This window comes from Mesorhizobium sp. M1B.F.Ca.ET.045.04.1.1 (genome assembly GCF_003952465.1).
Classification (GTDB): domain Bacteria; phylum Pseudomonadota; class Alphaproteobacteria; order Rhizobiales; family Rhizobiaceae; genus Mesorhizobium; species Mesorhizobium shonense.
Genome location: NZ_CP034448.1, coordinates 7,491,036 through 7,546,752, shown reverse-complemented (window position 1 = coordinate 7,546,752; position 55,717 = coordinate 7,491,036). Strand labels below are relative to the sequence as shown.

Genomic DNA, 55,717 nt, shown 5'->3' with positions numbered 1-55,717 from the left:
CTTCAAGGCCGAGTTCCTGATCAAGTACCAGGGCGGCGACGAGATCGAGATCCTGCCCGACAAGGTCAAGAAGGTCGCCGCCCTCCGCAAGGCCTATCTCCAGGTCCCCGAAGTCAAGCAGCATTTCCGCGATCCGGCGAAGGCGTTCGACGAGGCCCTCAGGCTGAACGACGGCGGCGTGGACTATCTGGCGGAAAACCTCGCGGCGATCTGCCGTCCCGAGATCAAGTACGGGCAGATACGCGGCCGCCTCGCCAACATCGCCCACGAAATACGCCGCGTGCTCGCCCCCTATTTCGTCGAGAGCGACATCAACAAGCGCATTGCCGAGCGTCGTGAGGTGTCGGACCAGATTCTTGCATGCCTCACCGAGGCGTGGGAGCGGGAGCAGTTCGGCGTGGCCATGAAGATGCTCCAGATTTCCCAGAACGGAATCTCCGAGCACCTCCACATCGAGTACGGCAACCGCATCAAGCGCCAGAATACCCCCGAGGAAGGCTCGGACGGACGGGCCGACGCCGTCGTGAAGAAGCGCGTCGCTCCGCCGCCGCGGCCAGGCGCCCCGCCGTTGCCCGGGAACAAGAAGAAGACGGTCGCAGCCTCCGCGGCTTCCGGGCCCTCGGTTTCGCAGAAGGCGCTTCCCCGCGAAGCCTACCTCGCCCGCTCCGCGGTGCGGCACTGGCTGGACGGGCTTCTGGCGCTGTCAAGGAACGACGGCGCGCTCCAGGCCATTGGCCTTACTCACAAGCTGGCGGGCGAGTTGATCGCCGAGCTTGCCACGGCGGCCCGGCGCACCGGGGTCGAGGAACAGATCGCCGAGGACCTCTCCAAGCTCTCCGGAAGCTCGGTCGAGAGGCCCGACATCCTGCTCGAGAGGGCAGGCTTCCTCGCGACGAGCCGCATCAACCGTTTCGTCAGCACGCTCGGCTTCGAGGCCTTGCCCGAGGAGAAGCGGCCGATGGCCCCGGACGGCACGGAGGACGGCGAGGTCAGGGTGTTCGCCCGCAGGCCGAACGTCTCGAACTGCGACGGGCTTGGCCAGAAACGGCGGAACTTCTCCTACCTGGCGCTCTCTGAATGGATGTACGCCTTCAACCAGCTCGTCACCGACAACGTCCTCTCGGGCGAGGGCATCACCGTGAACGTCGACGAGAACGAACGGCTGAGAGGCATCCTGGAGACCCTCAGCCTGTCAGAGCCGTCCTCTGTCGAATCCACAGGGACGGCTCGATGACGCAGCTTCCGCTGAAAGTAACAGAGGACGACTCGCAGCTGTTCGGGCACGCCCTGATCGTGTTCCCGCAGGATCTGGGGAGTTCCCGGCGGCTGCGCCTTTCGATCACGCGCAAGTCCGCGGACACGCCGTACCTCGGCGACGGCGGATGGCAGGCGCGCCCCGCGACCGTGGGGGCGGAGGTCGTAAACCGAACCGCGGGGGCGACCACGCTGTCCGTGGGGCCTGAGGTCTGCGACCGAATCCCCATCGACCTCCAGGTGAAGATAGAGGTCGACGGCCAGAACGTTTGGGGAAATGCGTTCTGGCCCCCGGTCACGCCCCAGCCCGGCGGATGGTCGCAGGAACTGACCACACCTCCTGCCGCGCTCCCCCGGTTGCCGGAACGCATCATCGATCTTCCTGAGCCGCCAGCTCCCCCGCCTCCGATAAAGGCGCCGGAACCGCCGATCGTGCCAAAGCCAAAGAGCAGGTGGCGATACCTGTACTTCCTGCTCCCTCTCGCATTGCTGGTCGCAGCCGCAGGAGCGTACGGGGCATATAAGCTGATACCCGTGCCCGAGACTCTGCAGGCTCGTTTCGAGAGGCTGAAACGGACGGATACGGATGGCCACGAACTCTTCGCCCTGAGCGGCGACGCTTACCGCCAGGGGAACGGGGGAATCGGGCTTCAGGCCATCAACCTCGCGATGGATCGGGGCAACCAGGACGCCAAGCTTCAAATCGCGCGCAACTACGACCCGAACTCCTTCGATCCATCCAGGGCCGACCGTCCGGACGCGAACAAGGCGGCCAGGTTCTATTTCGAGCTTGTGGTCGAGGGCAAATCGGAAGCAAGGAGCTTGCTCCGTTCCCTTTGCGCAAAGGCCGCAAGCTCCTCCCAGGATCCGGTCTTCAACGGGTTCCTGACGAACACCTATTGCGAGGGGACTCTGGAATGAAAACCAACAAAGGCATGGCTTGGCGACCCGCCGCCTGCAAGGCCATCGGAGGATAGAGGCAAATGCCGAAGAACGCGTTGTGGAACTGGGTTGCCAAGGTGGCCGTTGGGGGACTGATGCTCTTCGGCGCGTCCTCCGAGATCGCCGCGCAAGCCACGGACGACGATCTTTTCATCTATCCGGACACGCTCATACTCGGGGTACCAAGCGCGGAGTTTCCGAAGCCACTCGAGGAATGTCGAAAGCTGTGCGTGGGGCGTACGGGTTGCACGGGCTTCGACATTTCCCCGAAGAACGAGTGCCGCATGTACACCACCATAACCGGGGGCCAACAGAGCTCTGGTTCGACCGCCCAGACGCGCACCTTGATCCCGAACTACCGCGAGCCAATCAACCCGCCGCTCGCTGCAAGGCTGGAGAAACTCAGGACGACCGACCAGGACGGCCACGAACTCTTTGCCCTCAGCAAAGATGCCTTCGACCGCCACAACCGCGACATCGGCATGCAAGCGATCAACCTCGCCATACAGAGAGGCAGCCAGGACGCCAAGCTGGAAATCGCGCGCTGGTACGACCCGCGGACGTTCGCGCAAGACCGGGTGGACGCAGCCGACGCGAACAAGGCGGGCAGGTCCTATTTCGAGCTCGCCCTGGAGGGCAATACGGAGGCGAACAAGCTTCTCACCTCGCTTTGCCAGGATGTCGGGGACAGCAGTTCGAGCCATGCCGTGGCGTACCAAAGTTTCCTTCGCACCACTTACTGCGAAGGGTCGATCAATCCCTGATCCGGCGCATGCGTATCGGGTAATGTTTGGGGAATTGGGGAAGTAGCGGGGATGCAGCAGAGATGTCGGGGCCGCGTGAGCGCAGCAGGAATCGCTGTCGCGCTGCTCTTCCTTACGCTTGCGGGTTTTGGGATTGCGCCAAAGGCTTCAGCTGACGACGCCCAGCCGGATTTTTGGGACTATCCTGGCACAGCGTTAGACGGAGGCGCCAGCGCGGAGTTCAAGCGGCCTTTGGACGACTGCCGGAGAATTTGCCGGGAACGTTCTGGTTGCGCGGGCTTCGACCATTCGTCAGCCACCAATATCTGCCGCCTATTCACCGGGATCGGGTCCGCGCAGCCCAACACACTCTCCACCGCAGCCACCCGGAACCGGATTCCGGGCTACGGCGATCCTCGCAATGCCGAGTCCTGGTATTTCGCGTCCTACAGCGACATCGACCTTTTTGGAGGCGACCTCTTCCCGAAAGGCATGCCTGCGACCAACTCGGAAAACTGCCGCGCGACATGCGACAGCGAGCATTCGTGCCGAGCGTTTACCTATAACGCAGAAGCAAACCGCTGCTTCCTGAAATCGAGTTTCGATTTCGTGCAGTCCTATTCGCTGGGGAGCTCGGGGCTCTACTTCAAGGCCGGCCCCGCGGCCCCTCCCCCAAGCCTGACCGTCGGCTGGGAGCTTTTCACGACGCATGGCCTCATCGGCGACAGCACGGAGACATACGCGGCCTCGTACGACGGATGCATGCAGCAATGCGACTCGAACGGCCAGTGCAACGGTTTCACATGGGCCAACGCGCGACCTAACAGATGCTACCTGTTCTACGACCCGAACCCCCAACCGATACGAAGGAAGGGCATGACCTCGGCGCGAAAGATCGGCCGGACGGTCAGGCCTGACTTCGTTCGCCCCGCCAGTCCAAGGAACTGAAACATGCCGCGCTGGATCGCACCTCTCTTGGCAGCGGCATGCACGCTGATCGGCCTTTCCTCGCCGCTGCGGGCTGACCCCGTGCCGGAGGCCCACAGAAGCAACGCCGACCTCAGCAGTACGATCGAGGAAGGCAAACTGCGTCGAATGATCGGACAGATGGTGCTCGTCGGCTTCGTGGGAGACAGCCCGGACGATGACGGCTACAAGCGGGTCGTCAAGCAGGCTGAGGCGGGCGAAATAACCGGAGTCATCTATCTGGGGCGCAATATTTCAAGCCTCGACGCGGTGCGGCAGCTCAACAATGGCCTTCAAAAATATTCCGCCAGCCCTCTGTTCATAGCCATCGACCAGGAAGGCGGCCGCATCCAGAGGCTTACTGGCGACATCGGCTTCAGGGAGGTGCCCAGCGAGGCGACCGTCGCCAAGACCTTGAGTCCCGACGAGGCCGGCGCGGTTTACCGGAACCTTGCTTCCGATCTCTCAAGCCTGGGATTCAACCTCAACCTCGCCCCGGTCGTCGACCTCAACGTCAACCCGGCGAATCCCATCATCGGCAAGCTCGGCAGAAGCTTTTCGGCCGATCCGGAAGAGGTCGAGCTATACGCGAAGGCTTTCGTGGAGGCGCATCGGTCGAAGGGGGTTTTGACGGCCCTGAAGCACTTCCCGGGACACGGCTCCAGCACCAAGGACAGCCACAAGGGAATGGCCGACGTCACCAAGACCTGGAGCGAGAAGGAACTTCAGCCGTACAGGAACCTGATTGCATCCGGCGACGTCGACATGGTCATGGCCGCGCACGTCATAAACGCGAAGCTGGCCTTCTCGCCCGACATCCCCTCCTCGCTGTCCAAGGCGACCCTGACCGGGCTCCTGCGTGAAAACATGCATTTCAAGGGCGTGGTCATAAGCGACGACATGCAAATGCAGGCCATCACCGACAACGTCAGCTTTGAGGACTCGGTGCTACGGGCGGTTCGGGCCGGGAACGACATCCTGATATTCGCCAACGACAAACACCCGGACCCCGCGATCCCGGAGAAGATCGCCGCACTGCTTTCCGCCGAGGCGCGGCGCGATCCCGAGATGCTCGATCGCATCAAGAAATCCTATGAGAACGTCATGCGCCTGAAAAGGAAGCTTGGGGCCACCGTTTCCCAGGACACGACCGTAGTGAGGGAGCGATAGCGACCAGGAATGCGCGGCTCCATTTCAAGAGGGCGAAACGTGTCGAAGGCCAGAATCGCGCGCCCGGCCGCAGGGGGTCTTTTCGCGACGGCGGCAGTCGCTTTGCTGTCGTCGATGGCCATGCCCGCAAAGGCGCAGCCAGACAGCGGGTTTTTCGGCTACCCGGAAACCACGCTCGACGGAACGGTCAGCGCCAACATTGCGGTCCCTCTGGAGCGGTGCAGGGAAATCTGCACAGAGCGTTCGGGCTGCGAGGGCTTCGACTATTCGCATGAGGCCGGCATCTGCCGAATGTTCGACGCGGTGATCGGAGCGAAGGCGAATCCCGCGCGCACGGCCGGCGCCCGAAACATGATCCCGGGATACACGCCCCCGTCCAACCCGCCCGCGAACGACACGGCGGCCGAGTTGCTCAGCCGCGCCTGGGCATGCGTGCCTGCGAGCGAGAACGCCAATAAGCTGCACCTTTCCTGGACCGTGATTTTCGACCGCGGCTCGGGGAAGAGCGACACCGAAACCAAATTCGTCGACCGGCGAATTCAGACCGTCCGGAACACCGATGCCAACTCCGTGACGACGTTGTCGCTGGACACAACGTTCCAGGTGGACTGGTCGAAGCTCGGAACGGTCGAGGTCGACCGAAACTTAGTCACCCTTCAATGCGCCAATGGCGTCAGCTGCATCCGGTTCCTTTCCTCCACCGGCCTGTCGACCGACTGCCGCGGCTTTTGCGGCGGGCAACCCTGGACAGCCGAGGCCAAAAAGAGCCGACAAAGACTTCGGTTCTGCGACGCCGATGCGGCGTCTAGCGCAGCTGCCGCGCTACGCCAGCTCAATCCTAAGGTGACGGTCTCCACGGCTCCGCCGCAGGAACTACGCGATCCGGCCCTGGTCTGCTGGATCACCGACCCGAGCGGCACCCCGCTCAACGTCAGGAACAGGCCCTTTGGAGAACTGACCGGAGAAGTCCTCCAGAATTCCCAGTCCATCAAGGTTACCCAGTTCTCATGGGATCCGAGAGGGCATCCATGGGCGGCCGTTCCCGGCGGCTGGTCGAGCGCGAAATACATGACCTGCCAGGCGCCAGATCCTTATGAGTGAGGTCTTTGAAAGGACGGAAGCGATGAGATGGAAATCATCCGAGACCTTTATCGGCTTTCTGGTCCTGGTGTTCCTATTCCCGTTTTCGCACCGCGTTCCAGCCTTGCCGCGATTGTTTGTAGGTCTCCTGCTGCTCATCGGGGGACAGAACCTCGTCAACTGGATGCAACGCCACCTCGAGAATGCCAGCTTCGCCAACTGGTGGGCCGCAATCAACCTGTTGCTGATCGCAATCTATCTGGGGATGCGAGCGCGTGAAGTAGGCACTGACGACGGAACTTCCCCATTCCTGCTAGGCCGATTGATTACCAGGTGGAGATGGAAAGCCCTGTTCTGCGCGGGGGTGGCCGTTCTGCTAATAGTTCTCCTGACAACTCGGCAATAAAGGCAACTTTGATGCTGCTGACATATAGCCGGCAAGCCAAGCTTCCTTCTGCGATAGCATTTGCGGCCGCCATCCTTTTTGCCGGCATCCAGGCTGCCGGCGCTCAATCGAGCGATATCCTCTTCAACTATCCGCAGACGGTACTTAACGGTCCCGTCAGCGCGACGGTCAGCATCCCACTCCTCGAGTCCTGCAGGAAGCTCTGTTCAACGCGCAGTGGATGCATCGGCTTTGACTATTCGTCGTCGGGCGGCATTTGCAGGCTCTTCTCGGCCGTAGTTCGCGGCGAAGACAGCCAAGATCACGCAGCGGGAACCCGGAGCCTGATTCCAGGCTACCGCCCCCCGACCAACCCACCTGCGCCGCCCCCACCCGAGGTGGTCGCCGTACAACCGCCGCCAGCCAGTTTCTCGCGATTCATGAACAGGGACCTCACGAGCAATTCGATCGCTTCCATGGCGGCACAGGACATCGACCAGTGCGAAACGATGTGTCGAAGCACGAGTTCATCGTGCCGAGCCTACACGTACGACGCTTGGAACCGGAAATGCTTCCTAAAGGGAGAAACCGGCCAGCTCCTTATGAACGCCCGCGCCATCAGCGGGGTTATTTCGGACCTAGGGACGCCAAGCTCCTCCGGCGCACCCGTGCACATAGAGTACTTCAACGGCAAGGCCTTTTCCGGAAGCGGCTTCCGCGTCCTCGCGTCTCCGAACCGTGACGCATGCGGAAACGAATGCTGGAATATCGAACAGTGCGTGGCTTTTGGATTCACCAATTCGCAAAGGCGCTGCGTTCTCTTCGACCAGCCGGGAGAGTATTTCAGCAGCCGGGGCACCGATAGCGGCGCGAAACGTCAGAACTGATTGTCTATTCCTGACATTCTCAGCTCGGGTTGCAGCGCTGCAATTCTGAGGGGAGCAACCTACCAGTTAGGCGTAGTCAAATGGAAGTTGGCGTTCCATGTTGCAAACAGGTCAGGGACTTGATCGACCCGGAAGTATCGTTCCGCAGCGGTTTTACTCGTTGCTTTATCACGTCGCGCCAGCCGCTCGGCCTCTTGCCGTGGGACAACGTAGATTGCGCGAGCTTTGAACTCTTCGGACGGTAGCAGGACAATCGCCAACCAATCGAATTGGTCATAGTCGTTGTAGCCGACATAGGCAGCACCACGTTTAAATGTCCTCGATTTCACCGAAACACGTTGTGCTGGCCGATCGAACGGTTGCGCGATCACGTCATAGCCTGGCCAGTTGTCGGGAACTTTTAAGGCGGGGATACCAGCCAGGGTGAGTTCTGCGGCCACGATCATTTCACAAGCATCACCCATTTGCTTGGTCGTGTATCGCCGCGGTGCAGTCGTTCCCATGCCAATCGGATTGGCGCCCGCTGGAGCTTTTAGCATTTGAGAAAATCCTCGTTGCCGGTAGCCCAACCCAAACGGAGCCGCTGCCCTGACTTCAGGACAAATGTGCGCGGCAGGTCAGGTCTAACTTCGGCGCCGAACAGACTTACGAAAGTGGCGAAATCGTCAAACCACATTCGGCCTGGGGAGAACGAGTGGACAATCATCGCTGCCTCATCGGTTTTGAACCGCTGAGCCTCGATCAGCGCGGAAGCCGTCCGGTGCATCAGCTGGTAACGGACATGGGCTGGTGGCATCCCATCGAAGCCGAGCAACCCGCATAGCTGGTGCATACGGTCTCTCTTTCCCCGCGACGGTTCGGCATACCACTCACCCACCGTCGGGCCGAATGGCTCGCTTACCTTGCCTTCGATGGTTGCAGCACAAGTCTGCTCGCCGAACCGAATGAGCGCAAACACATCGTTTTGGCTGTCACGGTTGCCACCGTCGAGCGGCACTTTGTGTTCAGGCAAGGCCAGTAATAACTCGGCCGGGCCGTCGAACATCTGCGCGATCTCGTACGGCAAGCCATCGGCACTCTCCCAGCAGTGAGCGAGCGTCTTTGCCGAGCAGCCGGTTCGCCACTGTCTAACAGGCTCCGCGAGGAATGCCTGCCAACTCGCCGGGCCTTGGCTGGGAATATAAACCCGCGTCCGACTGATCTTCCGCAGCATGTGGCAAGCCATCGTCACCTTCCTTTTCGACGCTTGGTTGACGCTGGCTTTGATCGGATACGGAGCCGCCCGCCTTCGGGCTGATCGATTTCAAACGCACCAGTCTTGCGAACCAGATCGCTGAGCTTCCGAAAGCCAAATGTTCGCGGGTCGAAATCTGAGGCTAGGTTGGCAAGTTGAGTGCCTACGCCACTGAGTGGCACCCAACCCTCCTCATCCCCTTCCATTTGAGCAAGCGCCTTCTCAATTGCGGCGGCGGCGACGCTGGGAGACTGCAAAGACTTCGTTGGTGCCGCGTGCGGACGGTTGCCTACTGCCGTTGCTCCCAGGTTCTCTGTGTAAACAAAACGACGGCAGGCTTGTCGGAAGCTCTCGGGCGTTTTCTGCTCCCCGAACCCGTATACATCGATTCCCTGTTCTCGGATCCGGGCTGCAAGGCGCGTGAAGTCACTGTCTGAGGAGACCAAACAAAACCCATCAAACCTGCCGCTGTGAAGCAAATCCATAGCGTCGATGACGAGCGTGATGTCAGAGGCGTTCTTACCTGTGGTGTAGGCGAACTGCTGCTGGGGAATGATTGCGTGTCGGGCAAGCACGTCAGCCCACCCTTTGGACCGAGTGCCTGAGAAGTCGCCATAGATGCGCCGGACACTCGCTTCTCCAATCTTGGCGACTTCCTCGAACAGCGCATCTGCGACCTTGGCAGAAGCGTTGTCCGCATCAATCAGTACCGCAAGGCGCGGGGATCGTGTGTCTGTGGCCATGGGCGCCTACCTTCCATTTCGGACCTCTTTACAGCCGGAACATGGCTGGTAGGATCTTGGTCCCCTGCGTCAGCATTGCTGACCAGAGGTCTCTTGGCTGTCAATCTCCGACTTTGTGCCACCACAAGGTATATCACTCGCATGTCCTCTGGGTTTGGCTGGCAAGCGCAGCGAATCTTCCCGCAAAATCGCGTCTTGGCTCGTCATCAAGGAAGTTTAGACAGGCGATAAGGCAATGCTGTCGCTGCACTGGGCGAGAGAGGCCGGGGAACACGACATTCTTGTAGGCAAGAAATAGGGGAGAGGTATGTTTCGTTATCTGGCGCGTCGTCATGATCGCAAGTACATCTTGAGAACCTTACAACGGCAGAGGCGTACCGATCACAGGTCCATAGGGTTTGGTTATGATTCTTCCTTGGCGTTTGCAGTTAACGAGGCCGAGGACAGATATGCAAGCGGTGAACTGACGTTCACGGAGCTTTCCAAAGGAGAGCGGCTTTTCTCCCCGATTTTGCCCTCAGAACCATTAAACGAAAAAGGAAATATTGTTCTTTTCCAGTCCGATATCACATCCATAGATGACGACAACAATACATTTGAATGTAGGGTAACCGATGGTGGATCGAAAGATCATGCGCTTGTTTTGTTTCATCATTGGCACGCGCGGAACCGTTTCTCAAAATTCGCTAGGTTCTTTGCCGCAAGGGGCATAACAGTGATTGAGGCTACCCTCCCATATCACTTTAGTCGTGGTTCCGGCGACTATTCCGAGGAAAAATTTTTCAACGCGAATTTGGGACGCACCGTCCGATCGATGAGACAGGCGGTATTGGATGGCCGTAAGATTGTCCGTTGGCTTCATAGTCAGAGGTATCGAAAAATCTCGGTTGTAGGCATGTGCTTAGGTGGCACGGTTGCTGGTCTGATCGCTGCCCAGGAAGAGATGGTTGATAAAGCGGTTCTCATGGTATCGCCAATGAGCCCTGCTGATTTTGTTTGGACAGCGGAAACCATGAAGTCGTTGCGTGGTCGTATTGAACCAGCCATGTCACTCAAAGATTTGAGAACCGCTTGGGGACTCATTAGCCTCGAGATGCATACGTGGGGTCTGACGCGTCCTGGCCTGGATGTGATGTTCGTGCTTGGCAGGGACGACACGATCGCGCGTCCAGAAGCTTCGGATCGGGTGATAGAGGTATTGACGAAATGCAATCGTTCGCCTGAGGTCCTGCGTCTCAATTGCGGACATTCGTCTGTTGGGATTTTTCCCTACAACATGATCGCAGCCAGGAAGATGCTGCGATTTTTCAAAGAGTCTCCCACCTAGCGGAGATCTGGGGGTTCGCGGGTTTAGCTACGACTTGAGCGCCCGCTCGACGTCGAGCCGCCACTGCTTGAGCGCCGCCTCGCGGTCGTTTTCCAGCCGCTCGGCCGCTTCGAGCGTGGCGGCCAGGCGCACCAGCTCGAGCACCTCCAGGAAGGCCTCGGCGATGACGTCGCATCAAAGCTCGATGCGGCGATAGAACAATACCCGCCCGGCTGGAATGAGTTGGAGCAGATAGTCGAAGTCCGAGACGTTGGCAGTCAGGACAGAGAATCCGAGTTTCTGCGCCTGAAGAAACAGAACGCTATCCTGCAAAGCGCGAAACCTTGCATCCTTCTGATAGCCCTGGAGCCGGCACAAGATACCTGATAGGTGCGCCGCACGCCCTAACACATCCGCATCGGGGGTAAAGACGCGATGTGCCGGCATGCCTGCGACGACCACCCCAATCTGTCTAACGACGCCTCTCGTACCGGAGTGAGCGGGATCGAGCACTCCGACCGTGTGCATGAGTTCCTGCACCGCAACCGTCGAGTGGTTGCTCCGTCGAATTTTGACCAGATCGGCGACGGCATCTGGTGCTCGACCCTGCAAGCCGTCGATGTAAACGCAGGTATCGAGCAGCAGCTCCTGGCCTGCCTCCGCCTGTTCGCTTATGAAGGGCAGGTCGGCGTCGGGGCGCCGAGGCAATGTCCGCTCCGGATCAAACCGGGCCCACCGAACCGACGCGTCGAAACTGAATTCCGCCACGCTAGAAACCGAGTTTCAGCGACGGATCGACCGTGCCTCGAACCTCACTGAATGTCTTTCCGAAATCGTCGTCGAGCGCCACATTGGCCAGGGCAAATTCAATCAGATCGGTATCAGTCTGAATCCCAGTCTGCTTCTTTGCCTGCTCCAACAGCGCGGGACTGATGCGACCACCGATGCGCGCGCTTTTTTCACCGAGAAGGCCCGAGTGTTCCGCAGCCTTCATCACTGCCTCAAAGCGAGTTGCATCGACAACGACGAACTTTCCAGTCTTGGCGGAACGCCCGACCTTTGCCTTGAGAGCGTCACTGCCACCTCGCATGGCAAATCGTCCGTGACCTGCTCTTTTCGCGAATCCTGCTTTTGTCGCCTTTGCCATAGCCGTGTCCTCGCGTTGGACAAAATACTGATGTGTTGAACATAGCATCGAACGGCAACGATTCAAGATGGCGAGGAATCACCCTCCGACTCTTCTCTTGACTCTGCGGCGCGAAAGTAGGGACGCGGGAAAGGCCTCGACGAGTGCCCCCAAGGATTTCAATTTTCGGGAGGAGAGACCCGTCGTCTCCGGGAAGTCGCGGCGCAGGTCGGCAGCCAGGCGATCGATTATACGCGCCCCCCAGCCAGCATCGCTTTGTCTGTTCAAGATGTCGCGTCCGATGCTCCAATAGAGGAGAATCAGCTCTTGGTTGACGGAAAGAGCGGCTCTGAGGCGAGCCGTCCGGATGCGCTCCTTCAACTCGGAGAGAAATGAGGCGTAGCCTGTCTTGCCTGAAGCTGGGAAGTTTTCGGTCATGAGTCGAATTTAGCAGGATGTGCCCGGGAAAGCATAGGAAGCAATGCTGCTCCAAGCGACAACGTGCACGGGCAGCGTGTTATGTTCCGCGAACTTTGCGCTCCGTCGCCGGACGCTCGAGGCGCTCTCCGGCGGGCTGTCGAGATACCCATTGCAGAGGCCCGTTCGCGCCCCTTCTTTACTGAACCTGTTCGTCATCCTGATCGGAAAACCCCGGCATGATATCGCCGGCAGCAGCTTCTCCTTCGACAACAGCCCGGCATCCTCGAGCGCCTCGAAATCCGGCAGCTGGCGCAGCGTGTCGAACCCGAACTGCGACAGGAAGTTTTTGGTCGTCACATACGTGTAAGGCGCGCCCGGCTGTGGGCTGCGTGGCCCCGAGGCGATCAGGTCCTGCGTGCGCAGCACACCGATCAGATTGCGCGACACCTCCTTGCCGAAGAAGCTCGACAGCTCGCCCCGCGTGATCGGTTGGAAATAGGCAATGCACATCAGCACAAGAGCCTCGGACTGCGACAGCTCCTTTGATGCCTCAGCGCCCTGCCTCGCGGCCGGGCCTAAAGGCACCGCGAATGACATCAGCAAAGGCTTTCTTGGTCCGGTGCTGCCAGCCGCCGGCGACAGACACCAGCTCGTAAGGGCGGCCGGCGAGTTCGGCGCGAATGTCATCGATGATGAGCTCGAGATTGCAGCTTTTGCCGATGACGCGCGCCAGCACCTCGCGCGGTACCGGCTCGCTGGCGGCAAAGATCACCGCTTCGACAGGAAACGGACGTTGCAAGCAGGCTTTTCGATAAATCGTGAAGGAATTTTGGCAGAAAGAGAAAAGACGAGAAAACCGAAGCCGCGGCAAGCGTGACGAATAGGGCGGGAAAAATGCGTCGGATACGCCTCGCATCGATAGGAACGATGTCGCAAGCGACGTGACGCGAAACTTGCCGACATAGATCAGAAGAGCGCTGCCGCCTCACGGAAACAGGGCATTCAGACCCGGAAATGATGTTGGCCACTTCAGGCGGCATGATCGTGGCGGCGAGTATTTCGCTCGCCTATCTGTCGTGGCGTTTCGTCGAACAGCCGTTCCGACGTTGCCACCGGGCCGTGGCAGCAAGCGCGCCGGATGGTCGACAGTGCATCCAGAAACTGCATCTGGAACATCTTGAGCCCACGGCAGCGCTCCCAAAAACTGGTGCGCTTCACCCGGGAATACTGCCTGAAGAACCCGGAATTTCTGACGCTCGTCAACAGCGAAAACCTATCGCGCCATGCACCTAAAAAGCGGAGATCGTACTGACTCGCGATGTGTTCATGTCCTTGGCCGACATAGCGCTCGCCACTCGCGATCTGGCGGCTGCGGCAGCGCGACATGGTGCGAGTTGGGCGCAACCACGGTAAGGGCCGGCCTCGGCTTCTGAATCCTCGGACGCTTTAACCACAAACCGGGGTATATTTGGCGCCGACGGCCGCACTCAATGTCTTTTTAACAGCTTGGCTCTAGCCATGGCTCGTGCTGTAGGGGCGCAGACATGAGCATCTTGGCGACAATCAAGGATCATAGCGGAAGGGTCTACCGCGGCATCCAGGCCCTGCTTGTGGTGAGCATCGCTGCCACGGGGCTTGCCGCATTCGGGCTGCCCGAAAACCCCTCCCGCGCCGCCGCTCTTGGCGTGTCGGCGATATCGACGTGCCTCGCCCTTCTGGTGCTGATGTATATGCGCTCGAGCGTCGTCCGGCGCCTGCAGTCGGCAGAGGCCGCCGAGGCCGAGAAGCACCGCTTTCTCACCGTGGACGCGATGACCGGCGCTATGACCCGACGCTATTTTCTCGAGGCCTTGCGCGATAGGCTGGGCACCCTGCGCAAGCGCCGCCAAGCGAGCCTTCTGCTGATCGACCTCGATCATTTCAAGCAGCTCAACGACACCTTCGGCCATCAGTTCGGCGACCTTGCCCTCGCCTATCTGGTCAAGGAGGCTGAGCGCATCTTTGCCGACGGCATTATCGGGCGGCTGGGTGGCGACGAGTTCGGCGTCATCGTCCCGCATGGCGACGCGGCTGCGATCAATAAGGATGTGCGCCGGCTGCTCGGGGCGATGCGGGCCGGGAAGCGGCACGAAGGCAAGATCATCCCGCTGTCGATCTCGGTTGGGGTCGCGCTCGCGCCGCTGCACGCTTCCAACCCGACGGAGCTGATGCTGCTCGCCGACCTCGCGCTCTACGAAAGCAAGACGGCGGGTCGTGGCCGAGTCACGGTCTTCGACGAGGAGATGCTGTCGGACAAGCGCTATCGCCGGCTGGTGGAGCGCGAGCTGCGCGCCGCCATCTATCTCGGCGAGCTGGAGCTTCACTATCAGCCGATCCTCGGCACCGAGGGTTTCATCGACGCGCTCGAGGGGCTGATCCGCTGGCGCCATCCCGTCCGCGGCCTGATATCGCCGGCCGAGTTCATCCCGATCGCTGCCATCGGCTCTATACGGCCCAAGTTGGAAATAACGGCGACCTAGACTATAAAAAGAAAACCCAGTCGAGCTAGGCACAGATGGCTTGGGAACACCGACCGGAGAGCAGTCGTTCGGCGGCTACTAACTTGCAACATCATCATGACGTTTGGGTGAAGTCTCTTTGGGCCACACTTGCCTGTCGCCAAGCATCAGGCGGTAGCCCTCGACCAAGCTGGGTATGATCGTTAGGGCCTCTTTCGAGGAGTAGAACGTCGCTATGGTTATGGCGTTGCCATCGACCATGCGCTGCAGGCGGTAGGCCTCGCGATACGGCTTGTCTTCGTCCACCAATGACTTCCCCAATCGAGAGCGTATTAGCCGTCTTTGATGACGATTTCGTGAGGTCGTTGGTAAGGGGGGACCGATATCGTCGCCTTGAGCCATCGCTAATGAACCTTCCGGCCCCTCGCCGGTTAGCCTCTTGCAACTGGTTTTTTGGAGGTTCCAATGGCAAGATTGCGCGAAAAAGGCACCGGCCCTCGACCGCGCAGAAAGTCCCGTAGCCGTCCTCTGAAGGGCGAAGAAGCGGAGGTTACGCACGTTGTCGAAAAACACGACCTCTCGCCAAACCAGGCAAGAGAGCTAGTGCGTCGCCATGGCAACGACTGGCGGAAGATCGATGAAGTTGTGAAGATCTACAAGGATGAAAAATGAGCTTCGCGCTAGAGACTCTGGAAGCCCACTGCACGAGGATGTCGCGGCGGGCTTAAAGGAGAGCGTCACACGCTTACAGGGGCTCGGGCCGCAGAACTATCATCCGGCCGATAGTGGCTTCATCCGTCGATGCATGACCGCGTATCGGCTCAGGTGCAAGAGCATCGCGTCGACGACGGTGCGGTTGTTTGTGACAGCCTTATGACGCACGATGCGCGTGGGTCGCTTCCGTGAAGCGACGCCGAGAGCGTCATGCAGGAAACAGAACTGAAGCTCGAGCTTTCGCAATCGGGTGCGCGGTCGCTCCTGAAGGAGAATCCGTTTGGATCCTCGCCCAGCGTTCTTCAGCAGATATCCATCTATTTCGATACCCCCGGCTGGGATCTATCCAAGCGCGGCCTGTCGCTTCGCATCCGACAATCGGGAAATGAGCGCATACAGACCGTCAAAGCCGGAAATGGCGCCGCGGCCGGATCGTTTACGCGCGAAGAATGGGAGCAGCCGGTCGCCGGCGACACACCGATACTTGATGATCCGCAGATCCGTGATCTGCTGGCAGAGGCTGGCCCAAAGCTCGCGCCGCTGTTCGAGGTTCATGTCAAACGGCATTCTTGGAATGTGATCGATGGCGACGCTACGATCGAAGTCGCTTTGGATCTTGGCAAGGTCGTTGCAGCCGATCGCGAGGCGTCGTTCTGCGAGATCGAGTTGGAAAAGGAGGCGGGCTCACCGAGAGCGCTGTTCGCGCTCGCCCGGCAAGTCGACCTGCTCACACCGACGCATGTCGGAGTGCTGAGCAAAGCTGAACGGGGCTATCATCTGCTTGGCCCGGCGCCCGGTGCCGTGAAGGCGGCTTCGACCCCGCTCATGTCCGAGATGAGCGCGACAACGGCTTTCGCGCACATCGCGGCGGCCTGTCTCAGACAGTTTCGTCTCAACGAAAGGGTGCTTGGCTGGTCCCGCGACGCCGAGGCCCTGCATCAGGCTCGCGTGTCGCTGCGACGACTGCGCTCGCTTTGCTCGATCTGCAAGTCGCTGTTCCATGACAGCCGCTTCGACCACCTGCGAGAAGAATTGAAATGGCTCGCCTCGGAACTTGGCGATGCGCGCAATATCGACGTGATGGTCCACCGCGCTTCGAGCGAGGCTCTTTCAAGCCGTCTTCAAAATGCGCGCGACGACGCCTATGCGGCGGTCGAAGCATCGCTTTCCTCGGTACGCGCCCGCTCCTTGATGATTGATGCCACCGAATGGGTCTCCATCAGGGACTGGCGGACCGACCAATCGGACGAAGCGTTGGCCGATCAGTCGGCGAGAGATTTCGCCTCCGAAGTATTCGATAAATTTTGGAAAAAGGTGGCGAAGGGCGGCAAGAATCTCATCGATGCCGATGACGAGACCCGCCATAAATTGCGAATCGCCGCAAAGAAGCTGCGCTATGCGGCGGAGTTCTTCGAGCCGCTTTACAACAGCAAGTCGGAAGCCAAACGCCATCGACGGTTCATCACGATGATGGAAGACCTGCAGGATCAGCTTGGCAGCCTCAACGATCTCGCCACCGCCCACGATATGCTGGCGGCGCTGGAGCTTTCGGACGTGGCTGGTGCGAAGGATCTCTACAGTGCCGACGACAAGTCCAAGCTTCTCAAGGACGCCGCGGAGGCTCACGACGGCCTTGTCGACACAAGGCGCTTCTGGCGCTGAGGTAGATCGATCGCCACCTTTCGGGGTGGTGTCAGAAATCACCAGGACAAATGCACCGTAGCGTCGGCTTTGCTTGCGTTGGCGCCACTAGGTTCCGCATCGTGTGGCCAAGAATATTGGTTGGCAAAGTAATTTTACGATCCGACGAAGTTCAATCAAATATCTGTGAAATACCGCACAGAGCCTATTTAGGCGCTTAAGATAAATGGAGCGCGTTTTATTTTTGAGGGGAGATTGGAATGCCGCTGGTCATCAAAGCCTACGCCAATGCCGACGATGTTCTGGTCGCTTGGAACACCGCAAACTGGGACGACACCTGGGTCGGCTTCAAGCTTGAACGCCGTGACACCAAGACGGGCGTGCAAAGCGTGATCATGAACCGGATCCCGCCGCAGGCGGGGGCCGACAAGGTGCCCGATGATGGCATTCCCTCCGACCAGTCGCCGATCCGGCGCTGCATCTGGACCGATCATTCAGTGGCGTCGACGGATAGCGTCTCCTATCGGGTGACGGCCATGCGCGCCGCGGACAACGGTTTTACCGCCGACGAAGCGAGCAGTTCAGACTGGACTGAGCCGCTCGTTGCATCAGGCGACGCCGGCGACGGACTTGCCGCCTATTTCAACCGTGGCACATTGATGTCGCAGGTGGTCAGCAGGTTCGTCCACGGCGACATGACGCTTCAGTCCCTGCACAAATTTGCCGATGACCTCAAAACGCCAGGCTTCCCGGCGCGACGCTATCTGTCGGGCGATGCCCGCCATCAGATCCTGACCTTCCTCGGTGAAGCGGACCGCCGGCAAAGCGAGATTTATGCCGCCATCTACGAGATCAATGACGTCGAGTTGATCGATGCGCTGAAGCCTTTCGGATCGCGCGGACATATCCTGATCGGCAATGGCGATGGAACGGACCCCGAGGTCGGCTCTGACCTTGAGCGCGCCGGGCTTGAGGTCCATCACCGCGATCTTTCGCATGCTGGCAGGTCGTCACCCAGCGTCCACAACAAGTTCGTCGTTGAAGTCGCGCGAGGTACCGATACCGGCGCGGCTGTGCTGACCGGAAGCACCAATTGGACGGTTACGGGACTGTGCACCCAGCTCAACAACGTGCTGATCGCCCAGCGTCCGAAAATTGCCGACCGCTATCTCAACCAGTGGAAAAAGCTCGTCGCGGCTGGCGACGATATGCCTGAAGCGTTGCGGGCGGCGAATTCGGATCCAACGCAAGACGCCGAGATCGAGCTCTACTTTGCCGCGACGACAGGACAGGCCGAGTTCCAGCCGGTTCTGGAAGCGATCAAAAACGCGAAGCAGGGCGCGCTGTTCGCCATGTTCATGCCGGGGAATTCACCGTTGCTGAGTGCCCTGCTCGATCGCGCTCAGGAGAACGAGATCTATGTGCGCGGCGTGGTATCGCGTGTCGTCGCCACCAAAACCGGCGACATCGTCCAAGTGGAGGGCCAGGTGGTAAAATCAGGACCAGGCTCCGGCAGCTTCCATCGGGATGTGCTGATCCCGTCCGGCATCACCGACAAAAACAAACCGGCATGGGTAGAATCGGAATTCACGGCCCAGGAAATGCTCGCAAACCATATGATGGCCATCGTGCATTCCAAGGCCATCGTGATAGACCCCCTTTCTCCGGATTGCGTGGTGATCACTGGGTCTCACAATTTTTCGCCAAACGCCTCCGAGAAAAACGACGAGAACCTCATCATCATCCGCGGCAACCAGAAACTGGCGCAGGCCTATGCGCTGCACCTCACCGGCGTTTACGACCACTATTCCTGGCGTAATTATCTTCAAAACAATGGCGACCCGAACTCGCTCTACACATCGTTGGATGGGTGGAAGCCGGGCGGCTCGCGCGCCCAGGAACTGAACTTCTGGATGTCGTGAGGGCTTCTCTATGTCTCTCAGCTATGGCTTCGCGAAGGCGAAAATCACCGGCGCCCCTGTGCTCAAGTCAAAGCCGTTCGGAAATGAAACGCAGTACCATCTCCATGTTCCACTCGACGTTGGCGGCGCAGCTTGGGACGTCGCCGTCAATGTCGGAACCGACGATTCCGACGATCTGCTGCAATACAAACTGGTCTTCGACTTTCAGCACCCGCTCATTCAGACGCTTGCCGGGGCGCCAGCGGGGCGTAACGACCTGACCGACAAGAATGCGTTGCCCGCGCTGGATTTCATGCGCTCCGACCTACTTTCTGGAACTGGTCGCTGGCGCCTGAGTGACCCGATGGATGGGAGCATGGAGGCCGAACCGGTGGCTTCGATGAACCGCTTGCTGCAGCAAGCGGCGCAAAACAGCTGGGACGTGTATGTCTTCGGGCGCTTTTATACAGAAGGCGACGGCATCCACGACACCCATATGAACCAGGGATCGACCGGCCAGCACTTTGCCCATCGCGTGGGCAACGATCACAACGATCACAACGACGTTTGGCAGGATGGGGCAGTTCTGATTGCGACGTCGGGCGAGCGATGGGCCGGGTATTTCGCGGCGTTCGAGAACCAGCTCGTGCCGACCGACGCGCTGGGCAATCCGACCGCCGACAGCAAACCGGTGGGTGAACTGCAATGACCGACAAGTTTATCATGATCATCCGGCATGCGGAAAAGCCGCTGCCGGACAGGCCGGAGCTCGGCGTCGACGAGCTTGGCCAACAAGATGACAAGTCGCTGACGGTGCGTGGGTGGCAGCGCGCCGGAGCACTGGCATGCTTCTTTTGCAATCCGCCGCCACCGCTGCAGATTCCTAAAGCGATTGTCGCCTCCGCGCCGATCAAGAAGGATGGCAGCGGAAGCCGCAGCCTTAGGCCGACCCAGACCATCACGTCCCTTGCCCAACGCCTCAAGATCGAGCCGGACACACGCTATTCGAAGGGCCAGGAAAAGGTCGCGGGCCCTGCAATCGGGCAAAACCAGGCGCCGACGCTGGTGTGCTGGCAGCACGAGTCCATTCCGGACCTTGCCGCCGAAATCACGCAGTCGACCGAGATCGCGCCCACTTCATGGGATGACGACGACTACGACAGCATTTGGATCCTGCGATTTTCTGCTGACGAGCAGCGGTGGAGTTTCAGCCGCGAGCTGCAACGACTACTGCCCGGGGATAGGCAATGACGCAGACAGAACCCGGGTTCGAAGCTTTGGCAAACATTGCCCGAAGTGCCAAAGCTTCATCGCTCGTGACGCCATCGTCTGCCCAGTCTGCCAGTCCAACACTTCAGAGAAGCCCGAGGAAAGAACCTTCGCCGACTACGCGCGCTTTGTCAGAGACTGGATCGGATTTCCCGCAGCCGTCATCACCGCAATTACCGCATTGTTCGTGCCGGCTGAGAATAACGTATTGGCCCTGATGGGCTGGGATGGAGCCCATCTGACCTTGGACTATTTGGGCAGGCCTTGAAAGGGTAACATGCCGAACGAGGCACGCTGCCAGGTTTGAGCGGCTCTCCGATCTATACGCTCGGGGGTGGGGTGAACCGGACTTGACCGTCGGCCCCCATGGCACCTGGATGCCCCGCTTTTCCATCGGGACCTTTCGGCCCTTGAGCTCCGGTAGGTCCGCCGCCCTGGCACAAGCCAACTGGTGATCCTCCATCGCCACCGTCACCTCCTGACCCGCCAGATCCCTCAGCGCCGCCGACGCCTCCCGCTCCGCCCCTCACGAGGACCTCACCGATCACAGCCTTCGCAGCATCCGTATCGGCCGCTTGAACGATCAAGGTTCCTCCAGCGCCGCCGGCAAAGCCGTTAGCCCCATCACCACCGGCCTCTCCTTGTCCGCCCGTCCCTCCACGCCCAGCACCGTGGCTGCAGTCAAACAGGCCGCTAGCTGCATTGCCTCCCCGAGCCCCCTTCGGTCCCTTTCCTCCGGGCCGGCCAGCCGCACCATCGGCACCATTCTGCCCTCGCAGGTCGCCAACCAGCCGTCCCGTCATGTTCCCATGCACGATCAAGGTAACCTTGCCGCCGCTCGACCCGGCCGCGGCTTTCGGTGGCACCTCGGGATTTGAAAACGACTTTAGCGTCCCACGGTCAGAGATGAAGTTATTCACTTCAATGGTCACGTCGGCGCCGTTCGTGACGATTTCGCCTGCCGACAGCCGCAGCGTCGAGGCGACGATGTACACTCGTTGTCCTGCTCCAATTTTCAGCGTTCCGTCGATGTCGAGTTCTGGTCGTTTCGCGATTTCCTGTATTCGCTTAAAGACATCCCTCTGCGCCGGCTCCTCGGTCAGTTGCGAGCCCAAATCACCGAGTGTCGCCGTCTCACCCGTCTTGATGACGACACTTGGCGCTGCTGACGCAATTCTGGTCAGAGGCTCGGTTGTCGCCAAGAGTCGAGACATCAGGAGCGCGCCGGCAGGCGGAACGCCGAAGAAGACGGACGAGACCATCAGCACCAGAGTAGTAACGAACAACACCGCTAGCGCCCAGGCTAGGAACGAACCTACGCCTTCAAGTCTTTTCGATGCGGCAGACAGAGACGATAACGCCCCGACCACCAGGCCGAGCACAATGATGGCGATAGCAATGGCCAGCACAGTCCCCAGACTGAAGCCACGCGTCCACCCGAGAACCAACGCCGCGCCGGCAAATACGAGAACGCCTCCGGCGACAAATACCGTCTGTTTCGGGGCCACCTTCGCGGCCCATGCAAAGAATCCTGCCGGCCCGAAATCGCCAGATGGGCGAGACGAATTGATCATCTTCGATTTGTCTGCCATAGCTTCGATCCGCCATTCCTATGGAGATACTCTATTCTTAGTGAAAGCCAAGGCACTCCCGCGCGTCGCAGAGGCGTGAAGAGTATTACCTGAAGAACGCTGCTGCTTGAACTGGCGAATGGCAAACTGCACGCTGGGGGGTTACCGATGCGCGTGTTTGGTGGCCTTAGGTTACCAATCGGAGCTGCAATAAGCTCAATCAAAACATCTCCTTGAGGCCAGTCGGGAATTGATTGTCGTTGGGGCACATTGGTAACCTGTTGTCCGAAGGGCATTGGTAACCTCTTCGGGCGAAAGCGGCAGGATATCATCCACTTAGCAGTGCGGCCAACGACAGATAATTCTGGACTCTTGCCCCCTACCGACGACAGATAATTTCAGACGCCATACCAGACTGCCTTTTATGCTCTATCGCCCACAAGCGGCGCGGCGCGTGCTTTGCGAAAGGATCGCCAGGCAGCCTGCAAGCAGGAGCAGGCCGCCGATGAGCGGCGGCAGCGCCACCAGCTTCACGGCCGCGGTGATCAGCGCAATCAGGATCAGCACCAGCAGGGCAAGGCTGCCATCGTCGACGAACATGCCGACGAGCTCCTTGAGAATGAGGCGGACGACGTTCATCGGGCAGCTCCTTCAGCGGGCGCGGCATAGGCGCCGCGCAGCCAGCGCACGATGGCGAAGGACGCGGCGGCGAAGACGGCGAAGATGGCGAGCAGAGCGAGGTCGGCGCCCGGCCATTCCGCGCCGAGGCCCTCGCCGATCCAGAACACGCCGAAGCTGGTCAGCATCAGCCCGACGACGAATTTCAGCGCATTCTCAGGCACGCGCGCCAAGGGCCGGTGCACGGCAAGGCCGATCAGCATCACCAGCACGAAGGCCGCCAGCGCGCCGAGGCCGGCATAAAGCGTCTGGCCGTGCGCGGCGCCGACGGCAATGACGATGAACACCACTTCGACGCCCTCGAGCAGTACCGCCTTGAACGACGCGACGGCGGCCAGATAGTCGGCGCGGCGGTCACCGGCCTGCCGCCGCAGCAGCTCCGTCTCCTTGGAAAAGGCCTGCTCCTCGTCATGCAGCGCGATCACGCCGACGCTGCGCAGGATCGCCTTCCGGAGCCAGCGCATGCCGAACAGGATCAGCAGCACGCCCACCACGAATTGCAGGACGGCGATGGGGATGAGCGCCAGCAGCGGACCGAAAACCAGCACCAGCGCCGCAAGCAGGACGAGCGCAAGTGCTGCGCCCGTCAGCGCGGGGCGCCAGCTGCGCGTCACGCCGACGGCTAGCACGATGGTGAAGGCTTCGACGACCTCGACGAAGGACGCCAGGAAAGACGCCGTCACGGTGGAAAGTACGGGTGTCAGGCCATGCATGCAGGCATCCTATAGATCGGGAATCATCAATTGGCGAGAACGATACAGCGGTCCGGCGGCAGCGAGAACGCCAGCGATGAGCCGACCGGCGGCGCCTCCGGCCAGTCGAGGCGGACGCGTTGCGGGCCAAGTTCCACCGCCAGCCGCCAGCAGCGGCCCTGGAAGGCGCTCGACAGCACCTTGCCCTGCAGCCGGTTGCCGGGATGCGCCTCGGCAGGCCGCGCATCCTCCGGACGCACCACAAGCATGCCGTCGCCAGGCGCGGCGCTCGGCGTCCGCAGCGCCCCGATGGCTGCTCCCCGCACGCTGAACAGTCCGTCGCGCACGGTGCCGGGCACCACCGAAAAGCCGCCGATGAAACCGGCGATGAAGGAATCGGCCGGCGCCTCGTAGATCGCGCGCGGCGTGTCGAACTGGGCGATGCGGCCGTCGCGGAGCACGGCGATGCGATCCGAGACGGCCATGGCCTCGGCTTGGTCATGCGTCACATAGATCACGGTCGCCGCCTCGCGGCGCACCAGTTCCATCATCTCGATGCGCATGTCCTCGCGCAGTGCCGCGTCGAGATTGCTGAGCGGCTCGTCGAACAGCATCAGCGCCGGCCGCGCCGCGAGGCAACGGGCGATGGCGACGCGCTGCTGCTGTCCGCCCGAGAGCTCGGACGGATAGCGGTCGCGATAAGGCGCGAGCCGCGTGACCTCCAGCGCATGGCCGACGCGGGCGGCGATCTCCTGCTCGGCGAGCCGCTGCGCGCGCAGGCCGAACGACAGATTGCCCGCCACCGTCATATGCGGCCACAGCGCATAGTCCTGGAACACCATGCCGATCCGGCGCTTTTCCGCCGGCAGGACGGATCTTTCGCTCCAGACCACACGGTCGCCGAGCGTGATCGTGCCCCTGTCGGGATCGATCAGTCCGGCGATGCTGCGCAACAGCGTGGTCTTGCCAGAACCGCTCGGGCCGAGCAGCGAGACGACCTCGCCCGCCTTGATGGCGAGATCGAGATCGCGGAGAACGGCGCGGCCGCCGAGCGACTTCGAGATGCCGGTGCAATGGAGCGAAGCGGTCATGACGGCTCTCCTGACGCGGCCGGGGTGCCTTGCGGCCGGCAGACGGCAATGAAGCGCTTGAGCGTATACCAGATCAACGCCGCCGCGCCACCGGCGGCGGCCATGGCTGCAAGCGCGATGGCGCAGGCCAGGCCGTCGCGATCGTGGCTGAACAGTTTCAGGATCAGGGTCGGCGCCGGGGGACCGCTTTGCGGGATCAGCATCTGCGACATGGGCAATTCGAAGACGGTGCGGATGAAGGTGATCAGAAAGGCCGTGACGACGCTGAGCAGGATCAGCGGCAAGGTCACCGACAGGAGACGCCGGATCGCGCCGATGCCGTGGAGCCGCGCGGCGTCGGTCAGGCTTGGCGCCAATTGGCCGATGGCCGAGAGGATGACCACAAGGCAATAGGGCAGCGCCGCCGCGACATAGCCCATCACCAGCAGCGAGCCGTCGCCGTAATGCGGGAACGGCCAGTCGCGGAAGCCGGGCAGCCGGTTCCAGACCAGGATGTAGCCGAAGCCGAGCACGATGCCGGGGATCGCGACCGCGCCGAGCGACAGGCCGAGCACCGCCGTGCGCATGACCGGGCTCGAACGATCGAGCTGGGCCGAAAGCAGCAAGGCCAGCACGCTGGCGATGACGGCCGTGAGACCGGCATAGAAGAGGCTTCGCACCAGTCCCTCATTGGCCGCAGTCGCCGGGCTGAGCGCCGCGCCGATATTGGCGAGGGTAAAATTGTCCGGCGCCAGACCGTTGCCGAGCGTGCTGGTCAGCGCTCTTGCCGCGATCGCGCCGAGCGGCAGGACCAGCGCCAGGAAGGCGACCAGCAGCGCCATCGCCAGAACGGGCCAGCGCCAGGCGCCGAGCCGATAGCGCCGGGCCGGCCTGGCGCGTCCGGAAATCAGCTGCGCATCGGCGCGGCGGCGCAGCAGCCTGTCGGCCACCACGACGAGCAGAACCAGCGCCAGCAGCACGAGCGCCTCGGCGCCGGCGGCGGGGAAATCGACCGGATAGTCGCTTGCCGCGGCATAGATGCCATAGGTCAGCACGCCGAAGCTCGACATCCTGGCGATGGTCGAGGCCAGGCCGAAATCGGAGAGCACCTCGGCGAAGGTGGCGATGAAGGCCAGCACGATGGCCGGCGCCAGCAAGGGGCCGTTGACGCGCAGCCAGATCCTGAGCGGCCCGGCGCCCGACAGGCGCGCCGCGTCCTCCAGCTCGCTACCAAGGCCCGCCAGCGCGCTGCCGATGATGAATGCGGCGAGAGGAAAGAGGCTCAGCGTATGCACGAAGACCAGGCCGGCCAGTCCGAAGAAGGACGTGCCGAGCCAGGGCGGCAACAGGCCGAGCTGCGCCAGGTAGCCGCCGGACGACATCAGCAGCACCCAGGCCAGCGCCTTGAAATAGGACGGCGTCAGGAACACCAGCCATGGCACGACCGAAATCGCGCAGCGCAGCGGGATATCGCAACGCTGCACCAGCACGGCGGAGGCGCCGCCGAGGATGGTCGTGGTGAAGGCGGCGATGAGGCCGAGCTCCAGCGAATGCAGGATCGAGCCGGCGACGGATGGTGAGGCAAAGATGCGCGCCAACGGCTCGGCGCTGAAGAGAGCTTGCGCGCCGTCGACAGCGAACAGTCCCGGCATGACGGCCTGCAGCAGCACGAGCGCCAGCGGCAGGCCGATCAGCAGCGCGAAGACGGCATAGACAGCCAGCGGGCCGGCAAGGCGAGCCGGTGCGGACAGGCGCCTGCGCGCCCACCCGCCTGCACCGATGCCGCCGGCGGCGGCATCGAATTTCTGCACCATCGTCATTGCCAGGCGAGCGCGGTCACTGGACGAACTTTTCCTTGTACCACTGTTTCCACTCCGTCTCGTGCGCCGAGGCTGCCGCGTCGTCGAGATGGGTGTAGGCGATGTTGGTCGCGCGGCCGGGCTTGGGGTTCACGCCCTTGATGACCGGGATGTAGAAGAAGTCGGTGTCGTCGCCGTTCTGCATGGCGGCCTGGCCATCGGCGCTGGTGACGAATTCGATGAACTTCTTCGCGGCATCCATATGCTGCGTCTTGGCGCTGATGCCGAGGCCCTGCGGCAGCGAGACCGAGCCCTCGCTCGGATAGACGGCGACGACAGGCTCGCCGGCGGCGATCTTGGAGAAGATGGCGCTGTCCTGGTTGATGCCGACCGAGGCGTCGCCGGTGAGCACGGCCTTGTTGACTTTGCCGCCGCTGGAGAGGCCGGAGAGCGACTTGTTGGTCAGCGTCTTGGCGAGCAGTTCCTTGCCGGCATCGACGCCATTGGTCTGGAACAGGCCGGCGAGCCACTGATAGGCCGGGCCGGAAAGGTTCGGGTCCTTGGCAGCGACGCTGCCGGCGAAGCCCTGCAGGTCGGCCCAGGATTTCGGCATCTTGTCGGCCTTGACCTTCTTGGTGTTGACCTCGATCGCGGTGGTGCTGGTGCCGGTCGGCAGGAAAGCATGGCTTTGTGGGATCAGCGACTTGCCGAGATCGGTCCAACCGATCTTGTCATAAGCCTCGGCCGGGACCGGCTGCAGCACATGGTCGGCCGCCATGCGCTCCATCACGGCGGAGCCGTCGAGCCAGACGATGTCGAATTGCGGATTGCTGCCTTCGGCGGCGATCTTGCCCAGCGTCTCGCCGGTGCTGCCGGGCTCGACGACGTCGACGGTCAGCCCGGTCTTGGCCTGGAAGGCCTTGGCGACAGGGCCGGCAAAATCGAGCGCGTCGTAGAGCACCAGATCGGCTGCGCAAGCCGGCGCGGCGATGGACAGCGCCGTCAAACTCAGCGCAAGTCCAAGCGTTGTATTTATATTCATATCGCTCTCCTGTTGTTTCGAAAAGGCAGAGTAATGCCAATTCTATATTAGTATGCTCTCGCTGACACTTTTATGTCAGCGGCGATTGTTTCTTGCGCGTCCCGCGTTTTACCCATGCCTTGTCGATCGCGCCGCGCAGGCTGCTCAGCCGGTCCAGGCTGTCGAACGCGGTCTCGCCGGCCTTTGCCGCCAAAGCGATGATCATTGCCTCGATGAGCACCATGGTGCCGCCATGGGTGGCGAGGTGGTCGGCCTTGCCGCGCGGAGCCGGCAGCGTGGCCGCTATCTTGTCGGAGACGAGCGGCCCGAGATTGTCGCTGATCAGCACCACCGGCACCTCATGCAAGCCGGCCTGGTCGAGGACGATCTCGACCTCGCGGTAAAGCGGCGCATAGGCCAGCATCAGCACGGCATCGCCGCTTTCCAGCCACAGCAGACGGTCGGCAAGCGCTACGCCGGGCACCGAAAGCGCGCTGCTCGGCAGGCCGATCCTGTTGAATTGCAGGGCGGCGTATTCGGCCATGGCGCCCGACGGGCCGATGCCGAAGATGTGCCGGCGGCGGGCCGCGGCCAGAATGTCGATGGCGCCGGCGAAAGCTGCTTCCATCTCGGGCCGCTTCAGCGCCTCGAGCGCGTTTTCGTGCAGGCCGACGACATGGCGCAGCGCCGAGGCGCTGTCGCTACCGGTCTCCTGCAAGGTGCTGGCGAGCCGCCTGCCGGGCGACGCCGTTCCGGTCAGGTCCGCGAGCAACATCTGGCGCAGCGCCGACAGGCTATCGAAGCCGAGCGAGCGGGCGGTGCGCACCACGGTCGCGTCGCTGGCGCCGGCAAGGGCGGCGATCTCGGCCGCCGATCCCAACAGCACAGCCTGCTTCTGGCTGACGAAGAAGCGCGCCATGCGCTGTTCGGCCGGCGGCAGGGCTTCCAGCGACGCCTCGACGCGATCGTCGAAAGCGATTTGCCGGTCGGAATCGTCGGATGTCATGGTGGTCGGCCATTAGCCAGGAGGGTTCGTAGCAAGCGCTACGACGCAGACGATCCGAAATGTTCATTACATCCGTGTGACAGCGACGGCTGACGTGATCTACTGCGCCCGCGGCCAGGCCGAAAACCTGATCAAGATGCACAAGAGCCAGCTCGCCTCCGACCGCACCTCCTGCCGCTCACCGATTGCCAACCAGGTCCGTCTTGTCCTGCACACCGCCGCATACTGGTTGATGCTCACACTGCGACAGGCGGTGCCCACAACCCATCATCTGCGCAACGCCGAGTTCGCTCCGCTGCGGCTCAGGCTGCTCAAGCTCGGCGCTCGCGTCATCGAAATCGTCTCACGCATCCGTCTGGCCTTCGCCGCCGCCTGTCCCGAGGCAAGTCTGTTCCGGGCGCTCGCCAGCATCTGCGCTTTCGCGCGGGCGAGCGCCGCGCGCGAGAGATAGGTCCAGCCAAGGGCAGGCTCGATTAGCGATGCTCGTCTTGCTCGGAACTGTCTCGCCTTCTGTCGCAACATCTCAGTTCCAGAGTGAGGAAAGAGGCACTGCGGCGAGCTTATCACCGAATGGCACGACATCAGCGCTGTCGTAGAGCACCACGCCATAGCTAAAGCGATTGCCACAGGCCTCAGCCAAGGTCCGGAGCCCGCCGAAGTCGCTGGATTTCACCGTGGCGGACGCCTTGATCTCGATCCCTGCAATCAGGCCGTCGTCGCGCTCCAGCACGATATCTACTTCGCGCATCTGCTGATCACGGAAGTGGTGTGGCGTCAGCCGTAGATCCGATGCGGTCATGAGCTTCAGAACTTCCGAGAACACGAAGCTTTCCAGAAGCGAACCGAACAAGGTGCGATCGGCTTTCACACGATCGAGGCTCAGACCTCGGACCGTGGCGAGAAGTCCAGAGTCGAGGAAATGGAGCTTCGGCGTCTTGGTGATACGCTTCAGTGCGTTGGTGAACCAAGGCTGCAGGGTGGAAACGAGGAAGACCTGTTCCAGTAGGCCGACATAACGCTGCCCTGTCTTGTGGCTCACATTGATGCTGGCGCCGAAGTGCGAATAGTTGACAAGCTGCCCTGAGTGCTCAGCGAGGAGACGTACGAATTTCGGCAGTTCCGTCAATTTCTCAACGTCGGCTATGTCCCGGAGGTCGCGCGTCAGGACAGAGGCCAGATAGGATCGCGACCAGTCTTGACGCCGCCGCTCGCTCTCACGGGCAATCGCCTCGGGATAGCCGCCATGCAGCACAAGTTGGATGAGATCATCGCCGACGGGCGCTCCACGATCGCCTTGTAATTTGCCTTCGAACAGGCGCCCGAGAAAGGTCGCCGTCTTGCCGCCGATCTCAGCGCGTGCAAGCGGCAACATCCGGATCGTCTCCATCCGCCCCGCCAAGCTGTCGGCGATGCGCGGCAGTGTCAGGACGTTGGCGGAGCCGGTCAGCAGAAATCGGCCCGGCCGATAATCCTCATCCACCGTCTTCTTGATCGCCAGCAACAGGTCCGGAGCTCGTTGGATCTCGTCGATAATCGCCCGGTCAAGCCCGCGGACGAAGCCGGCTGGATCGGACTGGGCGGCCTCGAGCACAGTCTGATCGTCGAGCGTGATATAGGTTCGCTCCGCATTCCCCATTTGCCGGACAAGCGTAGTCTTACCTGCCCGGCGCGGCCCGACAATCAGGACCACCGGGGTGTCGACAAGGGCGTCTTCCACCCTGCGTTCCACGAATCGCTCGTACATACCTTCCCCAATCTGGGCAATTGGAACTATCAGGGATGATAATTGGGAGTCAACGACATGAATATTGGGACTATCGCCGCAATCTGGATCGAACCCGTTTCAATGAGATCTCCGGCCGAAGCACTCTGTGATGCGGTCCACCGACATCGCACCACTGTGTTTTGCTATTCGTCAATCGCCATGTTGTCCTGATCCAACTGCGTTACCTCTAGCCCAACCGGAATCTCTCCGGCCAGCAGCTTTTCCTTCGACAGCAGGCCAGCATCCTCGAGCGCCTCGAAATCCGGCAGCTGGCGCAGCGTGTCGAACCCGAACTGCGACAGGAAGTTTTTGGTCGTCACATAGGTATAAGGCGCGCCCGGCTGTGGGCTTCGTGGCCCCCACGCGATCAGGTCCTGCGCGCGCAGCACACCGATCAGATCGCGCGACACTTCCTTGCCGAAGAAAGAAGACAGCTCGCCCCGCGTAATGGGCTGGAAATAGGCAATGCACATCAGCACAAGAGCCTCGGACTGCGACAGCTCTTTTGATCCGGCGCCCTGCCCGGCGGCCGTGCCAAAGGCACCGCGAATGACGTCAGCAAACGCTTTTTTGGTCCGGTGCTGCCAACCGCCGGCGACCGACACCAACTCGTAGGGCCGGCCGGCGAGCTCGGCGCGAATGTCCTCGATCACCAAATCGAGATTGCAGCTTTTGCCCACCACCCGCGCCAGCACGTCGCGCGGCACCGGCTCACTGGCGGCAAAGATCACCGCCTCCACGCGGCCCATCCATTCGCGCCAGCGCAGTTCGGCCGGAAGGTGCTCGAGATCGGTGTCCAGCAAGGCCGGCTGATCGTTTGCCTTGCGGCGGGCGGACGCTTCGCTCATCGCTAGAGCCCAAACAGCCGGAAGCTGGTGCGACCGGAAAGTTCGCGAACGACATCGAGGTGTTGCAGCCGTTCGAACAAACGCCGCGCGGCAAAGCGCGACAGGTTCTTGGTCGTCAGCGAGCCGGAAACGGCGTCTTCGTTGAGCAGCAAAAAGATCACGTCGCCGGCGCCCTTGGCGCGCAGTTTTGGCGCCACCGCCAGAAGTTTTTCGGCGCGGCGCGACAGCTCGGCGGCCAGCCGGCAGGCCTGCGCCGCCGCTTGAACCAGCGCCAGGCACAGCGCCCTATCAAATGCTTCCGCGCCCGGCCGGATCCTCTTGCCATCGGCCTCGGCGCGGAAGGCCGGAGCAAAAGCCTGGGCGATAAGCAGCGGCAGCGGTCGCGACCAGCGCAGGCCTTGCGCCAGCACCAGGTCAGCCAGCCACCAGGCAAAAAGCTCGGAGTCGGGCCTTACGGCAACGACGTGGGCCGCGATCGCCGCCGCGGCGAAGGGCGCCGGCCGCTGCGCCTCCGCCAGCTTTTCGATCTCCGTGCAAAGGTCGGCGAGCGCCGCGGCGCCCCAGTGGAGGCCAAGCTGGTCGACGATTTTTTCCAGCCGTTCGGCGTTGGCGACGGCCGGCTGCACGGCCAGCTGCCGCAAGGCCCCAAAAATGGCGCCGGCGGGGCCGGGATCGGCGCCGGTCGGGCGCAGGTACCAGGCGTCGCGTAGCGCAGCAGCATCCTCGGCGCGGCCGGCGAGCCGCATGCCGGCGGCGGCGCAGTTGAGCGCCAGCCGCTGCCGCCAGGCACCCGCCCAGGCAGGCTGCCCGCGGGCAAGTCCATCGAGCGCACCCAAGGCAGCGCCGGCCTGAAAAGCGGCATCGGCCTCATGCAGCGCGCCGCCGTCGGCGAGCGCCCAGGCCGGGACGGTCGGCTGCGCGGTGGGGCTGGCGGTCGCGGGATCGAGGCGAATCATGATTTTCGAGGGTAAACCGCCCGTGCGCTTTATGCCACCGTATTTGGGTGCAAACGCACAGCCTGTCGACAGCGGTTTATGTCCGATAAGGTTGCATTATCGGACATATTGCGAATAGCTTCGCAAATCATGGATGTCGCTCGTCCTAGATCACTGGAAAAAGCCCAGAAACGCGCGGTTTAGCCCCTCTGTCTCACCAAGTTTCCTGGATTCTCTCGCCATGGTTTTGTGGACCGGTCGGCCCGGATAAGTGGATTCTGGCGCCTTTCTGAATCGGTTTTCGTGAGACTACCTTCATCGCGGCGAACTAGCCCAGGCTTAACCCGCTGGGTTTTCGAGTCTTTTGACACTAGCCGCTGGCCAACTGAGTTTGTCACGTAGTCTCACGATTTCCGACTCGATGCAGGTAGTCTCACGAAATCCGCTCCACTGAGGGCGGGAAAGCCGGCCAAGTCGGCCCCTCGCAGCCACCTCCACCGTGCGCCTGAACGCTGCGCACGTCCTACACGGCTCGATTGCGTGCTTTCGACCATAAATGGCCCAGGACACGTTCCGGCAGCTTTTTCCGATCTCCGGAGCGCCACCGACGTCGAGGACGGGCTTTCCAGACTGGAGATAAAGCCGGTGGCCATGCGGCCTGCGACGTCAATGGCCAGCGTCAGCCACGGGCTTTGCAGCGGCTTGCGGTACACAGCATCGACCACAATGACATCCACAAGCGTGCGGTCGACATGCACAATGTGAAGCACATGATCAGCACGATATTCCGTCACCGCTGGCGCGAACCGGTCGCAAGCCGCCTTCGCCCCCTCCCGGTCCCGCATCAGCCCCCGGCGGTCGACGAGCTCGACGCGCGCCCGCACGGCCTTCCAGGAGGGTGAAGCTACGCCGTCGCAATAACGCAGCGCTCGCACACGGTCGTGGAAGGCGCTGATCGTCGGCCGTTCTGGTTTGCGATAGGTATCCCGCATCGCGTGTTCGATCATCGCTTCAGTCTCGTCCGGACGCCTAAGACCGGTCGCGAGGCTGTGGCCGAGCAGAGAACTCCTCACTGGAGCCGAGCGGTATCGCTCCAGCAGCTGGCAAATGCGGCTTCGGTTCAGGCCGAGCTGCCGGCAGGCCGGACCCACGTCAGCGAGTGACAGCCGTCGCTTCGCCGCCAAGGGACGGATGACCGCCCCTCGCGCCACCGCCAGTTGCCAGGCCGCGTCATCTACGGCAAGCTTGTCAGGCCTGCAGCCCATTCAGCTTCCCTCTCGGACTTCGTCCTCTGAACAAGGCTAAGAATTCACTTATCATGGTAGGAAACTAGGATGAGCGAAAAGTGTTAAGAGTCCCCAACCTGCAAGCTAGCGACCTACGCTGAATGACACCCAGGATCTGTCAAATCTAGATGGCCGCCGGCGATACGCCGTACGGCTTCTCCCGGTCGCCAAGGGGAAAAAATGCCCGAAACCCCGATCCGCCTGCCCGACGCCGCTACGGTCGAGACCGTGCTCGCTAGTCTGGAGCCGGCCTCGGCCGACGCGGATCTGGCCCCTGCCCTCTCCGCCGCCTTCCCCGCCTTCACGTTCTCGGCGGCGCCGGTCGCCGATTTTTACTGGCGCGGCGCCGACCGCACGGTGATCGACGCCGACGGCGTCCGGATCGGCGAGCATGAGGCGTGGATAAAGAGCGAGTTGGCCGCGCTAGGCGGCGAGCTGGCCACCTTCTGGAGCCGCCATCGCGACAGCGGGAAGAAATTCGCCGAATGGCGCGGCGCGGCCGTGTTCGCCTTCGCCCCGACGGGCCCGGGCGTCGCCGACTTCGTCCAGCTCTCGCTTGGCCGCGAGGTCGAGGTTTTGGCCGGCCCCGTCGTTGATCCCGGCTATCGGCCCTGGAGCGTCGGCGATCTGCTCGAGCCGTCCTGGGTCAAGCGCGAGCCGGGGACGGACGCGCCGGTGCTCGCAGGCCCGGTCTACCGGCTGCGGCGCCGCAGCGGCCTCGCCCATATGCGCAGCTTTCTCGCCACCCGCCGGCGCCGTGAACGCGAGCAGCGCGAGGCACGCAGGCCTGAGCTCGAACGGCGCGTCATCCGCGAGGTCAGTCCCGACGGCGCGCGCGACACCGCCTTTCTCGACATGAACCCCGGCTGGTTCGACTTCGTCCCGCGCGAGAACCGGTTCTTCGCCGACTGGGAGCGGTCGAGCGCGTCGGCAGCACGGATTTTTGAGCACTGGGCCTTCGACATCACCGACTACGAGGAGCGCGGGGAGCGCCAGCTGAGCTTCATCCCGCGGCCGCTCAAGATGCCGGCCGACCGGCTGCTTGGCGACGACGGTGTGTCCGTGCACCGGCTGATGGAGCGCATCGAGGCGATCGACCTCGAGATCGGCCTGCCCTTCGCATGGTTTTTCCTGATGACGCATGGCCACTGGGTCGATCCCCACGTCGGCGACGCGATCGCGGAAGCCCTGCGCGCCGGGCGCGTACGCCTACCCAACCAGGATGCGGCGGTGCTGCTCGCCTGGGCCGACAAAAAATATCTGTTTTGAGCACGACGAAAGACGCGCGTCCGCCCAAGCCCGCCTCCGACGAAACGCTCCGCCGCGCCGAGGCTCTTCCGACGCCACCTGCCTATCGTCGCCTTGCAGACTGACTGAACTGACCCTATCGCGCATCGGCCTTTGTTTCGCCGTGTGACCGGCCAGGGCAAGGACGGTAGTGCGCACCGCATCACGACCAGGAAGCGCTCGCCTGGTGAAGCGGACGGCTTTGGCCGCCGGCGTGCGTGGCGATCTGTCCGAAGGCTAGCGCGGCCGAAGTTTTCCGGGCATTCGTTCGTTTCGTAGTCAGGCATGATCCTCCACTGCGCTACCGCACGACCCATCAAACTCCGGGTTTAGCTTTTCCAAATGATCCTTGGCCCGAGAAACCTGCTGCGGGAACGCGCGCAGAGCGTTGACCACGGACTCCAATTCGGAGCGTGCTGCAGCGGCGATATCGAAAACGGATTCTCTGTTGGCAGTAGCGTGTCACGGCGTTCAAATGTCGCTCGGATTGCCTGGACCAGCGATCCACATTCGAACGCGAACAGCCGCGACAGCGCCAGCAGGTCGTAAAAATCCTTCATGCGACTGTTCGCCTGGCCAAGCACGACGATTGCCTGGAGTTTTTCGGCAACCACGGTTTCCCTGGGATAGGCTCTCAGTCGAGGACCCTCGGCCGACAGAAGCGACGGAAACTCCAGCTCCTGCGCCATCGGCGTAACAGCGTCACCAAAGCCGATGTCAACTTGTACCGGGATCCGGGTCCTCCCGAGAGACGCTGTCGTCTGCACCCTGACGCCGCCATATTGCTGGCCTTCACGGATCACCTCGACGCTTAGGCGTTCGTATCGTACACCAGTCCGTCTTTTTCGGCCTCGATCCGGCAAATCGTTTCGAAAACGGATCGGATCGCCGCTACGGCCGGATTGCCGAATCCGAGAAGATCGAGGTCCTGCGTAGGGCGAAACGGATCGATGAGCCACGCTGTGAAGAGCATCGCGCCCTTCAGGATGAACTGATCGCGATGCGGGGAGATGCTCAGCCGATAAAGCAGCCTCTCGATGGCGTATCGCCTCAGGATGAGCTGATTGTCCGTCTGCTTGTTCCGCGCGATGTTGCGGAGCCGAGCAAGAATCGATGCTGGAAGATTCGCCGGCCTATCCTTCATCAGCAACTGTGCTTTCAAGATAAGGACGAACGATACTCCAGATGCGCAGCGCCTGCGCATATCGGGCAATGTCGTCGGGCTTAGCCTTTCTGGATCGCCATCCCATGCGCAGCGCTTCCATTGCAACGTCAAGGCCGACGGCGTTGCGAAAGCGGAAGCAGTCCACGATCGATTTGGCCGGATCGAAGATCCGGACAGGTACCGAATCGATGGTGTAGGTCTTGACGCCAAGGGTGAGCGCCTTTTCGCCGAAGCGAGCAACCCGGGTGGGCGGATAGTCGATCGTCGGCTTGCGGTCCTTGGAGCCGATTGCGATCCAGACGCTGCGCGGAAGCTGCAGCGTGATCTCATGAAACTGGAGCGCCGATACGAGGCAGATCACACCTTTCGGAACACGGGTCGCGACTTCGGCCAGGGAATGAGAAATGTCGACGTCGGCATCCGCGCGTTCGTAGAGCCCTCGTGAGGGGCGATGGAGGATGCCCTCGTCAACCAGACGAGCCAGTGTAGCCGGATTGATGCCTCGGCGTTTCAGGTCCGACAGGCGCATGATCCCGTGGCGCTCAATCAGACCGACGGCAAGGTCGCGCTGAGAGGTTTCAACGGATTCGGTCATGTATCAAACTGTCGGCAATTACCGGTAAGTTCCAACATTTTATTACACCGGTCTGTGAAAGTCAGCAAGCAGCCCTTCCAGGTGCTGTAAACGTGGCGCGAGACATCGGCGCGTCAGCATCGTGGCGCGATGGAAGAACATAGCGTGAGTTCCCGGCGCATGTCCTGCGTTAGCTTCCGAAAAACACCGTCATCGGCCGAATTGGCTGACGGTATTGCGATTTTGCTCTCGGACAAGAAAACGGATACCGTCAAAAAGACCGTCAGAACGGTCTCTTTGTACGCGATAGTCACGATAGATGATGAAAAATCTGATTTTGAAATCAGTTGCTTAGAGTGTTTAGCGAGTAACCGGGGCAAAACCGGTGGTGTTGCGCGGGTGGATCTGCTGTTGGGGTTCAGCGAGCAGCGATGAGAACGGGAAGCGGTAGTACCTTTCTGCCAGGGATGCCGAGGCGGTCGCCGAGATAATCCCAGAAGCTGACACCGAGCCTGTTGCAGGTCTTCATCATGCTGAGCATGGTGTCGCGGGCGGCACGGCCCTGGTCGCTGTGGGTTCCGCCGCTGATCTTGCGCCGGGTCACGACGCTGCGGATATCGTTCTCCGAGCCGTTGGTACGGAGCGGAATGTCCGGGCGTTGGAGGATCTTCAGGAAGCTTTGGCGGTCGGTCCGGATGCGCGCGAGTAGACGGTCGAGGGTCACGAACCTGGTCTTCATGCCGACGATCCGGTCGAACCGCCGGGCCAGTTCCTTGGCTCTTCGGGGCGTCGGTTCCAGACACCAGGCCTTGATGTCGTTGTAAAGCCACCAGATCCGGCTCTGGATCAGGGCCTTGGCGCGGCGCTGCGGTTCGGTGAAGCTATCGAGGGCATGGATCTGCCGCTCCATATGGACCCAGCACCGCGCGTGCTCGCCGATTGCGAACTGGCCCGCCCCATCACTGAGGATGACAGTGCCGTCGAGGGCCGTTGCCTCGGTCAGACCGCCCCACAACGCGCCTTCACTGGCGATCCGGAACGGGGCCAGAGGGCCATCCTTGGGCTCCAGGCCATGGGCGAGCAGATGGGTGTCCCATGACGCCTCATCCTCGAACACGGACGGCTCGCGCCCGGCATGCAGAAGATCCGTCGTGGCCACCGGCAGCCCGCGCTCCAGCATGTAGGCGCGTGAGGCGGCGTTCAGGACCGACCCGCCGTGCAGGAGCCGCAGGAAGTTCAGCCGGCTCTTCGACTTGGTGGTCGTAAACACGGCGAACCGGTCATTGCCGACTTGCGTGCACACGCCATTGACCGCGCCATGGCGGGCCCCGGTGTCATCGACGCTGACCCAACCGGCCGCAGCGAGCCCGGCCGTCAGAACCTGCTTCGCTTCGGCGACGAAGGCGTCGATCTTGCTGGTCAGGATCCGCACGACCTGGCGCTTGGAGATCAACACGCCGAAGTCGCGCAGCAACGCGACGATCCGCTCCACGGTCGATTGGCCCTGGTGATAAAGTGACAGCACCAGACGCCGAAGTTCCAGACCGAAGTGCCCGTCAACCCCGTCGGGCAGCGGAGCGACGACGATCCGGCCATCCGGCAAACGCCAGCGGTCCCGATGATAGCGGACCACCCGCACCCCGATCGTCAGATCCTGCACCACGAAGCTTGTCCGCCCCAGAAACCGCGAGCCCGGTGGCGGCTCATAACAAAGACGGCGCTCTTCGGTGACGATCGCCCGGCTCGAGCCACGCCGCTTCGGACCCGTCGCCGCAGGCGAGCTCCGCTTGGACGACTGCTCCATCCCGCTCGGCTTCAGCGTCGGGCGCGGCGGTAGACCTTCAGACGCCGGATCTCATCCTTCAGAGCCGCATTCTCGGCGCGAAGCCCGGCGACCTCTGCCCGCAACTGCACGATCATCTCGAGCAGGTCTGCAGGGGTCAGCGTTCGAGAATCTGGTGGCTCCGACATGGCCCGGCGGAATCCCGCCGCCCGCCAAACCGCCACCCACTGTGACCCAATACCCCCGAGTCATAACGCTGCGGCCGCCACCGGTTTTGCCCCGGTTACTACCGAACCCTCCTCTCCCCTTGAAATCATTGCGAAAAAACGGAGTTTAGACTGCCGTCTACTTTTTCGGCCCCTGCCCGGGATGACCCACTCGACGCGGTGACCAAGAACCTCGATCCGTTCGATCGACGAGGATCTCGACCTTACCCTCCGCAGGCGCGTCACCGTGTTGCAATATAAGCGCTATCCTGTCGGCTGAGATCAATCGCGTACAACATTTTGGGTTCGCTTTTTAAGCTTTTGCCGTGCCGCGGAGCTACTTGCTGAGCACCATTGATCGCTTCGATCCAGATAACCCGCATCGGAGGGGTCGCGAAGTGCCGACAAATGGCATCTCGACGGAACCTCATTGTGGCGTGCTGTCGACGCGTTCCAGAGTCGAAATCTGCGTCGGGAACCGCTTTAACGTTCTGTTAACTTTAAATTTCTTGTGAGAGAACCAGAATCAGGCATAATGACGGCAATTCGGCGGTTTCGTCAAAAATGCCGTCATTTGAGGTCCCGACCAGATGAATGCTCCCGTCTCTGCCGCTGGCAAACCGCGATTTGACGACACCATTTCTGCCCAAGGTCGCGAAATCAGCCGCAAGCTGAACCTCCTTCGGCTGGAGACATTTCCTCCGGACGCCACGAAGACCCTGCGCGACTTCTCGCTTGCTGAAGCTGCATATTTCCTTGGGGTGTCCACCAGCAACCTGAAGAAGCTGCACCTAGAAGGCAAGGCTGTCCAGCCAACGGTTCATGCAGGCGGGCGGAGATCATATTCGGCCGAGCAACTCTGGGAACTCCGTCACTGGCTGGATCGCCATGGTCGCTCCGAAAGCAAAAAATATGTTCCCTATCGCAGATCTGGTGACAAGCTACAGGTAATCGCCGTGGTCAATTTCAAGGGCGGTTCCGGAAAGACAACAACCGCGGCCCACCTTGGCCAACACCTTGCGCTCACCGGACACCGTGTTCTTGCGATCGATCTCGATCCCCAGGCTTCGCTTTCCGCTCTCCATGGCGTGCAGCCTGAGCTTGACCGTTTTCCCTCAATCTACGAGGCGATCCGTTATGACGACGAGCGCAAGTCAGTTGCGGGCGTGATACGGAAAACGAATTTCCCGGGCCTCGATCTCATTCCCGCGTCCCTAGAGCTGCAGGAATACGAATACGACACGCCGCTGGCGATGCAGAACAAGGCTTCGCTGGATGGGAAGAGCTTCTGGAACCGCATTGAAAGCGCCCTGCAGGAAGTCGACAACAGCTACGATATCGTCGTTATCGACTGCCCTCCTCAGCTCGGTTACCTAACGCTTACGGCGCTGGCGGCCGCCACCTCGGTTCTCATCACGGTTCACCCGCAGATGCTCGACCTGATGTCAATGTCACAATTCCTGCTGATGCTGGGTGACTTGCTCAAAACGGTAAACCGGGCAGGCGGCGACGTCGATCTGGATTGGTTCCGTTACCTGGTTACCCGCTACGAGCCGACGGATGTCCCGCAGGCTCAGATGGTCGGTTTCATGCAATCGATCCTGGCGTCGCAGATGCTCCAAAATCAGATGCTGAAATCTACTGCGATCTCTGACGCCGGCTTGACGAAGCAGACCCTCTATGAGGTCGAGCGCTCCAGTATGACCAGGTCGACTTACGACCGCGCCATCGAATCCATGGAAGCCGTAAATTCGGAAATCCGGAACCTTATCCACACAGCGTGGGGCAGGCGGCCGAAAATAGACGGCAGTCTAAATGCGGTTTTTCCGCAGTGATTTCAAAGAGACGGGCGCATCCATAGGAACATAGATGGCCAGAAAGAACATCTTCAACCGAATCCTCGCCGAAGACGACGACACGGACGTCGTCCCTGACGAGCGTTTCGCTGCGATGCCCAAATTCGGTGCGGCGAAGTCCATTTCCTCATCTATCGACGAGCTAACAAAACAGGCGGCCTTGCTGGCCGACGGCGAGGCCATCATAGAGATCGATCCTGCCGTCGTTGACGGTTCCTTCGTCTCGGATCGGATGACGGTTAACGACGAGCAGTATGCGGAGCTGGTCGAGGCGATCCGGGCACGCGGGCAGGACACCCCGATCCTCGTCCGCCCGCATCCTTCGGCTGAAGGCCGCTACATGGTGGTGTTTGGGCATCGTCGTCTGCGTGCAGCTAGCGAACTGGGGCGGAAAGTCCGCGCCGTCGTAAAGACGCTCGAGGATCTTGATCACGTCATCGCCCAAGGGCAGGAGAATTCCGCTCGGGCGAACCTCTCGTTCATCGAGAAGGTAGTTTTTGCACAGCAGCTTGATGAGCGTGGATTTGGCCGGGAGACAATCCAGTCCGCGCTCTCCGTAGATTATCAGACGCTCTCGAAAATGATGACGATCCCAAAATCCGTCCCTGCGGAGATCATTGACGGTATCGGTGCCGCCAAAGGTATTGGACGCGATCGCTGGCTTGAGCTGCGGAAACTGATCGACAATCCCCGCAACGCCGCGGCAGCGAAGGAATTCATCACCACCGACAGCTTCCTGTCCGAAGACACAGACGGACGCTTCAACAAGTTGTTCGACGCCCTCCATAAGGGCGGGAAGGCCGTCCGGAAGACGATTTCGAAGCCCGTGGCCAAATCCTGGGCTCCTAGCGACAAAATAGTTAGCGTGACCACGAAGATCGGTCCGAAGGACTGCACGCTAAAGATTTCAAAGGCCGAAGGGAAACCCTTTGGCGAGTGGATTTCTGACAATCTGGACAGCCTCTTTGAGGCCTACAGGCGGTCGAAACAGGAGAACTGAAACCGCAAAAGAAAAAGGCCCCCAAACGGCGAACCGTGGAAGCCTCTCTCATTCTGTGACAAGCTGAGAATCGCAAATCCACGAATCACTGTCAAGAGTCTCGGCGCCATTTCGGCGAGCTGATTTCTTTTGCCTAGCGATAGGTGGAAGGTAAAATGGGGACGCATACCGCAACGACGCCCTTTGGGCGGCGGCCAATGACGCTTGGGCAACTCGCAAGCCAGCTCGCGGCCAGCGAAATTGATGTGGAAGCTCGGGCTTCAAAGTGGCAGGTCTTCCGAGATATCCGTGAGGCCAAGGAGGCTCTCGGAGCGACTGATCGTGCCCTGGCGATCTTGAACGCGCTTTTGTCATTTCATCGCGCCGATGAGCTGACGGCAGAAGACGGTCTGATCGTGTTTCCGTCCAATGAGCAGCTCAGCCTCCGCGCCAACGGCATGCCGCAGTCAACGCTCAGGCGTCATCTGGCTAATCTAGTGGCCACGGGCCTCATCATCCGGCGTGACAGCCCGAACGGAAAGCGATTTGCGCGAAAAGGGCAGGGCGGAGCAATCGACCAGGCCTATGGCTTCGATCTTTCACCCATCCTTGCTCGGGCAGAGGAGTTCAGGGCTCTGGCAACTGCCGTCCAGGGAGAGCGCAAGGCACTTCGCCTGGTCAAGGAGCGCCTCACGATCTGCCGTCGCGACGTCGTCAAGATGATCGAGGCGGGCATCAACGAAGGCGTGCCTGGCAATTGGCAAGGCTTCCTAGGCCGGTATGAAGCGATCGTCGCCCGCTTGCCGCGGACGGCCGCACGCCTAACCATCGAGGCTATTTGCAAGGAGTTGGAAGATCTCTGGGCCGACGTGCACCAGACACTGGAATCCTTCATCAATTCAGAGAATCCGGACGCCAATGAGTCCCATTCTGAGCGCCATATACATAATTCAAACCCACATGTTTCTTCTACCGATGAATCTGAACACGGCTTAGGAGAAATAGATGAAGCGAGCGGCGTTGGCGCCAAAACCGACAACGTACGCGCCCTGCCGAGCAGGGATTTGCCCTTGGGCATGGTGGTGGATGCATGCCCCGAGCTGTTGACCCTGGCCCGCGACGGCCAAATCAGGACGTGGCGCGATTTTGTTGCGGCCGCGGAGCAGGCCCGGCCGTTCATGGGGATCAGCCCAAGCGCCTGGCAGGAAGCCGTCGAGGTGATGGGGCCGGAAAAGGCAGCGATCACGGTGGCGGCGATCCTGCAGCGGTCAGACCGGATTGCCAGCCGCGGCGGTTATTTGCGCAATCTGACGGAGCGGGCTCGCAACGAGAAATTCTCAGTGTGGCCGATGATCATGGCTCTCTTGCGCGAAAAACTCGATGCGCACCCCAAGGCAGCCGAGAACACAGGAACGTCCGCAGCATATCCCGCCGACGGCGACCGAGGTTCTGCCGTGGAGATCAGCGAGGCCCTGCGCAAGAACATGAAAAAGAAGGGCTGGAGGCGGTGAGCAAATCCACCTTGGACGGCATTCCCCAGGTCTCAGACAATCAGCCGCGAGGCCCGGCCGAGGTGCCGTTCGGCGTCGTTGTTGTAGCGCGAGGCCTGCTGAATGGATTTGTGCTGCGATTGCTGCACGGCCTCGGTTGGCGGAATGCCGCAATCGCGGTTTGGGTAAGGTAAGGTGTGAAATCGCTCTCCCGATCGTGGGGGGAGGGGACCATTTTACAGCCCCGACGCCTTGGTGAGATTGGTGCGGAAGCGGTCGCGCCGCCGCTGGTATTTGCGCGTCATCTCGGCCGAGGCGTGACCGAGCTGCTTCTGGACGTAACGTTCCTCGATGTCGGCCGAGGAGGCAAGGCCAGCGCGCAGCGAGTGACCAGAAAACAGCCCCGCCCGTTCCCCTTCCGGTAAATCGGAACGGACGCCAGCGGCAAGCGCGGTCTGCTTGACCAGACGAGCGACATGCTTGTCGGAGAGCCGCTCGACGTCAACGGTCTTGTTGTCCTTGAAGATGCGCCGAAAAAGGGGGCCTCTTGCAATCCGGCCCAAGCGAATCCAGCTCTCGAGGGCAACGACAGGGCAGGTCTGGTCGGAAGCGCCGCGGCCGACCTCGACCTCGCGCCAGCCTGTCTTGCCGCGCAGCGTCACCAGAACGCCTTGGCTGGGAAAGAGCTCGATCCAGCCGTGGCCGTCACTGTGATCGTCGCGAACAACGTCCAGGCCGACGATCTCGGACCGGCGCAGTCCGCCAGCGAAACCCAAGAGCAGGATGGCTCGGTCGCGCAGACCTCGCAGATCATGGCCGAGCGTGTTGATCATCGCCTTGATGTCGTCGCCAAGCACGGCCTCCTTCTGCCGCGGCGGCTTTGCATGCTTGCGGCGAATGCCCGCGAGCACCGTCGCAATGTGCCGATCAGAGCGATCCATCGGCACGCCGCGCTGGGTGAAGTTCCAGGTCAACCCGGAGAGGCGCCGCTCGATTGTCGCGACGGAGAGAGAGGCGATGCCGCGTTTCGGATCGCCGGCCGCGCAGGCGCCGATATAGAGGCCAATGACCTGGCTTGAAGGCGGCATGGGCTCGAAGCCTTCGCGACGGCACCAGGAAGCGAAATGCCGCCAGTCCTTGGCGTAGGCGTCTCGCGTGTTCTCTGAGCTGGCGGCCTTGGCGTAGTCTGTCGCGGTCTCGACGAGGGCCTCGAGACGCGCCGGCGTGCCCGAACCCTGACCCATTTCCAAGACCAGATCGACGATGTCGGGCAGGTCTGCAGCCTCGTTGTCGATGGGCGGGGTTTCACAGGGGTTTTCCATGGTCGCTCGCGTCCTCTCAATGCCTCATTTCATCTGGCGCGAATCATCTTCGAGGTTCATGGCCGGATTCTAGTCGAGTCAGCGGATCTTTCGTAACAGTCCAGCGGAAGAAGTTCACAGCGAGGCCGCTGGGTTGCGCCATTTCCGCTTCGCGCGCATCATCGGCGCGCTGCCGTGGGAATGAAGGTCAGCGCCTGCCGGACGGACACGTTCCATGGCCTCGGCGTGTCGCTCATTTCGGCCAGCCGGTCGGGTCAGCTTAGCACCAGTGCAGCGGGCCTGGTGACCACACGACAAACCCGCCGTGTGTGGCACCACGAGATTTGGTGATGATGTTCGGCAATTGATGTTCGTTCACAGGATCCAACTGGCCTAATTTGGGGGACGGGCCTTCTTGTCCTCAGAGCGGCGGATCCGGGCTTCCGGCGGAACGGGGAGCAGTGCGGCCGTCACCAGAACGCTTCAGTTCCTGCGTAATCCGAATTGCGTCGCTGTGCGCTCCGCCTTGGCTGCATGCGATTACAGCTCACCCGAAAAATGAGACCGGGACGGGCTCCGCTAACGAGAGCGACTCAGCTATGGTTTGAGCCCGAACAGGGGACAGGGGCAGGACGCTTTGACCGACGAGGTGACATCTGTCGGCCGCGCGATTGCCACGGCCCTTGACCGAGCAGAGCAATTGCGGCGCCTGCCGGGTCGGCCTGCGCGTGTGCGGATCATGACCGTCTTTGGCGACGATCGCTCCGGCCTCACCATCAACGCCAGCATCGCCGCGCGTTCGCCCGCGGAGCTCCGCGCGCAGGAAGGGCTTGGGACGCGCTGTATTCCATGGGCTGAACTCGACGCGCGCGCCGGCGAAATCGTCGGGCTGGTGGATGAAGTCGTCCGAGAGGTGACGCTTGCCGTGCGAGACGCACCTGCGACGCAGCGCCCGAGCCACTCGGAAACCGACGTTGAAATCGAGGGCTTCGACGAGCTGGTCGATGAGCTCCGCGTCACTCTGACGGGCGTGGCCATGGCCGTGCTGGAAAGCAGACGCAAGACCAACAGCCTTTCGCCGCCGTTGGGTAGCGAGGCGACCATGCTCGCAGCGCTAAAATTGGCTGCGTTCGCTGCCTGTACTGCGAATGTTGGGCTTAGCGACGCACAGGACGAACTGCGGAACGCGATCACGTCACCGACGTGCAGCGCAAAGCCGGTCCAGGTGAATACATGCAGCGACCCGTGTTGAATTCAATTCGTGAGCGGGGAGGGAGATGCGCCGCAAAGCGCTGCGGCTTTCGTCAGAGCAAGGCAAGGCGCCGATAATCGACACGATGATCCTGGTTTGAAGCCCGCATGGGCTCGAAGCCTTCCCGATGGGCCCCCAGGAGATTAAAGCGACGCCTCGCATATGTTCTCCGAGTTGGCGATCCTGGTCTAGCGCGTCGCGGTTTCGAGGCGTCGGGACGCGCCAGTGCGCAGGTAACCTGCGCCCATTTCTTGATCAGATCGGCGATATGGGGGAAGTCTGTTAGGACCCTTGCATCGATTTTGGATTTTGGCAGAGTTAGCAACATACGTCCGATGAACAATTATCGGACATAGAACGTTGCCGACAGGCTGTGCGTTTAGGCCCGGAACTATGACGCAAAGCGCACCGCTAGTTTGCCCTCGAAAGGATTGTTCGCCTCGTCCTGACCCGTTCTCTAGCGCGTCTGCGCGATTGAGCTTGTGCCCGGCGGCGCGAAAAAGCACGTCCACCTGAACCTCTGATAGGCTTCGAACTTCATGTGGGGGGTGATCGTTCGGTAAAGCGTCATCAGACGCTCGCAAATATGATACCGATCATCCGGCGCGGCCTGGACGCGATCTCTAGGAATAAACCACTCAGCTTCTTGCGGCTCATTCAGGTAGGTGGGACGCGGCATCCTCACAAAATAGCCGTCTTTGGTCATTCTGACGTTGCTGGAATCGATCGGGTGGCAATCCTTATTGCCGCAGCAGTCATAATGAAGAACGGGATCAGTCTTCCCGGTGTACCAATCGTGAGCGTTCGCTTCGGCGGCTAAGACAAGCCACATCAATGCAGTAGTGATTTGGAACTGCGCCATGAATTAGCCCTCGCATTTGCTTATCATATTAGTATGTGCTAATCTAGGAGCAAGTCGTATCGCCCAGCGCAGAAGTCCAGGGCCACCTGGCGTGTCCGCGCGAAGGGTGCCGTGGCTGGTGACAACTTCGGTCACCGCAAGGGGGAGGCCCTTCGATGCATGTGGTCAGCACGCGGCGACGCGCAGGGCTGGCGGGCTTGATGGCCACGGCTGCGGCGCTGGAGAGTGGTTCTGCGTTAGCGCACAGCGCCGATCGGGCCTGGACCTATCTATCAAACGGCCTCGGCCATCGCTGTATCTATCCGGAATTTCTCAACCTGATCCGGGATAAATCATGATCTGGCCATTTGGCGGGCGCGGCGGCGCCCTCGGGTTGGAGGCTATCATCGCCGCAGCGTGTGCCTTCGGAGTGCCGGCGGCATCGGCACATAGCTGGTACGAAAAACAGTGCTGCGAGAACGAGCATTGCGAGCCGATGACGGATGGCGCCGTTAGCGAAACAAGCAAGGGCTTCAAGGTGCCGTCCGGTGAGTTGCTGCCTTACGGGGACAGCAGGGTGCGTCACTCGCACGACATGCGTTACCATTGGTGCCATGACCAAAAGGCAACGGTAGAACGGCATCGTGAAATACCATTTGGCCCTGACAGTACGATCTGCCTGTACGTCCCGCCTAAGTCATCCTGACATTCAGTACAGCTAGGCCTGTCGCAAAACCCCGCTGCGATGAATTCACACCAATCGGCCCGCGCCACTCCGGCCATTTTTTCGCCAATGGCAAGGCCCCCGATGCCAAGCGCATTGTCACCGTTCCGGCGATCTGCCGAAAAAATTTCCCGGTGATTGGATCTTGGACTGCCACATAAAGCGTCAGGCCCGTGTAGCCTCACATCTCGAAGACGCTGCCCGTCGCGGCATTGCGCCTGGAACTCATGCCGAGCTAGCCAATCTACACACTCACTGGACACTTGGAATCCGGATAAGGTTCGCTCCTTCCGACCGCGCCAACTGCCGGATTTCGAGACGCGGGCTGCAGTCTAAGCAGAACTTGTTGGCCGGCGGGATCCCGGCACTTGCCGCGGGCGAGGATATCGCGGATGACGATGTTCGATAGAGGCTGAGATCGTGGACAGGTAGGTCCTGCCCTGAGCGGCTTGGCAAGGACACCTGCTACAGCAGCACTACGTCGCATACATCGCGGCCAGAGAAGTTGAGGTCCCATGCGGAAGTCAAAATGCGTAGGCTGTGGCTGCCAGGTGCCGAGCTTCGAGATCGTGGAATACGGCTCGATGGAAGCAGGATTTAAACGGCTTTGCCGGCGCTGCTTCAATCGCAAGGCAGCCACGGCTGCTGGCCTGGACAACTTCGAGCATGTCGAATTCGATCAGATCCGACTGAAAGACGCCGACGGGAAAATCCATGAATTCCACTTCACGACGTTCCTGTTTGGCACGGGCGTAGCCTTGGACGCGTTCGAACTCCGAAACGGCAACCCGGGCGGCTACCGGTTCCAGGTGATTGCGGAACCCAACGAAGATCCTCTCGCCATGCTCGGCCGCCTGATCGCGAAAATACGGCGCACCCTGGCCGTAAAACATCTCGAGGACGGTGAGTACGGCTTACAGATCGGACAAGCCGGCGTCGTTCGGGGGCTGATCGATTGGGACGCAGCGCAAGATGGACATGTGCCCCTCCTTATAATCGATGGGCGGGAGATTTCTTGGGATGACTTCGGTCGCTGCCTGATGACCTTCGAAGGAGCTCAATTCAAATTGGAGATTAGCGACATGAGTGAGGAACTCTGACGTTCCTCATCGGGGATTAGGATCGCTAGATGAAAGAGCGCGACAAGGCTTGATAAAGCCCGACCTCCAGTCAGATACTGTCCCCGAGCGTTCCCGTGTTTGGCGACGACATCAAGGCGATGGTCAACACGCTCGGCAACGATCTGAGAAGTCTGCTGCGGGCTATCTTGCTGTTGGGCTTCGCCGGCGGCTTGCGGCGTTCCGAGATCGTCGGGCGCGGCCCTGCCGATCGACCGGCCCCGTTGTTGCTCTTGAGTGCTGGATCCGCTTGGCCGGGTCGCGAGAGGCCTTCTCTTCCGCCGCATCTTGAAGCACAACAAGGGCCGTCCACGTTGAGCGTCTCTCCGACAAGGGCCCTGGGAAGCAACCGCACTTTGCCCCCAGCATCCATTCCGTGCGTACGATCAAACGATCGGCCAAATTCCCGTCCTGTTGTCAGGATTGCTTCGAACGATACAGTTTCTGCTGTTGAGGTGAGGAAACAGCGCAAATCCAGCCCTGCAAGCAGCAGTTCGAGCGGATCCATCACCAGATTCCATTGGTCCCAAATCGTGACATAGCATACGTGGCGCCATGCACGCCTCAACGATCTGGAGAGGCCGAGTCGCGGAAAGCACGGAAAAGACCTTTGATCCTTTCCACCAGCGCCGTGGACGCCAGAGGGCGGCCACGATGTCAGACCCGAACGACCTGCAAACATCCCGATAGGACACCGGCGTATAATGCTGCCCTGCGTTTCAGCCGCGCAGCGGGCGCAAGCCAACGAAAACCGAGGCCGATCCTGCCCCCCCGTGTCGTTGAGTGGCAGACACGAGGAACGGTGACATAGTTCTCCGTGTCTAACCCGAATTCATTCCCAATGACGCCCCTTTATTCGAACCGCCGCCGTCGGCCCGGTCAACCCAAGCCTGACCCTTAGGGGCAAGCCAGCGATGGTTTCCCCATAATCGCGTCGCGATCACGGCGCGCAAGCGCGCCGCCCTTCGGGTGGGTGATCCCCCTCCACCGCTGGCACAAGCATGGGTCTAGCTCCGGGATAAATCCCGTCGTGACCGGTCCTCCGTCTGGCGCTTTTTCATGGGGCGTTCACGGGAATGATCCCGATCAGCTAAGGAGAACCGACATGTCAGCAACCATCGCTCGCCTCACCGCCAACGACAAAGGCTTCGCCGGCACCCTCGCCACCCTCTCGATCCGCTGCCCGATCTCGGTCGTCGAAAACGCCAAGCGCAGCGCCGACAGCCAGGAGCCCGATTACCGCGTGGTCGCAACCCGCAACGGCTTCGAACTTGGTGCAGCCTGGGTCCGCACCTCGCAACGCACCGGAGCCGAGTACATCTCCGTCTCGCTGCGCGCCCCCGAGTTCGGCACCCTCTACGCCAACATCGCGCCGGCTCCAGGCGGCAACGAAGGCGAATACGTGATGATTTGGAACCCGCCGGCGAACTGACCGGCTCGCTTCGGAAAGCCCTGCCTGCAAGGGCGGGGCTTTCTCTATCAGTGCCCTCTAAGCCAATGGAAAGGAGCGTTCGCCATGATCGTCAACAGGCTGCAAGACATTGAAAATCGCGGCAGAAATGACTATCTTAACTGCCGAAAGCGAGGCGCTGTGTTCAACAACATTCCCGACTTCATTACCACTCGAGCGCAGGCCGATGCGGTGATTGAGGCGTTCTTCCAGTCCGGTGATCTGGATGTGTTCTCGCGGCATCGTCAGGCTATGATCGACGATTCACATCGCGGTAGCCTTGCCATCATGCGCGGCTCCGGCAATGAACTCGGGCCATTCGAAGAATTCCTGTCTGCGCTCGAGAAACATGGCGTCGTTACCATGGACGAGGCTTTTACCATTGGCGATCGCTATATCGCCTACAAACGTTCAAAGGCGGCCTGATCGGCCGCTTTTTCATATCCAGGAACAATCTAGACAAATTCTCGCGTCGAGGTTGACCGCGGCGTTTATGGCGATTCAAATTCCAATTGTTCTATTTCGTTATTCGGTGACATGTCTTCTCAGGATCCTTATTGCTATCCTGGCACTTCGGTACTGATCAATAAGTTCGACGTGCGCGATCAGGAACAGCTCAATCTTCGTGAGCAGATGGCGACGGACAAAGCCATCCGTGATCTTGAGAAACACCCGGCCAAAGGCAATTTCGACACTGCCCATCTCATGGAAGTGCATCGTCGGATATTCTCTGATGTGTATCCATGGGCCGGGCAACAGCGCATCTACAATATGTCGAAGCCCGAAGCGGTCCTCGGCGGGCATTCCGTTGCCTATGGCGACCATGCCCAGATGAGCGAGTTGCTCGACCAAGACACGAAGGAAATCGGCAAATTTCGATGGGACGACAACAATAGGGCGCAGTCGGCGGCACATTTCACTAAGCTGATCAGCAACCTTTGGCAGGCTCACGCCTTTCGCGAGGGCAATACCCGCACGATCGGCGTCTTCATGCACCAGTTCGCAAAGGAACGCGGTTTCGAGCTCGATCGTGAAACCATGTGGCCTGCTGCCAGTGAGACGCGCGATTTCCTGGCAAAAGCCACAGTGGGAGACGGCAAGGACTTCGCGAAACGGGTGCTGGAGGCGCACCAGATCAACAAAGATCGCAATCATCCTCAGCTTGGCCGCGTCACCAGCATGACTGCCCAGGCGCTAAGAATGATGGGCAAGCCGGAAATTCAGTTCCCAAAGCAGGGCGACGAACTCAAGGGGCGGGTAGTGACTGTTAGCTACGGTACCGCGCTTGTCGCCAATGCTCGCGGGATTAACGCCGTCGACGTGAAAAACTTTGCAAAGACGCCTCAGTCCAATGATCGCGTGAGCGTCTCCATCGACCATGTCATCATAGCCAAGAGCAATTCAAATCGTGGCGATGAAAAAATTCGTAGCGATGGCAAAGCGGACCGTGTTCAAAACGATGTTCCAACCAGAACAGTCAAGCTCGCTCCCCCGAAAACTAACGATCGAGATCGATCCCGCTGACGCGCCCATACACACAAATGAAGCGATTGGCCCAATGCCGACACCTGATCAGGACAAGTCGCATCCGCGGCCCGGCGCGAAATCGACCTGACTTCGCCGAATATTGAGGGGCTATTGACGGGCCCTTTGTCGGCAATGGGAACGGATGAGGCGGAGTCCTTGTAGCGCTTGAACGACGTACCAGGTGAGACTATATTGGGTCTCAAGTGAACAAGGAGGTTCTGATGCTCGCGCTCGCGTCCGTTGCCGACGTCCTCGGCCTGCCGGGCAAGGCCGCGCCGATCTCGGCGATCGGGCTGGTCAGGCGCATCGAGGATGGCTTGCCGATCGTCGCCCTCGACCGTGTTGCAAACCTCGTGGCCCCCAACGACAGCCAGTTTAAGTATCGGCTGGTGCCGCGGGCGACTTATGAGCGCCGAAAGGGCCGAAAGGTCCTGTCGGCGGAGGAGGGAACCCGCCTCGCACGCTTGGCGCGTCTGTGGAGCCTCGCCGTCGATGTCTGGGGCAGGGAGGACGAGGCCCGTGACTTTCTGTTTCGCCCGCACCCAATGCTCGAGGATCGGTGCCCGGTTGACGTGGTCATCCAAAACGAGATTGGCGCCGAGTTCGTCTTCGACATCCTTCAAGGCCTCAAGTATGGCAGTGCTGCGTGACGGCGCAAATCCTCGACCGAACATTGCCAGCCTTTCGCATCGGAGATCCGGCAGGAGACTTTCCGATCTTCGATGCGGCCGGCTCGACCATCGCGCCCGGGCGCTGGAACACGCCTGGAAGCCCGGTCATCTATGCATCCGAACACTTTTCTACGGCGCTTCTCGAAAAGCTCGTTCACGGCAGCGGCCGGCTGCCGCCGAACCAGCACTATATCGAGATCACTATTCCGCGTGGGACCAGCTATGAGGTCTTCTCGCCGCCGTCACTTCCAGGCTGGGATACGATGCCGGCGACCGTAAGCAAGGCGTTTGGGGAAAAATGGTGCGTGGAGCGGCGTAGCGCTATCCTGGTCGTGCCGAGCGTCATTGCCCGCCTCGATAACAATATCCTGATCAATCCAGTCTGTTCTGAGTTTCGCACCATCACAAGCAGCCTCCACAAGCCGGTCTATTGGGACCGACGGTTGTTCGGCCCCTGAGAAGGACCCATCGCGGGATCCTCAACACAATCGGGCCGGCCGAGATTGTAGTAGCGTGATGTCTGCTGAACGGATTTGTGCTGCAATGCTCGTATCGCCTCTGTCGGGGAATGCGCGTCATGGACGCCGGAGGGATCGATGCGCAATACCGAGCTCGCGCCGGGTGGTTAGGGTGTCCCAGGGGCTTCACCCCGCCGTATAGCGCCGCATCCCAACGATGAGGTACTCTCGGTTCCAGGGCCTGGGTCTTCGATCTTCGCGCGGTTGGCTGTAGCGCGACGATTATGGAGACCGGTCAGTTGGCTTTCTTATGTCCGACCCCGTGGGAACCAAAGTCCGTTACTTCAGATGGCCCATCATACGATGCCGGAACAGCCCGTGCGCGGCGACAACTACGGTGGCCGGTTCAGCGACGACTATGATGGCCGGTGGGATCGCCCGTCGGGCCCGGTTGTAGGGAGGGGCGGAGCCCCGACCGGAGAGCGGGTCTGACGGGCGGGCGCGACAGAAGCCCCTTGCGAGGGGAATCTGATCGGGGCGCGTGGAGTGGTGGTATCGGAACACCTATCGAACATAGCAGCGATAGGTACCGATGCCTGGCCTCCACATCACCGATCAACAGGTACATCGTTACATGTCTCAGCGTCGTCACCACACCCAGGCCGTTGCGGCCGCCAAGGCCGGTATCAGCGAACGAAGTGCACGCCGGATCGACAAGAATCCGCAGCTGCCATCCCAGAAGAAGCGCGAGCGGCACTGGCGTACCCGGCCTGACCCCCTCGAACAGATATGGCCACGCGTGGAGGAGCTGCTGAAGATCCCAGGCATCCTCTCCGTCACCATTTTCGAGACTTTGCAGGACGAGTTCGGGGAGGCCGCCGTCCCCGATGGCGTCAGGCGGACACTCGAGCGCCGGATTGCCCGGTGGCGGGCCCTGAATGGGGGCGAGAAGGAGATCTTCTTCCCACAGCATCACGAGATCGGCCGGCAAGGCCTCCTGGATTTCACCGTCGCTGACGATTTGCACGTCACCATCGCCGCCCAGCGCTTCGACCATCGCCTCTTTCATTTTCGCCTCGCCAGCAGCGGCTGGGAGGATTCAGCGGTCGTGCTGGGTGGAGAGAGCTTCACCGCACTGTCCGAGCATCTGCAGGATGCGCTGTGGAAGCTGGGAGGCGCACCCGCCGAGCTGCGCAGCGACTCGCTATCGGCCGCCTACAAGAACCTCGACGCCGACGCCCAGCGCGATTTCACCCGCAACTATGAAGCGCTGTGCCGACATTATGGCATGACGCCGACGCGCAACAACAAAGGTGTCGCCCATGAGAACGGTTCAATCGAAGCTCCCAATGGCCACCTGAAGCGCCGGCTCGATCAGGCCCTGCGCCGCCGCGGCAGCCGCGATTTCGACAGCATCCAGGACTACCGCCGCTTCGTCGATCAGGAGGTGGCCAAGCAGAACCGACGCCGGGCCAGGCTCGTGGATGACGAGCGCCGCGTCCTCAAGCCGCTGCCGCCGAAGCGAACCACGGATTTTACCCTGGTCAGCGCAGACGTCACCCGCAACAGCACCATTAGCGTCGACCGTATCACCTATTCGGTACCCTCGCGCCTCATCGGCTACCGCCTCCATGCCCATCTCTACGATGACCGGGTTGAGCTCTTCCTCGGGCCGGACCAGGTGATGACAGCCGCCCGGGTCCGCGTCAAACATGCGGAGCGAGGACACAATATCGATTTCCGGCACTTCATCGGCAACCTGAAGCGCAAGCCCCAGGCCCTGCGCTATCTGGTCTACCGCAATGCCTTGTTCCCCACCCATGCCTATACCAGGGCATGGCAGGCGCTCGATGCCGCTCTCGATGCCCGGCAGGCCTGCCGCGACATGGTCGCTCTCCTCGATATCGCCGCTAACGGCAACTGCGTCGATGCTCTGGCCCTGCGTATCGAGGCCGCGCTCGATAGAGGCAAACTCCCCAATGTCGCCAAGCTGAAGAGCGAGTTCCTGCCCACGGTCAGAAGCCGTGTCGACGTCACCATCCCGCCGCCCGATTTCGCCGGGTACAACCATTTGCTCGCCAACGCACAGGTGCTGTGATGAGCAGGACCAAGGATCAGGCCGCCGCCGTGCTGCCCACCCTGCTGTCGGCACTGCGCCTGCCCAGCATCAGCCGCAACTGGAAGCATCTCACCGACACCGCCGATCGCGATGGCTGGCCCGCGGCCAACCTTCTCGCCTGTCTGCTCGAGATCGAGATGGCCGAGCGCGCCTCTCGACGCATCCAGCGCCATCGCGAACAGTCCGGCTTGCCTGCCGGCAAGACCTTCGCCACTTTCGATTTCGACTTTCCTTCCGGCGTCCGAAAGCCCCATTTGCTTTCCCTGGCCACGGGCGAAGGCTGGATCGAAAGCGGCGGCAACATCCTCATTTTTGGTCAGAGCGGCACCGGCAAGACGCACGTGATCGCCGCCATCGGCCACGCCCTCATCGATGCCGGTCGCCGCGTCCTGTTTTCCACAACCACCGAAATGGTGCAGAAGCTTCAGGCCGCTCGCCGCGAGCTCAGTCTCCCCTCGATGCTCGACAAACTCGACAAGTACGATCTCATTGTACTCGACGAGCTGTCTTACGTACGAAAGGACCAGCTGGAGACCAGTGCCCTGTTCGAGCTCATCGCTCACCGATACGAACGACACTCAATCGCCATCACCGCCAACGAGCCCTTCTCCGGATGGTCGGACGTTTTTCCAGGTCCCGCCATGACGGTCGCGGCCATAGACCGTCTCGTGCACCACTCCACCATCATCGAGATGAACGGTGAGAGCTATCGTAAGCGAGCCGCCGTCGCCCGCGGCGCCGGCCCGCAAAACGTCAACGATGAACCAGACGACCCGCCCAACCCGTCATCCTAATTGCCGCTGAGGACAATTACTCGCCGCAGATCCGCGGCCGACGCCAGCTCGCCACAATGCCCCAGCGACAATTACAACTCCGATAATTGTCGCTGGCCAGTTGCCAGACAACCGACCCGGTGATACCCAAATCACACCACTCGGCGCCGCCTTCCACCGGCCATCATAATCGCCGCCGACCGGTCTCCATAATCGTCGTGCTACAAGCCCGCCTCGAGCACGAGCGGTACTCCCAAAATGTGGGCATTTTGGCTCCCCCACTCGCCGGCTCCGCCGGTCGCCAGTGGCGATCCTCGACCCGAACTGCTCCAGCATCGTGCACGTCTCTCGTCTTCAAACAGAGGAGAGACACATGCTTGCCATCTACGACCAAATCCAGCAGTTGCGCGCTTTATCTTGACAGTCGGCACTCTGCACCGACTCTAGCGGTCTTCCAAACGTCGATGCACATGCTGAGGGAGGCGCTTTCCAGGCCGGCCGCAGCGCTCCCACATAGCTGGCGGAGGCTGGCCCTGGAGAGTGCCGGGCAGCTCTAGCACCTCCCGTCTCCGGCTCGGCCGCGGCACGGATCGGCAAATCGCTCGACGGTGCTGCGGCTGAGCTGCAACCGCTTCCCGGCATGATTGCTGACCGTGGTCGCCTCCGCATCCTGTTGGCCGACGCGGCACGCTCCCTTCACGTCGGCGTGCTGGCCGATTGTTTCTTCGACCCCGCCACCGCTGCCTGTCTCCGCCACGCCGCCTCAGGCGACCACGCCGCTCCGATGATCTCGTTGTGCGAACCGTCGCGATGCCCGAACGCCTGTATCACTGTGCGCCATCGCCCCGCATGGGCGGATGCCGCGGACAATGCCAGGGCAATCCTCAAGGAGAAGAGGCTGACGGAACTGTAGCGGCTTGCCGTGGGCGAAGACCTGCGACGGATCGAGAAGATGCGGCTGACCTCCTAGGAATACGGTCGCGCCCCCTGGTCGGGGTCGCGGGTTCTCTTCTTTCTGCCGTTCCATTCTACGGCTGCTCAGCCCGCGTCAAGGACGAGCGTGGGCCCCCGGTTTTATCTCCGCTCTGGTTCCCTTCGCTCCGACAAAACCGGCACCCCACTCGCCGGCGCTGCCGGTCGCGTTCCGCGATCCCTGACGCGCGCTTCGTGCGCACGTGGCCTCGTCGACGTCA

Annotated in this window: 55 protein-coding genes and 4 pseudogenes (1 of these 59 running past the window's edge); 33 read left to right on the top strand and 26 right to left on the bottom strand. The window is 61.2% G+C overall.

Annotation, left to right across the window (positions count from 1 at the left end):
- The 7 genes from EJ071_RS37100 to EJ071_RS37070 all read left to right on the top strand — a co-directional run.
- Positions 1–1,234, top strand: partial view of a putative virulence factor gene (locus EJ071_RS37100; RefSeq protein WP_126102263.1) — the 3' portion only. It extends 1,475 nt beyond the left edge of the window; the window shows 1,234 of its 2,709 coding nt (coding positions 1,476–2,709); the start codon falls outside the window, past its left edge; its stop codon occupies positions 1,232–1,234.
- On the top strand, positions 1,231–2,175 hold the full coding sequence (locus EJ071_RS37095) for a hypothetical protein (protein ID WP_126102262.1): 945 nt from the start codon (positions 1,231–1,233) through the stop codon (positions 2,173–2,175). Before EJ071_RS37100 ends, EJ071_RS37095 begins: the two co-directional genes overlap by 4 nt.
- A 62-nt stretch (positions 2,176–2,237) precedes the next feature.
- Positions 2,238–2,960, top strand: coding sequence for a hypothetical protein (locus EJ071_RS37090; RefSeq protein ID WP_126102261.1), 723 nt, complete (start codon positions 2,238–2,240; stop codon positions 2,958–2,960).
- 75 nt (positions 2,961–3,035) lie between these two features.
- Positions 3,036–3,887 carry a PAN domain-containing protein gene (locus tag EJ071_RS37085; protein ID WP_245460122.1) on the top strand — a complete coding sequence of 284 codons (852 nt, stop codon included), beginning with the start codon at positions 3,036–3,038 and terminating at the stop codon, positions 3,885–3,887.
- Between the two features lie 3 nt (positions 3,888–3,890).
- Positions 3,891–5,075: a glycoside hydrolase family 3 protein gene (locus EJ071_RS37080; RefSeq protein WP_126102259.1), complete on the top strand. Its 1,185-nt coding sequence runs from the start codon at positions 3,891–3,893 to the stop codon at positions 5,073–5,075.
- Positions 5,076–5,084: 9 nt separating this feature from the next.
- Positions 5,085–6,176 carry a PAN domain-containing protein gene (locus EJ071_RS37075; RefSeq protein ID WP_126102258.1) on the top strand — a complete coding sequence of 364 codons (1,092 nt, stop codon included), beginning with the start codon at positions 5,085–5,087 and terminating at the stop codon, positions 6,174–6,176.
- A gap of 396 nt (positions 6,177–6,572) precedes the next feature.
- Positions 6,573–7,427: a PAN domain-containing protein gene (locus EJ071_RS37070; RefSeq protein ID WP_126102257.1), complete on the top strand. Its 855-nt coding sequence runs from the start codon at positions 6,573–6,575 to the stop codon at positions 7,425–7,427.
- A gap of 59 nt (positions 7,428–7,486) precedes the next feature.
- Here EJ071_RS37070 and EJ071_RS37065 read toward each other — a convergent pair whose 3' ends face one another.
- From EJ071_RS37065 to EJ071_RS37055, 3 genes are all read right to left on the bottom strand, one after another.
- Positions 7,487–7,966, bottom strand: a complete 480-nt coding sequence (locus EJ071_RS37065; protein ID WP_126102256.1) for a hypothetical protein — start codon at positions 7,964–7,966, stop codon at positions 7,487–7,489.
- Positions 7,960–8,493: a hypothetical protein gene (locus EJ071_RS37060; RefSeq protein ID WP_210211900.1), complete on the bottom strand. Its 534-nt coding sequence runs from the start codon at positions 8,491–8,493 to the stop codon at positions 7,960–7,962. Before EJ071_RS37060 ends, EJ071_RS37065 begins: the two co-directional genes overlap by 7 nt.
- A gap of 161 nt (positions 8,494–8,654) precedes the next feature.
- Positions 8,655–9,404 carry an NYN domain-containing protein gene (locus tag EJ071_RS37055; protein ID WP_126102254.1) on the bottom strand — a complete coding sequence of 250 codons (750 nt, stop codon included), beginning with the start codon at positions 9,402–9,404 and terminating at the stop codon, positions 8,655–8,657.
- A 307-nt stretch (positions 9,405–9,711) separates the two neighbouring features.
- On the opposite strand from EJ071_RS37055, the gene EJ071_RS37050 reads away from it, so the two are divergent.
- Positions 9,712–10,731 (top strand): dienelactone hydrolase family protein, encoded by a 1,020-nt coding sequence (locus EJ071_RS37050; protein WP_245460121.1) that lies wholly within the window; start codon positions 9,712–9,714, stop codon positions 10,729–10,731.
- 174 nt (positions 10,732–10,905) lie between these two features.
- Here EJ071_RS37050 and EJ071_RS37045 read toward each other — a convergent pair whose 3' ends face one another.
- From EJ071_RS37045 to EJ071_RS37030, 4 genes and pseudogenes are all read right to left on the bottom strand, one after another.
- Positions 10,906–11,478, bottom strand: coding sequence for a DNA-binding protein (locus EJ071_RS37045; RefSeq protein WP_126102253.1), 573 nt, complete (start codon positions 11,476–11,478; stop codon positions 10,906–10,908).
- Position 11,479: 1 nt separating this feature from the next.
- Positions 11,480–11,857, bottom strand: coding sequence for a hypothetical protein (locus tag EJ071_RS39910; protein WP_245460120.1), 378 nt, complete (start codon positions 11,855–11,857; stop codon positions 11,480–11,482).
- A 78-nt stretch (positions 11,858–11,935) separates the two neighbouring features.
- Entirely contained in the window at positions 11,936–12,274 is a 339-nt protein-coding gene (locus tag EJ071_RS37035) for a DUF1016 N-terminal domain-containing protein (RefSeq protein ID WP_126102252.1), read from the bottom strand.
- Positions 12,275–12,505: 231 nt separating this feature from the next.
- A pseudogene (locus tag EJ071_RS37030) lies at positions 12,506–13,037 on the bottom strand (SMC-Scp complex subunit ScpB); the annotation flags it as partial.
- A 357-nt stretch (positions 13,038–13,394) separates the two neighbouring features.
- Between EJ071_RS37030 and EJ071_RS39905 the strand changes: the two are divergent.
- Positions 13,395–13,568, top strand: a complete 174-nt coding sequence (locus EJ071_RS39905; RefSeq protein WP_245460119.1) for a hypothetical protein — start codon at positions 13,395–13,397, stop codon at positions 13,566–13,568.
- A 232-nt stretch (positions 13,569–13,800) separates the two neighbouring features.
- On the top strand, positions 13,801–14,775 hold the full coding sequence (locus EJ071_RS37020) for a GGDEF domain-containing protein (protein WP_245460118.1): 975 nt from the start codon (positions 13,801–13,803) through the stop codon (positions 14,773–14,775).
- A 78-nt stretch (positions 14,776–14,853) separates the two neighbouring features.
- On the opposite strand, the gene EJ071_RS37015 is transcribed toward EJ071_RS37020, so the two are convergent.
- Complete coding sequence (locus EJ071_RS37015; protein ID WP_126102251.1) at positions 14,854–15,060, bottom strand: hypothetical protein; 207 nt, start codon at positions 15,058–15,060, stop codon at positions 14,854–14,856.
- A 159-nt stretch (positions 15,061–15,219) separates the two neighbouring features.
- On the opposite strand from EJ071_RS37015, the gene EJ071_RS37010 reads away from it, so the two are divergent.
- The 5 genes from EJ071_RS37010 (at position 15,220) to EJ071_RS36990 (ending at position 20,261) form a co-directional block, all read left to right on the top strand.
- On the top strand, positions 15,220–15,426 hold the full coding sequence (locus EJ071_RS37010) for a hypothetical protein (RefSeq protein ID WP_126102250.1): 207 nt from the start codon (positions 15,220–15,222) through the stop codon (positions 15,424–15,426).
- Positions 15,427–15,678: 252 nt separating this feature from the next.
- Entirely contained in the window at positions 15,679–17,130 is a 1,452-nt protein-coding gene (locus EJ071_RS37005; protein WP_126102249.1) for an inorganic triphosphatase, read from the top strand.
- Between the two features lie 239 nt (positions 17,131–17,369).
- Complete coding sequence (locus EJ071_RS37000) at positions 17,370–19,031, top strand: phospholipase D-like domain-containing protein (protein ID WP_126102248.1); 1,662 nt, start codon at positions 17,370–17,372, stop codon at positions 19,029–19,031.
- A gap of 10 nt (positions 19,032–19,041) precedes the next feature.
- Complete coding sequence (locus EJ071_RS36995) at positions 19,042–19,719, top strand: DUF2278 family protein (protein WP_126102247.1); 678 nt, start codon at positions 19,042–19,044, stop codon at positions 19,717–19,719.
- Positions 19,716–20,261 (top strand): hypothetical protein, encoded by a 546-nt coding sequence (locus EJ071_RS36990; protein WP_126102246.1) that lies wholly within the window; start codon positions 19,716–19,718, stop codon positions 20,259–20,261. The genes EJ071_RS36995 and EJ071_RS36990 overlap by 4 nt, the downstream gene beginning before the upstream one ends.
- A 338-nt stretch (positions 20,262–20,599) precedes the next feature.
- On the opposite strand, the gene EJ071_RS36985 is transcribed toward EJ071_RS36990, so the two are convergent.
- The 7 genes from EJ071_RS36985 to EJ071_RS36955 all read right to left on the bottom strand — a co-directional run bounded on the left by EJ071_RS36985 (position 20,600) and on the right by EJ071_RS36955 (position 28,116).
- Complete coding sequence (locus EJ071_RS36985) at positions 20,600–21,871, bottom strand: Bax inhibitor-1/YccA family protein (RefSeq protein ID WP_126102245.1); 1,272 nt, start codon at positions 21,869–21,871, stop codon at positions 20,600–20,602.
- Positions 21,872–22,279: 408 nt separating this feature from the next.
- Positions 22,280–22,489: a hypothetical protein gene (locus EJ071_RS36980; RefSeq protein ID WP_126102244.1), complete on the bottom strand. Its 210-nt coding sequence runs from the start codon at positions 22,487–22,489 to the stop codon at positions 22,280–22,282.
- The gene (locus EJ071_RS36975; protein WP_126102243.1) at positions 22,486–23,241 is read right to left on the bottom strand and encodes a COG4280 domain-containing protein; all 756 of its coding nucleotides are present in this window, start codon (positions 23,239–23,241) and stop codon (positions 22,486–22,488) included. The genes EJ071_RS36980 and EJ071_RS36975 overlap by 4 nt, the downstream gene beginning before the upstream one ends.
- 26 nt (positions 23,242–23,267) lie before the next feature.
- Positions 23,268–24,311 (bottom strand): ABC transporter ATP-binding protein, encoded by a 1,044-nt coding sequence (locus EJ071_RS36970; protein ID WP_126102242.1) that lies wholly within the window; start codon positions 24,309–24,311, stop codon positions 23,268–23,270.
- Positions 24,308–26,104, bottom strand: a complete 1,797-nt coding sequence (locus EJ071_RS36965) for an ABC transporter permease subunit (protein WP_189521366.1) — start codon at positions 26,102–26,104, stop codon at positions 24,308–24,310. Before EJ071_RS36965 ends, EJ071_RS36970 begins: the two co-directional genes overlap by 4 nt.
- A 22-nt stretch (positions 26,105–26,126) precedes the next feature.
- Positions 26,127–27,131: an extracellular solute-binding protein gene (locus EJ071_RS36960; RefSeq protein WP_126102240.1), complete on the bottom strand. Its 1,005-nt coding sequence runs from the start codon at positions 27,129–27,131 to the stop codon at positions 26,127–26,129.
- A 70-nt stretch (positions 27,132–27,201) separates the two neighbouring features.
- Positions 27,202–28,116: a MurR/RpiR family transcriptional regulator gene (locus tag EJ071_RS36955; protein WP_126102239.1), complete on the bottom strand. Its 915-nt coding sequence runs from the start codon at positions 28,114–28,116 to the stop codon at positions 27,202–27,204.
- A gap of 97 nt (positions 28,117–28,213) precedes the next feature.
- On the opposite strand from EJ071_RS36955, the pseudogene EJ071_RS36950 reads away from it, so the two are divergent.
- A pseudogene (locus tag EJ071_RS36950) lies at positions 28,214–28,567 on the top strand (transposase); the annotation flags it as partial.
- 72 nt (positions 28,568–28,639) lie between these two features.
- Here the strand turns inward: EJ071_RS36950 and EJ071_RS36945 are convergent.
- From EJ071_RS36945 to EJ071_RS36930, 4 genes are all read right to left on the bottom strand, one after another.
- On the bottom strand, positions 28,640–29,860 hold the full coding sequence (locus EJ071_RS36945) for an ATP-binding protein (RefSeq protein ID WP_126102238.1): 1,221 nt from the start codon (positions 29,858–29,860) through the stop codon (positions 28,640–28,642).
- Positions 29,861–30,024: 164 nt separating this feature from the next.
- Entirely contained in the window at positions 30,025–30,729 is a 705-nt protein-coding gene (locus EJ071_RS36940; protein WP_126102237.1) for an SMC-Scp complex subunit ScpB, read from the bottom strand.
- A gap of 2 nt (positions 30,730–30,731) precedes the next feature.
- A complete protein-coding gene (locus EJ071_RS36935; RefSeq protein ID WP_126102236.1) occupies positions 30,732–31,685 on the bottom strand; it encodes a DUF1403 family protein in 954 nt (317 codons plus the stop codon).
- 383 nt (positions 31,686–32,068) lie between these two features.
- Complete coding sequence (locus EJ071_RS36930) at positions 32,069–32,671, bottom strand: hypothetical protein (RefSeq protein ID WP_126102235.1); 603 nt, start codon at positions 32,669–32,671, stop codon at positions 32,069–32,071.
- A gap of 459 nt (positions 32,672–33,130) precedes the next feature.
- Between EJ071_RS36930 and EJ071_RS36925 the strand changes: the two genes are divergently transcribed.
- Both EJ071_RS36925 and EJ071_RS39900 read left to right on the top strand, forming a co-directional pair.
- Positions 33,131–34,219: a hypothetical protein gene (locus tag EJ071_RS36925; RefSeq protein ID WP_126102234.1), complete on the top strand. Its 1,089-nt coding sequence runs from the start codon at positions 33,131–33,133 to the stop codon at positions 34,217–34,219.
- Positions 34,220–34,300: 81 nt separating this feature from the next.
- Positions 34,301–34,475 (top strand): annotated as a pseudogene (locus EJ071_RS39900) (integrase); the annotation flags it as partial.
- A gap of 91 nt (positions 34,476–34,566) precedes the next feature.
- On the opposite strand, the gene EJ071_RS36920 reads toward EJ071_RS39900, so the two are convergent.
- The 3 genes from EJ071_RS36920 to EJ071_RS36910 are packed head-to-tail and all read right to left on the bottom strand — an operon-like array spanning position 34,567 to position 35,997.
- Positions 34,567–35,040: a nucleotidyl transferase AbiEii/AbiGii toxin family protein gene (locus EJ071_RS36920; RefSeq protein WP_189521365.1), complete on the bottom strand. Its 474-nt coding sequence runs from the start codon at positions 35,038–35,040 to the stop codon at positions 34,567–34,569.
- Between the two features lie 8 nt (positions 35,041–35,048).
- Positions 35,049–35,381 carry a nucleotidyl transferase AbiEii/AbiGii toxin family protein gene (locus tag EJ071_RS40170; RefSeq protein WP_189521364.1) on the bottom strand — a complete coding sequence of 111 codons (333 nt, stop codon included), beginning with the start codon at positions 35,379–35,381 and terminating at the stop codon, positions 35,049–35,051.
- Entirely contained in the window at positions 35,371–35,997 is a 627-nt protein-coding gene (locus tag EJ071_RS36910) for a type IV toxin-antitoxin system AbiEi family antitoxin domain-containing protein (protein WP_126102231.1), read from the bottom strand. The genes EJ071_RS40170 and EJ071_RS36910 overlap by 11 nt, the downstream gene beginning before the upstream one ends.
- Before the next feature lie 129 nt (positions 35,998–36,126).
- Between EJ071_RS36910 and EJ071_RS36905 the strand changes: the two genes are divergently transcribed.
- A complete protein-coding gene (locus tag EJ071_RS36905; RefSeq protein ID WP_126102230.1) occupies positions 36,127–36,411 on the top strand; it encodes a hypothetical protein in 285 nt (94 codons plus the stop codon).
- Here EJ071_RS36905 and EJ071_RS36900 read toward each other — a convergent pair.
- Together EJ071_RS36900 and EJ071_RS39105 are read right to left on the bottom strand one after the other, a co-directional pair.
- A complete protein-coding gene (locus EJ071_RS36900; RefSeq protein ID WP_210211899.1) occupies positions 36,395–37,639 on the bottom strand; it encodes a transposase in 1,245 nt (414 codons plus the stop codon). The genes EJ071_RS36905 and EJ071_RS36900 overlap by 17 nt on opposite strands.
- A gap of 152 nt (positions 37,640–37,791) precedes the next feature.
- A complete protein-coding gene (locus tag EJ071_RS39105; protein WP_210211898.1) occupies positions 37,792–37,947 on the bottom strand; it encodes a hypothetical protein in 156 nt (51 codons plus the stop codon).
- 608 nt (positions 37,948–38,555) lie between these two features.
- Between EJ071_RS39105 and repA the strand changes: the two genes are divergently transcribed.
- From repA to repC, 3 genes are all read left to right on the top strand, one after another.
- Entirely contained in the window at positions 38,556–39,800 is a 1,245-nt protein-coding gene (gene repA / locus EJ071_RS36895) for a plasmid partitioning protein RepA (protein ID WP_126102229.1), read from the top strand.
- A gap of 34 nt (positions 39,801–39,834) precedes the next feature.
- Entirely contained in the window at positions 39,835–40,821 is a 987-nt protein-coding gene (gene repB / locus EJ071_RS36890; protein WP_126102228.1) for a plasmid partitioning protein RepB, read from the top strand.
- A 155-nt stretch (positions 40,822–40,976) separates the two neighbouring features.
- Positions 40,977–42,311, top strand: coding sequence for a plasmid replication protein RepC (repC, locus tag EJ071_RS36885; RefSeq protein ID WP_126102227.1), 1,335 nt, complete (start codon positions 40,977–40,979; stop codon positions 42,309–42,311).
- A 215-nt stretch (positions 42,312–42,526) separates the two neighbouring features.
- Here repC and EJ071_RS36875 read toward each other — a convergent pair whose 3' ends face one another.
- Complete coding sequence (locus tag EJ071_RS36875) at positions 42,527–43,612, bottom strand: tyrosine-type recombinase/integrase (RefSeq protein WP_126102226.1); 1,086 nt, start codon at positions 43,610–43,612, stop codon at positions 42,527–42,529.
- A gap of 616 nt (positions 43,613–44,228) precedes the next feature.
- Between EJ071_RS36875 and EJ071_RS36870 the strand changes: the two genes are divergently transcribed.
- A complete protein-coding gene (locus tag EJ071_RS36870) occupies positions 44,229–44,843 on the top strand; it encodes a hypothetical protein (RefSeq protein ID WP_126102225.1) in 615 nt (204 codons plus the stop codon).
- Positions 44,844–45,300: 457 nt separating this feature from the next.
- Here EJ071_RS36870 and EJ071_RS36865 read toward each other — a convergent pair whose 3' ends face one another.
- Positions 45,301–45,705 carry a hypothetical protein gene (locus EJ071_RS36865; protein ID WP_126102224.1) on the bottom strand — a complete coding sequence of 135 codons (405 nt, stop codon included), beginning with the start codon at positions 45,703–45,705 and terminating at the stop codon, positions 45,301–45,303.
- A gap of 155 nt (positions 45,706–45,860) precedes the next feature.
- Between EJ071_RS36865 and EJ071_RS36860 the strand changes: the two genes are divergently transcribed.
- The 10 genes and pseudogenes from EJ071_RS36860 (at position 45,861) to istB (ending at position 54,545) form a co-directional block, all read left to right on the top strand.
- Complete coding sequence (locus EJ071_RS36860) at positions 45,861–46,043, top strand: hypothetical protein (protein WP_126102223.1); 183 nt, start codon at positions 45,861–45,863, stop codon at positions 46,041–46,043.
- A gap of 880 nt (positions 46,044–46,923) precedes the next feature.
- A complete protein-coding gene (locus tag EJ071_RS36855; protein ID WP_126102222.1) occupies positions 46,924–47,508 on the top strand; it encodes a hypothetical protein in 585 nt (194 codons plus the stop codon).
- Between the two features lie 95 nt (positions 47,509–47,603).
- A pseudogene (locus EJ071_RS39895) lies at positions 47,604–47,820 on the top strand (integrase); the annotation flags it as partial.
- Between the two features lie 811 nt (positions 47,821–48,631).
- Complete coding sequence (locus EJ071_RS36845) at positions 48,632–48,958, top strand: DUF736 domain-containing protein (protein WP_126102220.1); 327 nt, start codon at positions 48,632–48,634, stop codon at positions 48,956–48,958.
- An 84-nt stretch (positions 48,959–49,042) separates the two neighbouring features.
- Positions 49,043–49,402 carry a hypothetical protein gene (locus EJ071_RS36840; protein WP_126102219.1) on the top strand — a complete coding sequence of 120 codons (360 nt, stop codon included), beginning with the start codon at positions 49,043–49,045 and terminating at the stop codon, positions 49,400–49,402.
- A gap of 111 nt (positions 49,403–49,513) precedes the next feature.
- Entirely contained in the window at positions 49,514–50,500 is a 987-nt protein-coding gene (locus tag EJ071_RS36835) for a Fic family protein (RefSeq protein WP_126102218.1), read from the top strand.
- 224 nt (positions 50,501–50,724) lie between these two features.
- Entirely contained in the window at positions 50,725–51,153 is a 429-nt protein-coding gene (locus EJ071_RS36830; RefSeq protein WP_126102217.1) for an antitoxin Xre-like helix-turn-helix domain-containing protein, read from the top strand.
- The gene (locus tag EJ071_RS36825) at positions 51,150–51,632 is read left to right on the top strand and encodes an RES family NAD+ phosphorylase (RefSeq protein ID WP_126102216.1); all 483 of its coding nucleotides are present in this window, start codon (positions 51,150–51,152) and stop codon (positions 51,630–51,632) included. The genes EJ071_RS36830 and EJ071_RS36825 overlap by 4 nt, the downstream gene beginning before the upstream one ends.
- A gap of 634 nt (positions 51,633–52,266) precedes the next feature.
- Positions 52,267–53,730 (top strand): IS21 family transposase, encoded by a 1,464-nt coding sequence (istA, locus tag EJ071_RS36820; RefSeq protein WP_189521597.1) that lies wholly within the window; start codon positions 52,267–52,269, stop codon positions 53,728–53,730.
- Positions 53,730–54,545: an IS21-like element helper ATPase IstB gene (gene istB, locus EJ071_RS36815; RefSeq protein WP_126102157.1), complete on the top strand. Its 816-nt coding sequence runs from the start codon at positions 53,730–53,732 to the stop codon at positions 54,543–54,545. The genes istA and istB overlap by 1 nt, the downstream gene beginning before the upstream one ends.
- Positions 54,546–55,717: the final 1,172 nt, after the last annotated feature.

What these genes read in the sequence shown, in the direction of transcription:
- EJ071_RS36830 (WP_126102217.1), top strand. Translation starts at nt 50,725, where the DNA reads ATGCTCGCGCTCGCGTCCGTTGCCGACGTCCTCGGCCTGCCGGGCAAG.
- istA (WP_189521597.1), top strand. Translation starts at nt 52,267, where the DNA reads ATGTCTCAGCGTCGTCACCACACCCAGGCCGTTGCGGCCGCCAAGGCC.
- EJ071_RS36840 (WP_126102219.1), top strand. Translation starts at nt 49,043, where the DNA reads ATGATCGTCAACAGGCTGCAAGACATTGAAAATCGCGGCAGAAATGAC.
- EJ071_RS37005 (WP_126102249.1), top strand. Translation starts at nt 15,679, where the DNA reads ATGCAGGAAACAGAACTGAAGCTCGAGCTTTCGCAATCGGGTGCGCGG.
- EJ071_RS36855 (WP_126102222.1), top strand. Translation starts at nt 46,924, where the DNA reads ATGCGGAAGTCAAAATGCGTAGGCTGTGGCTGCCAGGTGCCGAGCTTC.
- EJ071_RS37075 (WP_126102258.1), top strand. Translation starts at nt 5,085, where the DNA reads ATGCGCGGCTCCATTTCAAGAGGGCGAAACGTGTCGAAGGCCAGAATC.
- EJ071_RS37070 (WP_126102257.1), top strand. Translation starts at nt 6,573, where the DNA reads ATGCTGCTGACATATAGCCGGCAAGCCAAGCTTCCTTCTGCGATAGCA.
- EJ071_RS37050 (WP_245460121.1), top strand. Translation starts at nt 9,712, where the DNA reads ATGTTTCGTTATCTGGCGCGTCGTCATGATCGCAAGTACATCTTGAGA.
- EJ071_RS39910 (WP_245460120.1), bottom strand. Translation starts at nt 11,857, where the DNA reads ATGGCAAAGGCGACAAAAGCAGGATTCGCGAAAAGAGCAGGTCACGGA.
- EJ071_RS36975 (WP_126102243.1), bottom strand. Translation starts at nt 23,241, where the DNA reads ATGCATGGCCTGACACCCGTACTTTCCACCGTGACGGCGTCTTTCCTG.
- EJ071_RS36935 (WP_126102236.1), bottom strand. Translation starts at nt 31,685, where the DNA reads ATGATTCGCCTCGATCCCGCGACCGCCAGCCCCACCGCGCAGCCGACC.
- EJ071_RS36990 (WP_126102246.1), top strand. Translation starts at nt 19,716, where the DNA reads ATGACCGACAAGTTTATCATGATCATCCGGCATGCGGAAAAGCCGCTG.
- EJ071_RS36925 (WP_126102234.1), top strand. Translation starts at nt 33,131, where the DNA reads ATGCCCGAAACCCCGATCCGCCTGCCCGACGCCGCTACGGTCGAGACC.
- EJ071_RS40170 (WP_189521364.1), bottom strand. Translation starts at nt 35,381, where the DNA reads ATGAAGGATAGGCCGGCGAATCTTCCAGCATCGATTCTTGCTCGGCTC.
- EJ071_RS37020 (WP_245460118.1), top strand. Translation starts at nt 13,801, where the DNA reads ATGAGCATCTTGGCGACAATCAAGGATCATAGCGGAAGGGTCTACCGC.
- EJ071_RS37090 (WP_126102261.1), top strand. Translation starts at nt 2,238, where the DNA reads ATGCCGAAGAACGCGTTGTGGAACTGGGTTGCCAAGGTGGCCGTTGGG.
- EJ071_RS36985 (WP_126102245.1), bottom strand. Translation starts at nt 21,871, where the DNA reads ATGGCAGACAAATCGAAGATGATCAATTCGTCTCGCCCATCTGGCGAT.
- EJ071_RS37080 (WP_126102259.1), top strand. Translation starts at nt 3,891, where the DNA reads ATGCCGCGCTGGATCGCACCTCTCTTGGCAGCGGCATGCACGCTGATC.
- istB (WP_126102157.1), top strand. Translation starts at nt 53,730, where the DNA reads ATGAGCAGGACCAAGGATCAGGCCGCCGCCGTGCTGCCCACCCTGCTG.
- EJ071_RS36905 (WP_126102230.1), top strand. Translation starts at nt 36,127, where the DNA reads ATGGAAGAACATAGCGTGAGTTCCCGGCGCATGTCCTGCGTTAGCTTC.
- EJ071_RS36995 (WP_126102247.1), top strand. Translation starts at nt 19,042, where the DNA reads ATGTCTCTCAGCTATGGCTTCGCGAAGGCGAAAATCACCGGCGCCCCT.
- EJ071_RS36970 (WP_126102242.1), bottom strand. Translation starts at nt 24,311, where the DNA reads ATGACCGCTTCGCTCCATTGCACCGGCATCTCGAAGTCGCTCGGCGGC.
- EJ071_RS36945 (WP_126102238.1), bottom strand. Translation starts at nt 29,860, where the DNA reads ATGTACGAGCGATTCGTGGAACGCAGGGTGGAAGACGCCCTTGTCGAC.
- EJ071_RS36910 (WP_126102231.1), bottom strand. Translation starts at nt 35,997, where the DNA reads ATGACCGAATCCGTTGAAACCTCTCAGCGCGACCTTGCCGTCGGTCTG.
- repA (WP_126102229.1), top strand. Translation starts at nt 38,556, where the DNA reads ATGAATGCTCCCGTCTCTGCCGCTGGCAAACCGCGATTTGACGACACC.
- EJ071_RS37055 (WP_126102254.1), bottom strand. Translation starts at nt 9,404, where the DNA reads ATGGCCACAGACACACGATCCCCGCGCCTTGCGGTACTGATTGATGCG.
- EJ071_RS37095 (WP_126102262.1), top strand. Translation starts at nt 1,231, where the DNA reads ATGACGCAGCTTCCGCTGAAAGTAACAGAGGACGACTCGCAGCTGTTC.
- EJ071_RS36960 (WP_126102240.1), bottom strand. Translation starts at nt 27,131, where the DNA reads ATGAATATAAATACAACGCTTGGACTTGCGCTGAGTTTGACGGCGCTG.
- EJ071_RS36875 (WP_126102226.1), bottom strand. Translation starts at nt 43,612, where the DNA reads ATGGAAAACCCCTGTGAAACCCCGCCCATCGACAACGAGGCTGCAGAC.
- repB (WP_126102228.1), top strand. Translation starts at nt 39,835, where the DNA reads ATGGCCAGAAAGAACATCTTCAACCGAATCCTCGCCGAAGACGACGAC.
- EJ071_RS39905 (WP_245460119.1), top strand. Translation starts at nt 13,395, where the DNA reads ATGGTCGACAGTGCATCCAGAAACTGCATCTGGAACATCTTGAGCCCA.
- EJ071_RS37000 (WP_126102248.1), top strand. Translation starts at nt 17,370, where the DNA reads ATGCCGCTGGTCATCAAAGCCTACGCCAATGCCGACGATGTTCTGGTC.
- EJ071_RS37010 (WP_126102250.1), top strand. Translation starts at nt 15,220, where the DNA reads ATGGCAAGATTGCGCGAAAAAGGCACCGGCCCTCGACCGCGCAGAAAG.
- EJ071_RS36965 (WP_189521366.1), bottom strand. Translation starts at nt 26,104, where the DNA reads ATGGTGCAGAAATTCGATGCCGCCGCCGGCGGCATCGGTGCAGGCGGG.
- EJ071_RS36955 (WP_126102239.1), bottom strand. Translation starts at nt 28,116, where the DNA reads ATGACATCCGACGATTCCGACCGGCAAATCGCTTTCGACGATCGCGTC.
- EJ071_RS36930 (WP_126102235.1), bottom strand. Translation starts at nt 32,671, where the DNA reads ATGATCGAACACGCGATGCGGGATACCTATCGCAAACCAGAACGGCCG.
- EJ071_RS36940 (WP_126102237.1), bottom strand. Translation starts at nt 30,729, where the DNA reads ATGAGCGAAGCGTCCGCCCGCCGCAAGGCAAACGATCAGCCGGCCTTG.
- repC (WP_126102227.1), top strand. Translation starts at nt 40,977, where the DNA reads ATGGGGACGCATACCGCAACGACGCCCTTTGGGCGGCGGCCAATGACG.
- EJ071_RS37065 (WP_126102256.1), bottom strand. Translation starts at nt 7,966, where the DNA reads ATGCTAAAAGCTCCAGCGGGCGCCAATCCGATTGGCATGGGAACGACT.
- EJ071_RS36845 (WP_126102220.1), top strand. Translation starts at nt 48,632, where the DNA reads ATGTCAGCAACCATCGCTCGCCTCACCGCCAACGACAAAGGCTTCGCC.
- EJ071_RS39105 (WP_210211898.1), bottom strand. Translation starts at nt 37,947, where the DNA reads ATGTCGGAGCCACCAGATTCTCGAACGCTGACCCCTGCAGACCTGCTC.
- EJ071_RS37035 (WP_126102252.1), bottom strand. Translation starts at nt 12,274, where the DNA reads ATGACCGAAAACTTCCCAGCTTCAGGCAAGACAGGCTACGCCTCATTT.
- EJ071_RS36980 (WP_126102244.1), bottom strand. Translation starts at nt 22,489, where the DNA reads ATGAACGTCGTCCGCCTCATTCTCAAGGAGCTCGTCGGCATGTTCGTC.
- EJ071_RS36865 (WP_126102224.1), bottom strand. Translation starts at nt 45,705, where the DNA reads ATGGCGCAGTTCCAAATCACTACTGCATTGATGTGGCTTGTCTTAGCC.
- EJ071_RS36835 (WP_126102218.1), top strand. Translation starts at nt 49,514, where the DNA reads ATGTCTTCTCAGGATCCTTATTGCTATCCTGGCACTTCGGTACTGATC.
- EJ071_RS36860 (WP_126102223.1), top strand. Translation starts at nt 45,861, where the DNA reads ATGCATGTGGTCAGCACGCGGCGACGCGCAGGGCTGGCGGGCTTGATG.